This window comes from Streptomyces sp. B1I3 (assembly GCF_030816615.1).
In the GTDB taxonomy this organism is placed as follows: Bacteria; Actinomycetota; Actinomycetes; order Streptomycetales; family Streptomycetaceae; genus Streptomyces.
Map to the genome: position 1 here is coordinate 727748 of NZ_JAUSYD010000001.1, position 55978 is coordinate 783725.

The 55978-nt window shown below is 71.0% G+C and carries 50 protein-coding genes, 1 tRNA gene and 4 pseudogenes (2 of these 55 cut by a window edge); 26 read left to right on the top strand and 29 right to left on the bottom strand.

The annotated features are described in order from the left end of the window. A protein-coding gene (locus QFZ58_RS03670) for an MFS transporter (protein WP_307123440.1) crosses the window boundary here: on the bottom strand, positions 1-783 show its 5' portion. 408 nt of this gene lie to the left of the window's left edge; only the first 783 of its 1191 coding nucleotides appear in the window; it begins with the start codon at positions 781-783; its stop codon lies beyond the left edge, outside the window. Positions 784-1179: 396 nt separating this feature from the next. On the opposite strand from QFZ58_RS03670, the gene QFZ58_RS03675 reads away from it, so the two are divergent. After that, entirely contained in the window at positions 1180-1833 is a 654-nt protein-coding gene (locus QFZ58_RS03675) for a GDSL-type esterase/lipase family protein (RefSeq protein WP_307123441.1), read from the top strand. Positions 1834-1951: 118 nt separating this feature from the next. Here the strand turns inward: QFZ58_RS03675 and QFZ58_RS03680 are convergent, their stop codons facing one another. Both QFZ58_RS03680 and QFZ58_RS03685 read right to left on the bottom strand, forming a co-directional pair. After that, positions 1952-2506: a helix-turn-helix domain-containing protein gene (locus QFZ58_RS03680; RefSeq protein ID WP_307123442.1), complete on the bottom strand. Its 555-nt coding sequence runs from the start codon at positions 2504-2506 to the stop codon at positions 1952-1954. Between the two features lie 9 nt (positions 2507-2515). Further along, complete coding sequence (locus QFZ58_RS03685; protein ID WP_307123443.1) at positions 2516-4744, bottom strand: DNA-binding transcriptional regulator; 2229 nt, start codon at positions 4742-4744, stop codon at positions 2516-2518. Positions 4745-4972: 228 nt separating this feature from the next. On the opposite strand from QFZ58_RS03685, the gene QFZ58_RS03690 reads away from it, so the two are divergent. The 3 genes and pseudogenes from QFZ58_RS03690 to QFZ58_RS03700 all read left to right on the top strand — a co-directional run bounded on the left by QFZ58_RS03690 (position 4973) and on the right by QFZ58_RS03700 (position 9310). Then, entirely contained in the window at positions 4973-5107 is a 135-nt protein-coding gene (locus QFZ58_RS03690) for a hypothetical protein (RefSeq protein ID WP_307123444.1), read from the top strand. 404 nt (positions 5108-5511) lie between these two features. Then, positions 5512-7903, top strand: a pseudogene (locus tag QFZ58_RS03695) (ATP-binding cassette domain-containing protein). Positions 7904-8185: 282 nt separating this feature from the next. After that, positions 8186-9310 carry a YncE family protein gene (locus QFZ58_RS03700; protein ID WP_307123445.1) on the top strand — a complete coding sequence of 375 codons (1125 nt, stop codon included), beginning with the start codon at positions 8186-8188 and terminating at the stop codon, positions 9308-9310. A 180-nt stretch (positions 9311-9490) separates the two neighbouring features. Here QFZ58_RS03700 and QFZ58_RS03705 read toward each other — a convergent pair whose 3' ends face one another. The 3 genes from QFZ58_RS03705 to hemC form a co-directional block, all read right to left on the bottom strand. After that, on the bottom strand, positions 9491-9694 hold the full coding sequence (locus QFZ58_RS03705) for a cold-shock protein (RefSeq protein ID WP_069170173.1): 204 nt from the start codon (positions 9692-9694) through the stop codon (positions 9491-9493). A 215-nt stretch (positions 9695-9909) separates the two neighbouring features. Beyond that, entirely contained in the window at positions 9910-10296 is a 387-nt protein-coding gene (locus QFZ58_RS03710) for a VOC family protein (RefSeq protein WP_307123446.1), read from the bottom strand. A 426-nt stretch (positions 10297-10722) separates the two neighbouring features. Beyond that, the gene (hemC, locus tag QFZ58_RS03715) at positions 10723-11658 is read right to left on the bottom strand and encodes a hydroxymethylbilane synthase (protein WP_307123447.1); all 936 of its coding nucleotides are present in this window, start codon (positions 11656-11658) and stop codon (positions 10723-10725) included. A 592-nt stretch (positions 11659-12250) separates the two neighbouring features. Between hemC and QFZ58_RS03720 the strand changes: the two genes are divergently transcribed. After that, a complete protein-coding gene (locus tag QFZ58_RS03720; RefSeq protein ID WP_307123448.1) occupies positions 12251-13066 on the top strand; it encodes an SAM-dependent methyltransferase in 816 nt (271 codons plus the stop codon). A gap of 30 nt (positions 13067-13096) precedes the next feature. Here QFZ58_RS03720 and QFZ58_RS03725 read toward each other — a convergent pair whose 3' ends face one another. From QFZ58_RS03725 to QFZ58_RS03740, 4 genes are all read right to left on the bottom strand, one after another. Next, positions 13097-14005: a helix-turn-helix transcriptional regulator gene (locus QFZ58_RS03725; RefSeq protein WP_307123449.1), complete on the bottom strand. Its 909-nt coding sequence runs from the start codon at positions 14003-14005 to the stop codon at positions 13097-13099. 88 nt (positions 14006-14093) lie between these two features. Continuing rightward, positions 14094-14330, bottom strand: a complete 237-nt coding sequence (locus QFZ58_RS03730) for a DUF397 domain-containing protein (RefSeq protein ID WP_307123450.1) — start codon at positions 14328-14330, stop codon at positions 14094-14096. A gap of 399 nt (positions 14331-14729) precedes the next feature. Continuing rightward, positions 14730-15362 (bottom strand): SGNH/GDSL hydrolase family protein, encoded by a 633-nt coding sequence (locus QFZ58_RS03735; RefSeq protein WP_307123451.1) that lies wholly within the window; start codon positions 15360-15362, stop codon positions 14730-14732. Between the two features lie 70 nt (positions 15363-15432). Continuing rightward, on the bottom strand, positions 15433-15594 hold the full coding sequence (locus tag QFZ58_RS03740; protein WP_307123452.1) for a hypothetical protein: 162 nt from the start codon (positions 15592-15594) through the stop codon (positions 15433-15435). Between the two features lie 166 nt (positions 15595-15760). On the opposite strand from QFZ58_RS03740, the gene QFZ58_RS03745 reads away from it, so the two are divergent. Continuing rightward, positions 15761-15833, top strand: a tRNA-Trp gene (locus tag QFZ58_RS03745). A 48-nt stretch (positions 15834-15881) separates the two neighbouring features. Here QFZ58_RS03745 and QFZ58_RS03750 read toward each other — a convergent pair. Next, positions 15882-16292: an organic hydroperoxide resistance protein gene (locus QFZ58_RS03750; RefSeq protein WP_307123453.1), complete on the bottom strand. Its 411-nt coding sequence runs from the start codon at positions 16290-16292 to the stop codon at positions 15882-15884. A 108-nt stretch (positions 16293-16400) separates the two neighbouring features. Here QFZ58_RS03750 and QFZ58_RS03755 point away from each other — a divergent pair, with 108 nt between their 5' ends. The 3 genes from QFZ58_RS03755 (at position 16401) to QFZ58_RS03765 (ending at position 18896) form a co-directional block, all read left to right on the top strand. Continuing rightward, positions 16401-16880, top strand: coding sequence for a MarR family winged helix-turn-helix transcriptional regulator (locus QFZ58_RS03755; protein ID WP_307123454.1), 480 nt, complete (start codon positions 16401-16403; stop codon positions 16878-16880). Between the two features lie 122 nt (positions 16881-17002). Next, a complete protein-coding gene (locus tag QFZ58_RS03760; RefSeq protein WP_307123455.1) occupies positions 17003-17839 on the top strand; it encodes a PP2C family protein-serine/threonine phosphatase in 837 nt (278 codons plus the stop codon). A gap of 61 nt (positions 17840-17900) precedes the next feature. Further along, positions 17901-18896, top strand: a complete 996-nt coding sequence (locus tag QFZ58_RS03765; RefSeq protein WP_307123456.1) for an MASE1 domain-containing protein — start codon at positions 17901-17903, stop codon at positions 18894-18896. 12 nt (positions 18897-18908) lie between these two features. Here the strand turns inward: QFZ58_RS03765 and QFZ58_RS03770 are convergent, their stop codons facing one another. Together QFZ58_RS03770 and QFZ58_RS03775 are read right to left on the bottom strand one after the other, a co-directional pair. Then, the gene (locus QFZ58_RS03770; RefSeq protein ID WP_307123457.1) at positions 18909-20213 is read right to left on the bottom strand and encodes an FAD-binding protein; all 1305 of its coding nucleotides are present in this window, start codon (positions 20211-20213) and stop codon (positions 18909-18911) included. Positions 20214-20262: 49 nt separating this feature from the next. Further along, positions 20263-21069, bottom strand: a complete 807-nt coding sequence (locus tag QFZ58_RS03775; RefSeq protein WP_307123458.1) for an SAM-dependent methyltransferase — start codon at positions 21067-21069, stop codon at positions 20263-20265. Positions 21070-21383: 314 nt separating this feature from the next. On the opposite strand from QFZ58_RS03775, the gene QFZ58_RS03780 reads away from it, so the two are divergent. The 4 genes and pseudogenes from QFZ58_RS03780 (at position 21384) to QFZ58_RS03795 (ending at position 26077) form a co-directional block, all read left to right on the top strand. After that, on the top strand, positions 21384-21578 hold the full coding sequence (locus QFZ58_RS03780; RefSeq protein WP_307123459.1) for an antitoxin: 195 nt from the start codon (positions 21384-21386) through the stop codon (positions 21576-21578). 269 nt (positions 21579-21847) lie between these two features. Further along, positions 21848-23434, top strand: coding sequence for a sigma-70 family RNA polymerase sigma factor (locus QFZ58_RS03785; RefSeq protein ID WP_307123460.1), 1587 nt, complete (start codon positions 21848-21850; stop codon positions 23432-23434). A gap of 262 nt (positions 23435-23696) precedes the next feature. Next, positions 23697-25448: an FUSC family protein gene (locus tag QFZ58_RS03790; RefSeq protein ID WP_307128759.1), complete on the top strand. Its 1752-nt coding sequence runs from the start codon at positions 23697-23699 to the stop codon at positions 25446-25448. A gap of 250 nt (positions 25449-25698) precedes the next feature. Continuing rightward, positions 25699-26077: pseudogene (locus tag QFZ58_RS03795) on the top strand (VOC family protein). 119 nt (positions 26078-26196) lie between these two features. Here QFZ58_RS03795 and QFZ58_RS03800 read toward each other — a convergent pair. The 3 genes from QFZ58_RS03800 to QFZ58_RS03810 form a co-directional block, all read right to left on the bottom strand. After that, positions 26197-26538, bottom strand: a complete 342-nt coding sequence (locus QFZ58_RS03800; RefSeq protein WP_307128760.1) for a hypothetical protein — start codon at positions 26536-26538, stop codon at positions 26197-26199. Positions 26539-26591: 53 nt separating this feature from the next. Then, a complete protein-coding gene (ctaD, locus tag QFZ58_RS03805; protein ID WP_307123461.1) occupies positions 26592-28322 on the bottom strand; it encodes a cytochrome c oxidase subunit I in 1731 nt (576 codons plus the stop codon). Between the two features lie 157 nt (positions 28323-28479). Further along, positions 28480-29031 carry a glycoside hydrolase family 25 protein gene (locus QFZ58_RS03810; RefSeq protein ID WP_307123462.1) on the bottom strand — a complete coding sequence of 184 codons (552 nt, stop codon included), beginning with the start codon at positions 29029-29031 and terminating at the stop codon, positions 28480-28482. 257 nt (positions 29032-29288) lie between these two features. On the opposite strand from QFZ58_RS03810, the gene QFZ58_RS03815 reads away from it, so the two are divergent. Beyond that, positions 29289-29795: an SRPBCC family protein gene (locus tag QFZ58_RS03815; protein ID WP_307123463.1), complete on the top strand. Its 507-nt coding sequence runs from the start codon at positions 29289-29291 to the stop codon at positions 29793-29795. A gap of 176 nt (positions 29796-29971) precedes the next feature. Here QFZ58_RS03815 and QFZ58_RS03820 read toward each other — a convergent pair whose 3' ends face one another. Further along, positions 29972-30838, bottom strand: coding sequence for a pentapeptide repeat-containing protein (locus tag QFZ58_RS03820; protein WP_307123464.1), 867 nt, complete (start codon positions 30836-30838; stop codon positions 29972-29974). A gap of 134 nt (positions 30839-30972) precedes the next feature. On the opposite strand from QFZ58_RS03820, the gene QFZ58_RS03825 reads away from it, so the two are divergent. Continuing rightward, positions 30973-31464 carry a hypothetical protein gene (locus QFZ58_RS03825; RefSeq protein WP_307123465.1) on the top strand — a complete coding sequence of 164 codons (492 nt, stop codon included), beginning with the start codon at positions 30973-30975 and terminating at the stop codon, positions 31462-31464. Between the two features lie 86 nt (positions 31465-31550). Then, positions 31551-31778, top strand: coding sequence for a hypothetical protein (locus QFZ58_RS03830; RefSeq protein WP_307123466.1), 228 nt, complete (start codon positions 31551-31553; stop codon positions 31776-31778). A gap of 86 nt (positions 31779-31864) precedes the next feature. On the opposite strand, the gene QFZ58_RS03835 is transcribed toward QFZ58_RS03830, so the two are convergent. After that, positions 31865-32623, bottom strand: a complete 759-nt coding sequence (locus QFZ58_RS03835) for a metalloregulator ArsR/SmtB family transcription factor (protein WP_307123467.1) — start codon at positions 32621-32623, stop codon at positions 31865-31867. A gap of 209 nt (positions 32624-32832) precedes the next feature. Here QFZ58_RS03835 and rhaI point away from each other — a divergent pair, with 209 nt between their 5' ends. The 3 genes from rhaI to QFZ58_RS03850 all read left to right on the top strand — a co-directional run bounded on the left by rhaI (position 32833) and on the right by QFZ58_RS03850 (position 37682). Beyond that, on the top strand, positions 32833-33999 hold the full coding sequence (gene rhaI, locus QFZ58_RS03840; protein ID WP_307123468.1) for an L-rhamnose isomerase: 1167 nt from the start codon (positions 32833-32835) through the stop codon (positions 33997-33999). 70 nt (positions 34000-34069) lie between these two features. Then, positions 34070-36115, top strand: coding sequence for a bifunctional aldolase/short-chain dehydrogenase (locus QFZ58_RS03845; protein WP_307123469.1), 2046 nt, complete (start codon positions 34070-34072; stop codon positions 36113-36115). 82 nt (positions 36116-36197) lie between these two features. After that, positions 36198-37682 carry a rhamnulokinase family protein gene (locus QFZ58_RS03850; protein ID WP_307123470.1) on the top strand — a complete coding sequence of 495 codons (1485 nt, stop codon included), beginning with the start codon at positions 36198-36200 and terminating at the stop codon, positions 37680-37682. Between the two features lie 75 nt (positions 37683-37757). Here QFZ58_RS03850 and QFZ58_RS03855 read toward each other — a convergent pair whose 3' ends face one another. After that, positions 37758-38816 carry an enoyl-CoA hydratase/isomerase family protein gene (locus tag QFZ58_RS03855; RefSeq protein ID WP_307123471.1) on the bottom strand — a complete coding sequence of 353 codons (1059 nt, stop codon included), beginning with the start codon at positions 38814-38816 and terminating at the stop codon, positions 37758-37760. Between the two features lie 179 nt (positions 38817-38995). Between QFZ58_RS03855 and QFZ58_RS03860 the strand changes: the two genes are divergently transcribed. Next, the gene (locus QFZ58_RS03860; RefSeq protein ID WP_307123472.1) at positions 38996-41137 is read left to right on the top strand and encodes a SpoIIE family protein phosphatase; all 2142 of its coding nucleotides are present in this window, start codon (positions 38996-38998) and stop codon (positions 41135-41137) included. A 60-nt stretch (positions 41138-41197) separates the two neighbouring features. Here QFZ58_RS03860 and QFZ58_RS03865 read toward each other — a convergent pair whose 3' ends face one another. The 4 genes from QFZ58_RS03865 to QFZ58_RS03880 form a co-directional block, all read right to left on the bottom strand. After that, on the bottom strand, positions 41198-41836 hold the full coding sequence (locus tag QFZ58_RS03865; RefSeq protein WP_307123473.1) for an LAETG motif-containing sortase-dependent surface protein: 639 nt from the start codon (positions 41834-41836) through the stop codon (positions 41198-41200). A 395-nt stretch (positions 41837-42231) separates the two neighbouring features. Continuing rightward, entirely contained in the window at positions 42232-42720 is a 489-nt protein-coding gene (locus QFZ58_RS03870) for a GNAT family N-acetyltransferase (RefSeq protein ID WP_307123474.1), read from the bottom strand. Between the two features lie 41 nt (positions 42721-42761). Next, a complete protein-coding gene (locus QFZ58_RS03875) occupies positions 42762-43841 on the bottom strand; it encodes a DUF6397 family protein (RefSeq protein WP_373428515.1) in 1080 nt (359 codons plus the stop codon). A gap of 119 nt (positions 43842-43960) precedes the next feature. Then, positions 43961-44371 (bottom strand): roadblock/LC7 domain-containing protein, encoded by a 411-nt coding sequence (locus QFZ58_RS03880; RefSeq protein ID WP_307123475.1) that lies wholly within the window; start codon positions 44369-44371, stop codon positions 43961-43963. Between the two features lie 129 nt (positions 44372-44500). Here QFZ58_RS03880 and QFZ58_RS03885 point away from each other — a divergent pair. Next, positions 44501-44921, top strand: a pseudogene (locus QFZ58_RS03885) (PPOX class F420-dependent oxidoreductase). A gap of 32 nt (positions 44922-44953) precedes the next feature. Here QFZ58_RS03885 and QFZ58_RS03890 read toward each other — a convergent pair. Beyond that, positions 44954-45357: pseudogene (locus QFZ58_RS03890) on the bottom strand (ATP/GTP-binding protein); the annotation flags it as partial. 94 nt (positions 45358-45451) lie between these two features. On the opposite strand from QFZ58_RS03890, the gene QFZ58_RS03895 reads away from it, so the two are divergent. After that, positions 45452-46051 carry a class I SAM-dependent methyltransferase gene (locus tag QFZ58_RS03895; RefSeq protein ID WP_307123476.1) on the top strand — a complete coding sequence of 200 codons (600 nt, stop codon included), beginning with the start codon at positions 45452-45454 and terminating at the stop codon, positions 46049-46051. 31 nt (positions 46052-46082) lie between these two features. Here the strand turns inward: QFZ58_RS03895 and QFZ58_RS03900 are convergent, their stop codons facing one another. Next, a complete protein-coding gene (locus tag QFZ58_RS03900) occupies positions 46083-46988 on the bottom strand; it encodes an oxygenase MpaB family protein (protein ID WP_307123477.1) in 906 nt (301 codons plus the stop codon). 204 nt (positions 46989-47192) lie between these two features. Between QFZ58_RS03900 and QFZ58_RS03905 the strand changes: the two genes are divergently transcribed. After that, positions 47193-48068 (top strand): hypothetical protein, encoded by an 876-nt coding sequence (locus tag QFZ58_RS03905; RefSeq protein WP_307123478.1) that lies wholly within the window; start codon positions 47193-47195, stop codon positions 48066-48068. 160 nt (positions 48069-48228) lie between these two features. Here QFZ58_RS03905 and QFZ58_RS03910 read toward each other — a convergent pair whose 3' ends face one another. The 4 genes from QFZ58_RS03910 to QFZ58_RS03925 all read right to left on the bottom strand — a co-directional run bounded on the left by QFZ58_RS03910 (position 48229) and on the right by QFZ58_RS03925 (position 51259). Beyond that, positions 48229-49179: an SDR family NAD(P)-dependent oxidoreductase gene (locus tag QFZ58_RS03910; RefSeq protein ID WP_307123479.1), complete on the bottom strand. Its 951-nt coding sequence runs from the start codon at positions 49177-49179 to the stop codon at positions 48229-48231. Positions 49180-49382: 203 nt separating this feature from the next. Further along, on the bottom strand, positions 49383-49925 hold the full coding sequence (locus QFZ58_RS03915) for an MOSC domain-containing protein (protein ID WP_307128762.1): 543 nt from the start codon (positions 49923-49925) through the stop codon (positions 49383-49385). Then, positions 49922-50104 carry a hypothetical protein gene (locus QFZ58_RS03920; RefSeq protein ID WP_307123480.1) on the bottom strand — a complete coding sequence of 61 codons (183 nt, stop codon included), beginning with the start codon at positions 50102-50104 and terminating at the stop codon, positions 49922-49924. Before QFZ58_RS03920 ends, QFZ58_RS03915 begins: the two co-directional genes overlap by 4 nt. Positions 50105-50188: 84 nt before the next feature. After that, on the bottom strand, positions 50189-51259 hold the full coding sequence (locus tag QFZ58_RS03925; RefSeq protein WP_307123481.1) for an acyl-CoA desaturase: 1071 nt from the start codon (positions 51257-51259) through the stop codon (positions 50189-50191). A 258-nt stretch (positions 51260-51517) separates the two neighbouring features. Here QFZ58_RS03925 and QFZ58_RS03930 point away from each other — a divergent pair, with 258 nt between their 5' ends. The 3 genes from QFZ58_RS03930 to QFZ58_RS03940 all read left to right on the top strand — a co-directional run. After that, a complete protein-coding gene (locus QFZ58_RS03930) occupies positions 51518-54412 on the top strand; it encodes a DEAD/DEAH box helicase (RefSeq protein ID WP_307123482.1) in 2895 nt (964 codons plus the stop codon). Next, a complete protein-coding gene (locus QFZ58_RS03935) occupies positions 54409-55695 on the top strand; it encodes an SWF or SNF family helicase (RefSeq protein ID WP_307123483.1) in 1287 nt (428 codons plus the stop codon). Before QFZ58_RS03930 ends, QFZ58_RS03935 begins: the two co-directional genes overlap by 4 nt. 249 nt (positions 55696-55944) lie before the next feature. Beyond that, on the top strand, positions 55945-55978 hold the 5' end (the start) of the coding sequence (locus QFZ58_RS03940) for an N-acetylmuramoyl-L-alanine amidase (protein ID WP_307123484.1). 548 nt of this gene lie beyond the right edge of the window; only the first 34 of its 582 coding nucleotides appear in the window; it begins with the start codon at positions 55945-55947; its stop codon lies beyond the right edge, outside the window.

Sequence of the window (55978 nt, forward strand, 5' to 3'; positions counted from 1 at the left end):
CGAGGCGAAGAAGGCCAGCGCGACGACCAGTCCGCTCACCGCGTGGTCCGTCACGTCCAGTGCCTCGGCCAGGAACGCCGGGCTGATCGACGTGAAGACCCCGAACAGGGCGAAACCGACGAACGAGGCGATCGCGGCGGGCCTGAACACCGCTCGTACCTCGGCGGGCAGGGCCGGCCGCTGCGGCCGTACGGTGCTCAGCGGCCGCCGGTCGCCCACGGTCTCGCGGATGCCGAGGAGGAGGGCGGCCGAGCCTGCCAGCAGGGCGAGGTGCACGGCGAACGGCAGGTACAGGGGCCAGGCGGCGTACTGGGCGAGGATTCCGGCGAGCAACGGACCGCAGCCCAGCCCGCCCATGTTGGCGGCCGTCGCCACGAGCGATGCCCTGGACCCGCCGTCGTCCGGCGCCAGCTCCATGACGTACGCGGTGGCGGCCCCGGTGAACAGGCCGGCGGACAGGCCGGACAACAGCCGTCCGGCATACAGCCAGGGCAGCCCGTCGGCGCTCAGAAAACAGACGGCGCTCGCCGCGGCGCAGGCCAGGCCCCACAGCAGGACCGGCCGTCTGCCCACGGCGTCGGAGGCGTTGCCGACCGCCAGCAGCACTCCGATGACGCCGAAGGCGTAGACGGCGTACACGACGGTCACCATCAGCTCGGAGAAGCCGAACTTCTCCTGGTACAGGCCGTAGAGAGGCGTCGGGAGCGTGGTGCCGGCCATGCAGACGGCGAACACCGCCCCGCTGAGACAACACTGGCGCCAGCCCGGGCGATCACTGTCCATGCCGTCGACGGTAGTTGCCTGCGCCGCCCGGACCGGTGCGGCGTGCCGACGGCGTGCTGCGGGAAGGAGGAGGGCTGCCCGTACCGGTCCGGGACATGCTCACTGGCCGGCGGCGCCGGAGAGATGTGACCGTTCGTGTCCACGGGGCGGCGGGACAGGCGTGCACACACACTCCGGCCGATTCCGCCCCCGGGGCCTGGATCCTTGTGGGTCCATCGAGTGACGAGCGGGTGCGACTAGGTGCTCCGCGGACCCGCGGGTCTCTCCTTGCGGACGACGCCGCAGCCCGGTTCGTGACGTGGCCGACAGGGCGCAGAAGCGGGATTCCACCCAGGTCTGTGTCCGCTGCCTGAATCCGAACGCGCCGCTGCCGGGGCAACCGGTAGCGTCAGCCGCATGATCGGGGACATACGCGTCTGCTTCATCGGGGATTCCTTCGTCCAGGGAGTCGGTGACCCGGAACACCGGGGGTGGGTCGGCCGGGTGCTGGAGGCCACCGGTGGGGATGTCACCGCCTTCAACCTGGGCATCCGGCGCAACACCTCGGAGGACGTACTGCGTCGCTGCCGACTTGAGATGCTGCCGCGAACACTGCCCGGCGGTGACAATCGGCTTGTCGTCTCCGTAGGCAGCAACGACACCATGCACGAGGACGGCACGGTGCGCGTCGATCCGGCCCGCTCCGTGGGGAACGTGGCCTCGATCCTGGACGACTGCCGACGCGATGCCATCTCCCCGCTGGTCGTCGGCCCACCACCGGTCGTCGACGCGGGTGAGGAGCATCTGCGGCGCACCGCCGAACTCGCCGACGCGATGGCGGCACTGTGCCGGGCACGGCACGTGCCGTTCATCGCTACGACCCTGGAGCTGGCGGGCGATCCCATCTGGACCCGGGAAGCCATGGCCGGCGACGGCGCGCACCCGGGCAGCGCCGGCTACCGGAGGCTGGCCGAGCTCGTTCTCGCCGGACAGTGGCATGACTGGATCACACGCGCCCACTCCCCCGTCCGGCCCTCGGGTTCGTCGCCGGGCACTCCCACCCAGCGTTGATCAGGCATGGGCATCCGCGAACACCCCACCGGCCGGGGGGAGCGATGACCGGTCGCTGAAGCGCCCGGTCACACCGGGTGCACGGCGGAACCTCGCGGGCACGCCCCGCCGACACGACCTAGAAGTCGAGTTCCACGTAGTCGATGTCGGTGAACTCGACCTGGAGGCCCTGGGCCCGGCGGCCGCGGTCCTTGAAGTACTGCTCCTGGAGGCCCTCGGCGATCACGGCCTGGAGCTGCTGCTCGGTGGCGCCTGCGGCCTGCGCGTCGAAGAGGCGCGCCGCGTACTCCGCCGGCAGGTGCTGGGTGACACGCCGGATGCGCCCGTCGTCGGTGGTACCCGGCGCGGCGGTGAAGCCGAAGCGGGCCCGGGTCTCGACGACGATGCCGGTGGACGACGCGGCCGTCCTCTTCGCCCGTTCCCTCACCCTCGGCTGCCACCGCCGACGGACCTCGCCCGCGAGCCGGGCAGCGAGGTCAGGGCGCGGTTGCCTGATCTGGTTCCGCACGTAACGCTCGACGGTGCGCTGGGAGATGCCCAGCACCTGGGCCACGGCCCTGGTGCCCTTCAGCTGCTTCACCAGGTAGCGCATCTGCGCACCCGCCGACTTGGGGACGGGCCGGGTGGCGGTCTTCGCCGCTGCTTCGTCGAGGCTGTCGCCGAGGATGCCCATGCGGTGTACCTACTCCCCGGTGTCCTGGTCGTCGCCCTTGATGTGGCGGGCTGGGTTGAGGCCTTCGTCGAGCATCTGCACGGCCCACAGGAGCTCCTGCGTGCCCTCGTGCTTCACCATGCCGGGTGACACCCCGAGCCGGAAGGTGCCCGGAGCGGGCTTCCCCTCGGCGGTGCGCGGCAGGAGGTCCAGGGGGCTGGGGCCGTCGGACAGGTAGACGGCGCAGTCCGAGAGCAGGGCGATGGGCACGAGCGCGCCGTCCTCGAGGGTCAGGTGGCCGGTCGGAGGCGGGCCCTCCTGGGTGGCGAGGGCCGTCTTGAGGAGCTTGCGGTGCATGTTGACCCGGGCGGCCGAGATGACGGCGGCACGGATGTCGGGCCGCCATGTGGGACGTTCCAGGGCGGGCCAGCGTTCCCCGAACCTGTACCGCACGCCCTGGGGCCGTTCACGCAGTTTGCCGATGCCCCCCTTGATCGTCGACTTGATCGCCGAGAGCACCGCGGCCGCACCCGGATCGGTCTGCTTGTGCTGCTGCATGGCAGCGAGGAACTCGTCTTCCGGCATGCCGGACGTGACGCCGAGGTCGGCCATCGTGGCCTTGTACGCCTCGCTGAGACGGGTGTACCAGGGGTCCAGGTAAGGGCCGGCCTCGGTACGCACCCAGGCTTCCGACGGCCGGATCCGCACCGGCAGCCGGTAGGTGTCGATGAGCTCCTGGGCGTAGGCGACGGTCGGAGTCGCGTACCAGGCGGGTCCGTCGGGACGGGTGCCGTGGGGTGTGAACGGGGAAGGGAGGCGGGGATCGAGTTCGATGGCGGACAGGTCGACCAGCCAGGAACCGGGTGTCTTCTTGTCGAAGACGGGAGCCTTGACGTGCACCGGCCCGCCGAGGCCCACAACCAGTCGGTTCGCAGCGGCGAGGAAGGCCGTGTTCACGTCGATGCCCACGGCGTACGGGCGGGAGCATTCGGCGTCGGTGAGGAGCTGGGGGTCCCGTGTCCACTCGTACGCCTCCTCGTCCAGCACCTCGGCCGGAGTGCGGGTGTGGGTGCGCGCGTGGAGGGCGGCGGCGATCGGGTGCTCCGCCGGGGCCTCGGGCGGCGCCGGGTCGACGGGGGCGCTCAGCGAGCCGGGCGTCGGCCCGGACACCCACGAGCCACTCGCATCGTCCTTGACCGGTCGCGTCGGCGGGCGTAGCGCGGTCATCAGTTCCAGACCGGAGACGGCTGTCGATCCGCGCGGGGTGATCACCCGGGACGCATAGGCCGCGAGTACCGCTGCCACCTCCTGCGGGGAAAGCAGGCCGGCACTCCCCCACGAGCGTGTGTCCAGCGCACCCCAGGGAAGTACGGCGAACTGGACGCACTGGCGCCGGCCGTCGGAGGCCGGGCGGTAGACCCGCGCCCACGGCCCGAATCCACGTTTCGTCAACTTCCATTTCGCCCGGTGCAGTTGCTTGACGACCTTGTGGTCGTCGGGCAGGCGCAGGTTCTTGCGGTCCTCCAGGACTGCGGGAAGGCCGAGGCGTTCCGCGGCCGCCGCCGTGAGGACGATCAGCGGGTCGCTGTCCTTGCCCCAGCGGTGCAGCCGGGGCGCTCCGAGTCCCGCTTCGGCCAGCACCCATTCGACCACGGCGGGGAGGGTGGTTGCCGGGCACTCGAGGACCAGGCCCCCGGAGCAGTACACCGACCCGTCACCGTCCAGGACCCCGAGCGGGCCGGACTCGAAGGGCGGGGCGGCCGCAGGGCGGTCCGCAGGCAGGCCGACCGGCCCCTTTCCGGTGGACGGTGGCCGCGAGCGCGGGGCAGCGGGTGCCTGGGCAGGGTCAGGGTCGCAGGGAGGAGAAGGAGCAGGGGCTGGAGCTGGAGCAGGGGCAAGGGCTGAAGTTGGGGCTGGAGCAGGAGCAGATGGAGCGGCAAGGGTGGGCCGGAGGCTCAGGGCCGGTGCGTCCGTGACGCCGCCGGCCGTCTCCGCGTCAGGTGCCGCGTCGGCCGGGTACCTCTGCGCCCAGCCCTCGAGGAGACGCCGATATGCCTGCAGGCGCGGGGGACGCGGCTCGCTCCTCCCGTTCTCCCAGTTCTTCACCGTCTGCGTCGTCGACCTCAGGGCCTGCGCCAGACGCGCCTGGGTGACACCGGCGGCCTCACGCAACCGGGCGCGCTCCTCCGGCAGCGGCAGCGCGGACTCACCCTCGAGCAACGCGTCCACCGCATCGAACAGTTCACCCTCAGTCGGCATGATGACCTCCGCCCCCAACCGTAGCGCATTTATTCTCGGCTTTAACCCTACCTTTAACCCGCGTCGCGAGGTCGCGGTGGACGTCCTGACGTGCCTCGACCGAGGGGCGACCAGGGGAGCACGGTGCGAGGGCTTCGGCCCCTGACGGGTGCGCGCGGGCGGCGGACTGCCCCATGACCGTATCGGACGGCAGGACCGACCTACGCCTCTACCCGCAGTCCGCCCGCGATGCCTCCTGGGGAACTCGAACGGCGCGGGCCCATGTTCCTCGCCGACCACGAGCCTGCCGTCTGCAGCCGCTACCGCCACTGGTGGGCCGAACTCCCCGGGGTGGAGTCACGGGTGCTGCCCGGACAGGTGTGATCGGCGGAAACCGGTGGTGGGACGGTCAGGAATCAAGAAGCGCCGTCACTGCCCGGCGGCTAGCGTTGTCGCCATGAGCCACCCCCCGCGCCCGCGCGTGCTCCCGCTCCACGGACCTGAAGCTCAAGGGCCGAACCAGTGTTTCGGCCCTGGGACTTGACCGGAGGCGTAGCCGAAACGGCACCGGCCCACCCCGGCAGGCACGGGCCGGACCGGCAGGCACAGGCCCGGACGGGGACCGCACCGCCCGTCCTGTGCCCACGGACAGCGAACAGGTGGACGGCGGATCGCTGCGACGACAGCGCCGACGAGGGACGACCGGACACACTGCTCGGCGTCGACAGTACCGAACCGGGCGGCGGCGCCGGAGACCGCGACGGCAGCCCGCGTGAACAGGAGAGATGATGAGCATGGCCCCGAAGTCCGACCCGCAGTCGCCTGCGCTCCACGAGGCCGACAGTCATGATCTGATCCGCGTGCACGGCGCGCGTGTGAACAACCTCAAGGACGTCAGCGTCGAGATCCCCAAGCGCCGGCTGACCGTGTTCACCGGCGTCTCCGGTTCGGGAAAGAGCTCCCTGGTCTTCAGCACGATCGCCGCGGAGTCGCAGCGGCTGATCAACGAGACGTACAGCGCCTTCGTCCAGGGTTTCATGCCCACGCTGGCGCGACCCGAGGTCGATGTGCTGGACGGGCTGACGACCGCGATCATCGTCGACCAGCAGCGGCTGGGTGCCGACCCCCGCTCCACGGTCGGCACCGCCACCGACGCCAACGCGATGCTGCGCATCCTCTTCAGCCGGCTGGGCAAGCCGCACATCGGCCCGCCCGGTGCGTTCGCGTTCAACGTCCCCTCCGTCCGGGCGAGCGGCGCGATCACCGTCGAACGCGGCAACAAGAAGACGGTCAAGGCGACCTTCACCCGGACCGGCGGCATGTGCACGCGCTGCGAGGGCCGGGGCACGGTCTCCGACATCGACCTCACCCAGCTCTACGACGACTCCAAGTCGATCGCCGAGGGCGCGTTCACGATTCCCGGCTGGAAGTCGGACAGCTTCTGGACCGTGCGGCTCTACGCCGAGTCGGGCTTCCTCGACCCGGACAAGCCGATCAGCAAGTTCACCGAGAAGGAGATGCAGGACTTCCTCCACCGCGAGCCGACCAAGGTGAAGGTCGAGGGCGTGAACCTCACCTACGAGGGCCTGATCCCCAAGATCCAGAAGTCGATGCTCTCCAAGGACAGGGAGGCCATGCAGCCGCACATCCGCGAGTTCGTGGACCGGGCGGTCACCTTCACCACCTGCCCCGAGTGCGACGGCACCCGGCTCAGCGAGGCGGCCCGCACGTCAAAGATCGAGCGGATCAGCATCGCCGACGCCTGTGCGATGCAGATCAGCGATCTGGCCACGTGGGTCCGCGGCCTGGACGAGCCGTCGGTCGCACCACTGCTCACCGCGCTGGGGCAGACCCTCGACTCGTTCGTGGAGATCGGCCTCGGCTACCTCTCGCTCGACCGGCCGTCGGGCACGCTCTCGGGCGGCGAGGCACAGCGCGTCAAGATGGTCCGCCACCTCGGCTCCTCCCTCACCGACATCACCTATGTGTTCGACGAGCCCACCATCGGCCTGCACCCCCATGACATCCAGCGCATGAACGACCTGTTGCTGCGACTGCGGGACAAGGGCAACACGGTGCTCGTCGTGGAGCACAAGCCGGAGACGATCGCGATCGCCGACCACGTCGTCGATCTCGGCCCCGGGGCCGGCACGGCGGGCGGCACGGTCTGTTTCGAAGGCACCGTCGAGGGCCTGCGGGCAGGGGGCACCATCACCGGCCGCCACTTCGACGACCGGGCCACGCTCAAGGAGACGGTACGCAAGCCCACCGGCGCGCTGGAGATCCGGGGCGCGAAGGCGCACAACCTGCGGGACGTCGACGTCGACGTCCCACTCGGGGTTCTCGTCGTGGTCACCGGTGTCGCCGGCTCCGGGAAGAGCTCGCTCGTGCACGGGTCGATCCCCGCCGGCGAGGGTGTCGTCTCGGTCGACCAGGGCGCGATCAAGGGATCGCGAAGGAGCAACCCGGCGACGTACACCGGACTGCTGGACCCGATCCGCAAGGCGTTCGCCAAGGCCAACGGTGTGAAGCCGGCCCTGTTCAGTGCCAACTCCGAGGGCGCCTGCCCCAACTGCAACGGCGCCGGCGTCGTCTACACCGACCTGGCGATGATGGCCGGCGTCTCCTCCCCCTGCGAGGAGTGCGAGGGGAAGCGCTTCCAGCCCGCAGTGCTGGAGTACCACTTCGGCGGCCGTGACATCAGCGAGGTTCTCGCGATGTCGGTGGCCGAGGCCGAGGAGTTCTTCGGGGCCGGAGACGCGCACACGCCCGCCGCGCACCGGATCCTCGTCCGGCTCGCCGACGTCGGGCTGGGCTATCTCAGCCTCGGCCAGCCGCTCACCACGCTCTCCGGCGGCGAGCGGCAGCGGCTCAAGCTGGCCACGCACATGGCCGAGAAAGGGGGCGTCTACGTCCTCGACGAGCCGACCGCGGGCCTCCATCTCGCCGACGTCCAGCAGTTGCTCGGACTGCTCGACCGGCTCGTCGACTCCGGCAAGTCCGTCATCGTCGTCGAGCACCACCAGGCAGTCATTGGCGCACGCCGACTGGATCATCGATCTCGGCCCCGGCGCCGGCCACGACGGCGGCCGGATCGTCTTCGAGGGCGCACCCGCCGACCTCGTAGCCGCCCGGTCCACCCTCACGGGCGAGCACCTCGCGCAGTACGTCGGCAGGTGACCGCGGCTCACCTGGACACGGTCCGAGGGCCTCTGTGATGCGCCACAGGCCCTGTTGCCTTGGACAGATAATTTAGCTTAGGCTTACCTAAGCTTTACGTGAGGCGTGGACTCACGGTAGGAGCCGCTCCGCTGAGAGGGTGTCACCGGGTGTGCTCCCCCCGCTGTCTCCACAACCTCGGGCCAGCCGTACCGACAGCGGCGGGTGGACGCGGTCGCACCGCGTCCACCCGCCGCGTGCCACGCGCCGGGGACGGCGCATCTTCCAGGGAGACCAGCACACATGTCCTCGCACGATCGCCGTGTCCGTCGTCTCCGCCGTGCGGCCACGAACGCCGTGGCGCTCGCGGCCGGAAGCACGCTCGCACTGGCCGGTACCGCGACCGCCGACACCGGCGGCCGGGCCGGTACGGGCGCCGGTCCCGGCTCCCCCGTCACATCGGCGCCGCTCGTACAGGGCCTGTACCAGTCCGCCTACTCCGAGCGGAACGACGTGCTGTGGGCCACTGCCGCCGTCGGCCAGCCCCCGGCCCCGCTGACCGGCTCGCAGTTGCTCAGGATCGACCCCGGCACCCTGGAGGTCGAGGCGGCGTACACCCCTCCCGTCACAGGGACCGTCGAGGCCGTGTACGGCATCGACGTGGACGACGAGCACGGCACCGTCTGGGTGACCAACACCCGCAGCGACAGCGTCGCCGTCTACAGCCAGAAGACGGGCAAGCACCTCGCCACCCGGCGAGACGTCGACCACGCCCGCGAGATCGTCGTGGACGAGAAGCATGACACCGTGTGGGCCAGCGCCTTCGGCGACGGCACGCTCGTCGCGTACGACAGCCGTACGTTCGAGGAGACCGGGCGCGTCACCGTCGAGGGCGCCGGGCCGACGGGTCTCGCGCTGAACGAGCGGACGGGGACGGTGTACGCCTCCGACTACACCCACAGCAGGATCATGGAGGTCACGCGGGGTTCCCGGACCCCGCGGCTGATCCCCACCGGCGAAGGGCCGCTCTCGATCGCGCTGTCCGCCGACGGCCGTACCGCCTACACCGCGGACCAGACCGCGGGCACCTTGTCGGTCGTCGACCTCCGGGGCGGGCGTGTCGTCACGTCCGTGTCCACCGGCGCGGGCGCGAAGTCCGTGGCCGCCGATCCGTGTTCCGGCCGTGTCCTCGTCGTCAACCGCCTGGCGGGGACCGTGTCGGTCGTCGACCCCCGGGCCGGGACCGTCGTGGCGACCGTGACGACCGAGGCCTACCCCAACCACGTCGAGGTGGGTGACGGCGGCACCGCCTACGTCGTCGACAAGTCCGGCTCAGGTCCGGCGGGCGAGGACACGATCACCCGGATACGTCCGGGTGCCGGCGACTCCGCCCGTCACGGCAAGGCCGGTCCACGCAGGGGCTGCTGAGTGGAGCCGCAGGTGAGCTTTCCCCGGGTGCGGCCGGCCCGTCGGGCACCGGCCGTTCGGGGTGGCGCGGCCGCCCCTCGACGCGCGCCGTGGGCACAGGCGCGACCGGCTCGGTAGTGGGCGACCGAGCCACGGACGCTCGCCCCCGCTGACGGGAGCGAGCGTCCGCGTGTGAGCTGATCAGGCGGTGGTGATGTTCTCCGCCTGGGGGCCCTTCTGGCCCTGGGTGACGTCGAAGTTCACCTTCTGGCCCTCCTGGAGCTCACGGAAGCCCTGGGCGGCGATGTTCGAGTAGTGGGCGAAGACGTCCGGGCCGCCGCCGTCCTGCTCGATGAAACCGAAGCCCTTTTCCGAGTTGAACCACTTGACGGTACCGCTGGCCATTTTGTCCTCCAAGGGGACTCATAGGTCGGTTCCCGCACCTTGCGGGAACCGGAGGTGATCGCCCTGGTCCTCAGAGACTCTGAACAGCAAAAAAGCCCGTGCAAGCGTACTCACGGGCGACCGGTACTTCGGAACCATGACAGCTACCGCAAACGCTACACGGACAGTCGCGCCATGACCACGGAAACGCCGAAGTCGATGTACGACAACATCCGTCAGGGGCGATAGCGCAGCGGATGATCGGCGGGAACCTCGGTCATCACGATGCGATGTCCGTCCGGATCGGCGATCCACATCTCGATGAGACCCCATGGTTCGCGTACCGGCGGGCGGAGGACGCGCGCTCCGCGCTGCGACAGCTCCTCGTGGGCCGCCGAACAGTCGGCGACCTGCATCCACAGCTGCAGAGTCGCCGTCGGCGCGCCCTCGGAGCGCCCGGACACCTCGAGGAAGCCGCCGCCGAGGAAGAACACCGTCCCTCGTTCCGGGCCGGTGCCGAACTCGCGGTAGACCGCCAGGCCCAGCGTGTCCGCGTAGAAGTCACGGGAGGCCTGCGGGTCGCGCGGCCTCAGCAACACCCGGCTGCTCAGTACATGCACCATGACCACGACTGTACGCGGAAGGCGGCGGCTTGCCCGCTGTCGACGTGCTCGGGTGGCCCCCGTACGCACACGGTCACGCTGTACCGGGTGAGCGCAGGCGAAGGGGACGAGAAGAGCCCGGACAGGCTGACGCCCTCTCCGACGGCATCCTCGCCCTTGCGACGACGCTGCTGGTGCCCGACATCCGGGCGCCCCCGGCCCGGACGTGGAGCAGCTCGGCGGAGCCGTGGACGACCGGCCGGCCGAACTCGGCGCCTACGTAGTGGTTTTCACCATCCTGGCCGGTTTCCGGCGGGACCACCGGCGGACCCCGGGTCTGCTGCGGAGCGTGGACGACCTGTGCGGAACGTCTCGCGCTCGCGGGCCTCGGACCCTTCGCGCCGGCCCCTTCCCGACCGCGGTGCTGCCCGGGTACGGCGGGTACGGTCAGTGCGCGATGCCGTCGATCAGCTCGCGTGCGCCCTGCCGCAGCAGGGCGACGGCGACGGAGGTGCCGAGCGTGGCGGGGTCCAGGGGGCCGGCCCACTCGTGTGCGTCGAGGACCGTCTTGCCGTCGGGGCTGAAGACGCGGGCCCGCAGGGAGAGGTCGCCACCGCGGTGGGTGGTGGCGTAGCCGGCGATCGGCGAGTTGCAGTGGCCCTGAAGGACGTGCAGAAGCATGCGCTCCGCGGTCGTCTCGCTCCGGGTGGGGGCATGGTCGAGGGGGCTGACGGCGTCGATGGTCGCCGTGTCGTCCTCGCGGCACTGCAGGCCCAGGACGCCGGCGCCGATCGGCGGGCACATCGCCTCGGTCGTGAGGATGTCGCTGATCACGTCGGCCCGGGCGATGCGCCGGAGGCCGGACACGGCCAGGAGCAGGGCGTCGGCCTCACCAGCGGCCAGTTTGGCCAGCCGCCGGTTGGCGTTGCCCCGGAAGGGCACGCAGCGCAGGTGCGGGTGCGAGGCGGCGAGCTGGGCCACCCTGCGCACGGAGGAGGTGCCGATGCGTGAACCGGCGGGGAGCCGGTCGAGCGTGAGTCCGCCGGGGTGGACGAGGGCATCGCGGATGTCGTCGCGCTCGAGGAAGGCGGCGAACGTCGTGCCGGCAGGCAGCGGCCGGTCGGCGGGCACGTCCTTGACGCAGTGCACGGCGAGGTCCGCGTCCCCGGCGAGCAGGGCCGCGTCGACCTCCTTGGTGAAGGCACCCTTGCCCTCGACCTGTGCGAGGTCCCCCATCCACCGGTCGCCGGTCGTCTTGACGGGGACGACCTCGGTGACGGTGCCGGGGTGGATGGCTGCCAGTTCGGCACGGACCCGTTCCACCTGGGCCAATGCCATCGGCGAGTCACGGGAGACGATGCGGATCAGCGCGGGGGCGGACATGCTCCCCACGATAGTGCGCCGGACGCGGGCGTCGACCGCCGCCGGCGAGACGCACGGCCAGGATCCTTCGCCGCGATCGGGCTGGGTCAGGGAGCGGGCCCGGAGCCGTGCGTCGCAGGGCGGACGAAGGCGCGGCCGGGGTCTTCTCAGCACGGGCGGAGCCGAGAGCCCGGGGAGGGAGCCCGCCTGGCGACGGCCGGCGACGCCTTGAGGTGTGGCTCCGGGGCACGCGAGCCCGGCACGGTCCGCTCGAGAGGGCCTATGTGGGCGGACCGCGTCGAGGTCACGGCGATTTCCGGCCGCATTGAAATGGTGACCGATATCCCGGCCCCGCCGCCGTCCGGCCGGGGCTGCCCTCCCGGAAGAGCCGCCCACCAGGGAAAGGCACCGGCACGGCACACCGCCCCGGTCGCCCTGGCCCACGCCGGCCCGCGCGAACTCCGCTCTGCCCCCACCCGGCCCCCGCCCGCGCCTGGCCGATTAACTGCTATGCGCCCGGCCTTACGCCCCGGAAGGCTGTCAGCCCTCCGGGGAGATCCCTAGCATGACTCCTCACGGATACGGACTTCACTCTGGACTGGCGAGGGGCTGGATGAGCAACGGGGACACCTCCATTCCGAAGAACATCGACGTGAACGTGCCGAGCGTCGCGCGGATGTACGACTACTACCTGGGCGGCAAGGACAACTACCCCGCCGACCGGGTCGCTTGCGAACAGTTGCTGGAGGTCGTCCCGAGTACCAAGGTGCTGGCGGTGAACAACCGGCGGTTCCTTCGGCGTGTCGTGCACCACCTCGCGTCCGAGTACGGAATCCGCCAGTTCATCGACCACGGATCCGGCCTGCCGACCCAGGACAACGTCCACCAGGTCGCCCAACTGGTGGACCCGGCGGCACGGGTCGTGTACGTCGACAACGACCCCATCGTCCTGGCCCACGGCAAGGCGATACTCGAGGAGAACGACAGGACCGCGGTCATCCAGGCCGACATGCGCGAGACCGACGCGATTTTCGGACACCCCGAGGTGAGCCGGCTCATCGACTTCGACGAGCCGGTGGCTGCGCTGTTCGTGTCCGTGCTGCACTGCATTCCCGACTCGGACGATCCCGCCGGTCTGGTGCGCCGAGTCGCGGACCGGCTGGCGCCGGGCAGTTTCCTGGTCGTGTGTCAGCTCGTGAGCGAGGACGCGGCCACCCGCGACTTCGTCACGGATTTCATGGCGAAGAGCACGGGAAACCAGTGGGGCAGGGTGCGTCGGCAGGAGGACGTGGGCGTGTTCCTCGAAGGGCTGGACCTGCTGGAGCCCGGCCTCGTGGAGGTGTCGACCTGGCGGCCGGATTCGGACCTGGCACCGAAACAGGAGACGCAGGAGTGGATCGAGTACGGCGGCGTCGGCCGCAAGTGGTGACGGGGCCCGAGCACTCGGCTCGTGTCCCGCTCAGCTGTAGCGTACGAGTGCCTTCTCCAGCAGCCGTCTGCTCTCGGCCGGGCTCGGCGACTGGGCGCTGAGGGAGTCGAGGATCCACCGGTACTCGTCGGTGCTCTCCTGCTTGTTCACCGACGTGGCGTTCGTCAGGTGCTCGATGTAGGCGACATCCGGGAGCCCGGCCATGGCGAACCGCAGGTACGTGATGGCGTTGCCCGGGGACGTGTGGGCAGTCACCTCGAAGGGGGCCACCTGCACGATGACGTGAGGCAGCTCGGTCATGGCCAGCAGGTGGGCGAGCTGCTCACGCATCACACCGGCGCCGCCCGTCGGCCGCATCAGCACCGCCTCGTCCAGGAGTACCCAGAGCTTCGGCGCATCGCGCCGGTGCAGCAACTCCTGACGCCTGAGGCGTAGTTCCACACGCCGCCGCGTGATCTCCACCGGTTCGAGATGGTGTCCGGAGCGCACCACCGCATAGGCGTACTCGGCCGTCTGGAGCAGCCCGGGAATGTAGTGCCCCTCGTAGGTCCGGATGGACGCGGCAGCCTCTTCCAGACCCACGAGGGGTTCGAACCAGTCCGGGAGCACGTCGGCGTAGTTGCGCCACCAGCCACGCTGCCCGGCCTTGCGCACCAGGTCGACGAACTCCGCCGTTCTCACCGGGTCGGTGACACCGTAGAGCGCGAGCAGATCGGCGGCGTCACGCTCCTTGCACGGGGAGTGCCCCGTCTCCATGCGGCTGATTTTCGCGGTGGAGCAGCGGATCCGGGCAGCCGCGACGTCCGGGGTGATGCCCGCCTCGCCGCGCATCCGCCGCAGCTGCGCGCCCAGAACCAGGCGCAGGGCTGTGGGACTTGCCCCCGCGGCCGGGGCGAGCGTCGGCTTCCGTGAGGGCTGAAGCGGTTCGATGCCGGGCATGCGGGCTCCTGGGGGCGGACGTCAGGGCCCCAGTCTGCCATCAGGCACCCCGGCACGGAGTAGGTCCCTGCGAGGTTGCGGTGCGATTTCAGCCGATCATGCGATCGAAGTCACCGTCCCTGACGCCCGCGAGGAAGGCACGCACCTCGTCGGGCGTGTACACGAGGGCCGGCCCCTCGGGGTGCCTGGAGTTGCGCACGGCCACCTCGCCGCCGGGCAGCAGGGCCATCTCGACGCAGTTCCCGCTCGGGTTGCTGTGATGGCTCTTCGTCCACTCCACGCCGGTCAGCGAGTTGGCGGGTACGCCGTTGTCGAAGTGCTGCATGCGGTCCATTCCTTACGGCTGTTGACGGTCGCAGGACCCCGACACGCCGCCAGGGCCCGTACCGGGTGACGGATGCCCTTGCGCACACCCGCATGTGCAATTTCGGATGCAATTGCACGAAGTCCGGACGGCGGAAATACTAGTGGCCGTCCGCACGTCGGCGGCACCGCGAATCGGCCTTCACGGCAGGGTCATCAGGGTTTATGCGGGCAGAACGCGGCTCACGTCAGGAAGTGGCGGCATCCCGTACCCGGTTCTGGCCGAAATTGATCGGCTCCGTCGTGCATGGCACAGAGGCTGTGCGCGCCTTGAGCACGCAGGCGCCGGTGTCCGGCGCCTGGCACCGGCACCGGACTCCCGTCGTTCGGTCGCCCCCCGGCCCCTGTCGCCCCCCGGCCCCTACAGCCCGGCCAGCGCCGTCCAGGCATCGGCCAGCAACCGGTGTCCGAGCGGGGTCGGATGGACCCCGTCGCCCGCGATGTGCTCGGCGCCCCCGGCGGTACGGGCAGCCTGGTTGAGCAGGCCGTCGGCGGCCAGCAGGGCGGCGTCGAATTCCTCGGCCAGCCGCCGGACGACGTGGATCTTGGGGTCCAGGTCCTCCCGCCAGCCCCACTGCTCTTCCGTCACGGGGATCAGGAACGGCTCGACGAGGATCAGCTGAGCGTCCGAACCGTCCCGGGCAAGGGTGAGGACGGCGCGGTAGTCGTCCTCGTACGATCGTGACGAGGTGACCTCGCCCGACCGGTAACGGCACCACGTGTCGTTGACGCCGATCAGCACGGACACCACGTCCGGCTGCAGGCCGCGGGAGTCGTCACGCCACCGGGCGCGCAGGTCCGACACCCGGTCGCCGCCCACTGCCCGGTTGACGAACGTGATGTCACCGTCCGGGCGCGCGGTGCGGACGAGGTCGGCCGCCAACCGGACGTAACCCTGGCCCAAGGGGCTGCCGGGGTCCGACAGACGGCCCACCTCGGTGATGCTGTCCCCCTGGAACAGGACGGTCGCCGAATTGCGCAGGCTGATGATCACGCGGTCCTCCGAACGGGTGGCAAGGGTGATGCGGGCAGCCTGCGGCCCCGGGCAGGGGTCTTCGGCCGCGCTACCGGAGTGCCGTGGGCATGCGCACCGCGCCGAAGTCGAGGGCGCGGTCCACCTCTCGCAGGGTCTCCTCCGCCACCCGCCGCACCTCGGCCGGTACGTCGCCCTGCTCCTCGACGAGGCCGGCGTAGATCGGCGCCTCGGTCCTGTCTGTGAAACTCACGTCGACTGCCTCTTCGTCGGTTGGTGCCCGCCGGTCGGCGGAAACGGCGGCCGAGTCTACGCGGTCGCCGTCGGCCCGGCGCAGGGAGGGCCGGGGAGACCGAGCCGGAGGACCCACAAAACCCGTTGTGGGGAGGCTGCGGCGTACGGCAGGGTGAGGGCACCGAAGGGGTGTAGCTCAGAGGCCAGAGCGCCGGTCTCCAAAACCGGATGCCGCAGGTTCGACTCCTGTCTCCCCTGCCCTGCGCGTTCCCCCTCGGCCTACGGCCGAGGGGGAACCGGGACCCGCTACTCGATGACGAGCTCGACGTCGATGTTGCCGCGCGTGGCCTTGGAGTAGGGGCAGTAGGCGTGGGTCGCCTCGACCAGGCGGCGGCCGGTCTCCCCCTCGAGCGCCTCGGGCAGTTCGACACGCATCACGACCGCCAGACCGAACCCCGTGTCGTCCTTGCCTATCGAGACCTCGGCCGTCACGGCGACGTCCTTGGTGTCGAGCTTCATCTCACGGCCGACCGAGCTCATCGCGCTGGCGAAGCAGGCGGCGTATCCGGCGGCGAAGAGCTGCTCGGGGTTCGTGCCCTCGCCGTTGCCCCCGAGAGCCGGCGGAAGGGCGAGCGCGAGGTCGATCCGGCCGTCCGAGCTCACTGCCCGGCCCTCGCGTCCGTTCGCGGTGGCGGCAGCGGTGTACAGCGCGTCCATGGAATGACCTTCTCTCATGAGGTGATGACCGCGGGCCGGTCACCCCCAAAGAGTTGCACACAACTGAATTGCGCACAACTAAGTGGCGTGGCGCGTTACCCTGGGCCCATGACCTCACCGCCGCCCGCCTCCCCCGAGCTGACCGGCCTGCCGGACGGCGAACTGCTGCGCCTGGACCACCAGGTCTGCTTCTCACTCCAGGCGGCCTCACGGGCCTTCGGCGGCGTCTACCGGGAGGCGCTCAAGGAACTCGGCCTGACCTATCCGCAGTACCTCGCGATGATGGTCCTGTGGGAGCACGGCCCCCTGCCGGTGAGGTCGATCGGCGAACGCCTCCACCTGGACTCCGGAACACTCTCCCCCCTGCTCAAGCGGCTGGAGGTGGCCGGGCTGGTCAGGCGGGAGCGCAGTGCGCGGGACGAGCGGTCGGTCGTGGTGCACCTCACGGACGCCGGAGCCGGGCTGCGGGAACGCGCGCTACCCGTCCCGCGGACGATCCTGGCGGCCACGGGTCTGTCGGTCGAGGAGGTCCTGGCGCTGCAGGAGACTCTCGGGCGGCTCACGGCTTCCCTGAGCCAGGCCGGCTGATCGCACCCGGGAGCACCCCCCGTCCGTCCCGGGTCGCGCCGGTTCCGTGGGACGGCGCAGCGCTCGCAGGACTCCGGCCGCCGAAATAGGATGCAGGGAACTAAGGCAACGCGGAGCGGCCCATGAACCGGCGTCGAACTCCCCGATCGGCGAGCGCCGAGGACCTGCTCAGCACACTGCAGCACCTGACGGCCCGTGCGCGGCAGGAAGTGGGAGTGCATCAGGCCCGGGTCGAACTGGCCCAGGCGCTGCAGCGCAAGATGCTGCCCGCCACACTGCCGACGTTCCCGGGGCTGAAGACCGCCGCCCGCTACGCACCCGCGCGCGACGGACTCGACATCGGCGGCGACTGGTACGACGGCTTCCTGCTGCCCGACGGGGCGCTCGGCCTGGCCGTCGGGGACGTCCAGGGGCACGACGTCGAGGCCGCCGCCTTCATGGGGCAGATACGGATCGCCATGCGGGCCGTCGCGAGTACGGTGGCGGATCCCGGTGAGGTGATGGGTCGCACGAACGACCTGATCCTCTCCATGGACTCGACCCTCTTCGCGACCTGCTCGTTCTTCCGTCTGGATCCGCGCACCCGGGAGTTCGAGAGCGCCAGGGCCGGGCACGTCGCGTGCGTGTGGGCAACTGCGGGCGGCCGGTCGGGAGTCACCGCGGATGCCGGGGGCCTCCCCCTGGGCATCGAGTCCCGCCAGCACTACCCCGTGACCCGGCGCACGCTCGCGGACGACGGCGCGTTCGTGCTGCTCACGGACGGAGTGATCGAGGGGCCCTCGCTGCCGATCGGCGACGGACTCGACCGCGTCAGGCGTCTGCTGAGCTCCCACGTCGGTGACTCCGCCGAGGAGCTGGCGGACAGACTGCTCGAAGCCGCGGTGTTCACCGGTCACGAGGACGACGCCGCCGTCCTGGTCCTGCGCCACGAAGCGGCCCTCGCCACCGGCCCCGCGTGACACGGGCGTCCTGCCGCGTGTCACGGCCACCCGCCGCCATGCGCGGTGTCTGATGAGATGCGTGATCCGCAGCGATGAAACCAGACGCCGAGTCCTGCTCGTTCTGCAGATGCTCGCGATCACCGCTGTCTACTTCGGCTCCGGGCGCCTCGGCCTGCTCCGGCAGGTGGGCGTGGAGGACTCGGTCGTCACCCCGCTGTGGCCGCCCACCGGTATCGCCCTGGCCTCGTTGCTGTACCTGGGTGTACGGGTCCTGCCCGCCATCGCGCTCGGTGCCCTGCTCATGGTCGTCTCGATCAGTGGCGACCTCACACTCGGGGGTGTCGGCATCGCGGCGGGAAGCACCCTTGCCCCCCTGTGCTCCTTCCTCGCGCTGCGGGCAGTGGGGTTTCGCAGGGAACTGGACCGCCTGCGCGACGGTGTCCTGCTGGTGTTCCTCGGAGCCATGGGGGGCATGGTCATCAGTGCCACCGTCGGCGCCGGGATCCAGGCGCTGAGCGGTGACCTGCCCGCCGAACAGTTCTGGCCGGTCTGGTCGGCCTGGTGGGCCGGGGACGCCATGGGCGTGCTCACGGTCACCCCGCTGCTGCTCGTCCTGCGTACGGCCCGGATGCCCCGGCGGGAGGACCGGTGGGCGGAGGCGCTCGCGCTGGCGGTCGTCGCGGTGGGAACGACCGTCGTCGCGACGAGAAGCCCCCTGTCCATGGTCTACCTGCTCTTCCCGGTCCTGATCTGGGCCGCCCTGCGCTTCCAGCTGGCGGGGAGTGCGCCCTGCGCCCTGCTGATGTCCGTGATGGCGATCGTCGCGGGAACCGACCGGGCGGGAGCGTTCGCCGATCACACCGTGCTCGAGGTCATGCTCAACCTGACCGTCCTCAACGGTTGTGTGGCACTCACCGCCCTTCTGCTGGCCGCGATCGTCACCGAGCACAACAACATCCGCCGCGAGACGAAGCTGGCGTGCGAGGAACTGGCCGCCCTGGTGGAGGAGCTCGCGCCGCGTCCGGCGCCGCGGGACTGGCCCGCCGAGCCCCGGAACGAAGGCGGCCCGGTCTGAACGCCGAGCCCCTCAGCCGGCCTGTCCGCCGCCGGCACGCGGGAAGTGGCGGGCGAGGAAGTCGTTGCGGAAGGTGCCGGCGGGGTCGAAGCGGGTCATCAGGGCCTCGAAGTCCGCGTAGTGGTGGTACAGCTCGCGCAGCCGGCCGGGCTCCGTGGTGAACACCTTGCCCCAGTGCGGCCTGGCGCCGAAGGGCGCCAGAGCTTCCTCGATCTCCCCGAGAACGGGCGTGACCGCCGCCGTGTCCGGCACCCAGGTGAAGTGGAAGGCCACGGCGTCGCCGCCCTGGGCCGGACTGAGCCAGAGGTCGTCGGCGGCCACGGTGCGGATCTCGCAGATCTGGAGCAGCGGCGCGATGCTTCCCCGGATCCGTTCCAGCGCCTCGTAGGCCGCGACGGCGTCGCGCCGGGCCACGAAGTACTCCGACTGCAGTTCCTCGCCGTTGCTCGGGGTGAATTCGAGGCGGAAGTGGGGAAGCCGGGCGTGCCACGGGCCGGCATCGCCCTGCTGCTGTGTGCAGTGACCGGCCGGCATGCCCGGGACGGGGTGCCTCGGCCCGTTCGCGAGCGTCGCACCCAGCCAGCGCCGAGGCGCGACGAGCGGGCCGTCGGCCGCGACCCGTCGTTTGAGCCACACCTGGTCGACCGGATCGTCCCGCCAGCTGGTGAACAGGCTCACGCTGTAGGCCTCGGACACCACCTCGTCGAACCTGCCGAGAAGTTCCTCCCGCGGAAGCCCCTCGTAGACCCACTGCTGTACGTCGAACGCCGGCACGAGGTCCAGGGTCAGGCGCGTCACCACTCCGAGCGCGCCCAGGGACACCACCGCCCCGGCGAAGTCGTCGTCGCCGCGCTCCAGGGTCACCAGGCCGCCGTCCGCGGTGACGAGTTCCAGCGCCCGGACGGCCCCGGCCAGGGAGCGGTTGCCGACGCCTGATCCGTGGGTGCCGGTCGCGCAGGCACCGGCGACCGAGATGTGGGGCAGCGAGCCCAGGTTGTGCAGCGCGAACCCGCTCCGGTGCAGGGTGCCGGTCAGCTCACCGAAGCGCAGCCCCGCGCCGACCGTCGCGGTCGCGGTTTCGCGGTCGATCTCGATGGAGCGGGGCAGCCCTGCCACCGAAACGAGGTCGCCGCTCGTATCGGCGACGGTGTTGAAGGAGTGGCCGGTGCCGAGCGCCCGCACCGCGGTGCCGGCGGCCACGATGTCCTGGAGTTCGGCCACCGACGCGGGTGTGTGCAGGTGCCGTGCGCCGAACGCGATGTTGCCGGCCCAGTTCGTCCGCCGGGCGGACGGGACGCGCCCCGATTGATCGATCATGCGTCCGAATCTTACGCCCGCCCGTGCGCGGGCCCGCGCCTGCGCCGGGTCAGACCTTGCGGCCCACGCCACTGACGGCGGGACTCGGTGAGGACTGCCGCTCCCCCTGCCGGGGTTCGGGACGCCAGGCCGCTGTCAGGACGACGCCGGGCTCCACGACCTCCAGCCCGGCGAAGAAGTCGGCGATCCGTGCGGGACTGCGCAGGTGGTACGAGCTCGCGGACTGCGCGTTGTACGCCGCGATCGCCGCGTTCAGGGTCTCGCTGGTGTCGATGCCGTCGGCAAGGACCAGATGGCTGCCGGGTGCGAGAGCCTCCACCAGCCGGGCGGTGACGGCCCAGGGGTCGTCCTCGTCCGGGAGCTGTCCCATGATCCCCAGCATCATCAGGCCGACGGGCCGGGAGAGGTCGAGGGTCCGGGAGGCCTCGTCGAGGATGTGGGCGGTGTCGCGCACATCCGCGTCGATGTAGGCGCAGGCACCCTCGGGGGTACTGGTCAGCAGCGCACGGGCGTGGGTCAGCACGAGGGGGTCGTTGTCGACGTAGACGATGCGGGACTCCGGGGCCAGCGTCTGGGCGACCTCGTGGGTGTTGTCGGCCGTGGGAAGTCCCGTCCCGATGTCGAGGAACTGCCGGATGCCCGCCTCGCCGGTCAGGAAGCCGACCGCGCGGGCGAGGAAGGCCCGCTGGTCGCGTGCGATGTGCGCGATGTCGGGGAAGACCCGAAGGATCGTTTCGCCGGCCTCGGCGTCGGCCGGATAGCTGTCCTTGCCACCGAGGAGGTAGTTCCAGACACGGGCGGAGTGCGGCCGGTCCGTACGGAGACGGCCGCTCGGTGGCTGCCGGGAATCGTTCATGACGGAGACCTCGGACATCCGGCCCCCCACGCCGCCGGAGCGACCGGGAGGCAGACGGGGGTCAGTACGGGAGTACGCGTCCGGACGGTGTACGCAGATCCGGCGGGGGTGGCCCCGCGGGGGGCTGCGGACGGCGGACGATCTGGATGCGGCCCACGGCCACCACCTCCACATGGTCACCCGGTATCTGCCCACCGGAGCGCCCTTCACACGTCCCGCGCGCCGCGGGACCGCAGGCCGGCGTTCGCGGATGCGGTGCGCGGCGTGTGCGGAGACCCTGGACAGGGGGGACGCCGAGCGGAGGAGGATCCGTCATGTCCGCCATGGACAAGATCAAGAAGATGCTGAAGGGCCACGAGGACCAGGCAGGGAAGGGTGTCGACAAGACCGGCGACATGGTCGACGACCGGACGCAGGGAAAGTACAGCAAGCACGTCGACACCGGCCAGGACAAGCTCCACCAGCAGCTCGGCCAGGACCGGAACCCGGACGACCCGCCGCGCGGCTGACCGCGAGGTCCGCCGGTCGGCAGCCCGGCCGGGCTCGGTCCGTCACCTGTTCCGCGTGTCAGGCCCGGCGGCAGGTCCTCGGCCGCCGCCGGGCCTGACACGGCCCCCGAGAGCGGGGGACGACCCCCAGGTGCCCGCGCACGCCTCCTGCCGCAGGCCCGGGGCACGTCTCGTGAGCCCGCAGCCGGTTTCCTGTTATCGTCCCCGCCGCACAGCGTCTCCCGAGTGTGGGAAGTGACGGAACAGGATCCCGGAAGAGTGGGCGCACCATGGGCGAGGCACGCGAGACGACGTTGGTCAAGGCGGCTCAGAAAGGTGACCAGCGGGCCCAGGACCGGCTTGTGGCGTCGTATCTGCCCCTCGTGTACAACATCGTCGGCCGTGCGCTGGACGGGCACGCGGATGTCGACGACGTGGTCCAGGAGAGTGTGCTGCGCATGCTTCGCGGCCTGCCCGCCCTGCGCACGCCGGGAAGCTTCCGGTCGTGGTTCGTGGCCATCACCATGAACCAGTTGCGGGAGCACTGGCGTGAGCGTGGGTCGGGTGAGATGTCCACGATCCGGATGCACGAGGCGCACGACGTCGTCGATCACAGGGCGGATTTCGTCGAGCTGACTCTCCTGCGCCTCGGCCTGACCGGGCAGCGGCGGGAGGTCGCCGAGGCCACCCGGTGGCTGGACGAGGACGACCGCGCGCTGCTGTCGCTGTGGTGGCTGGAGACGGCCGGAGAACTCACGCGGGCCGAGGTCACCTGCGCTCTCGAGCTGACCGCCCAGCACACCGCGGTACGTGTGCAGCGGATGAAGGCACAGCTGGAGGCGGCCAGAGTGGTCGTGCGCGCGCTGGCGGCGCACCCGCGGTGCGTCCTGCTGGAGGACCTCACCACCCAGTGGGACGGGACACCGTCCGCTCTCTGGCGCAAGCGGCTGTCCCGTCACGCGCGTGGTTGCACGGTCTGCTCGGGGTACCGCTCCGGCCTGGTCCCTGCCGAGAGCCTGCTGGTGGGCCTGGCCCTCGTTCCCGTGGCGGCGTCGGCCGCCGGGCGGGCAGACGCGATATCCGTGGCCGGGGTGGGTCGCTCTGCAGCTCCCGGACGCGCCGAGCGCCGTCGGGGGGAGGCCCGGCGGCGCCGTCGTACCACCGTGGTGGCGGGAGTGCTGGCGGTCGCGGCGCTGGGTGGCGGCGGTGGCGCGGTGCACCTGTACACGGACGGCGGGAACGAGGAACGGTCGACGGCCGCCGGAGGGCCGGCGGCCCCCACGACGGCTCCGGTCCCCCCGCCGGTTCGTACCCCGGTTCCTCCCTCGTCGGCCCCTCGGTCGTCCGCCTCGGCGTCCCCGTCGCCGTCCGCCGCCAGGAGCCGGAGCGCGTCGCCGACGCGGGGCACGGTGCCGAGGCCGCGCACACCCACCCCCGCGCCCCCTGCCGCCCCGGCACCCGGGCCCGCGTCCCCGGCACCGTCGACGGCGTCCTCACCGACGGACGAGGAGGTCGTGCGGCTCGTCAACGCCGAGCGGGCGAAGGCGGGATGCGAGCCTGTGGGCACCAGCGGCGCGCTGGCCACGGCCGCGTCGCGCCACTCCGCCGACATGGTCGCGCGGGACTACTTCTCCCACACATCTCCGGACGGTACGGACCCCGGCGACCGCATCACCGCGGCCGGCTACCGGTGGAGCACGTACGGCGAGAACATCGCGAAGGGCCAGACCACAGCCGCCTCGGTGATGGACGCCTGGATGAACAGCCCTGGTCACCGGGCGAACATCCTCAACTGCGCGTTCGAGGAGATCGGTATCGGCAGGCAGGAGTCGCCCTCCGGCCCGGTCTGGACCCAGGCCTTCGGCGCCGCTCTGTGACACCGCAGGCCGGTCGCACGGCCGGCCGACACATTCCGGAAACGGTCAGGTAGCACCACCTCCACACCGGGGTTCTACGCTGGCCCCGTGCCCAGGCCGAAGGTGTCCGCCGGCGAGACGACACCTTCCCCCGCGCGAACAGGAACCCGGTGTGACTCCCCCTCTTCCTCCCCTGCCCCCGTGGCTCGGTCATGTGTTGCGGACCCAGCGCGGGCCGCTCCCGTGGAACGCCGTCCTGCGCGGGGCGCCGGCGTGCGTGCCGATGCTCGTGGCCGTGCTCGCCGAGCGGCCGACCGCCGGGGTGCCCGCCGCGCTGGGCGCGATGCTGGCCGGGATCAACGACCGGCCCGGCAGCCGCCGGGCCTCGGTCACCCGTCTCGGCGTCCCGGCTGTGGCGGGTGCGTCCGGACTGCTGCTCGGCACGTCGATCGCGGCGGCCGCGGGCGCCGGACGGTCGCTGGTTGCCCTGCCGCTCGTGTTCGGGCTCCTGGGGCTGGTGGCGGGCGCGCTCAGCTCGACGGGCCCCGTCGCGTCGGCCTGCGGGACGCAGTTGCTGGTGGCGGCCGTGATCGGAGCCGGCATGCCGTTGCCGGAACCGGGTCCTCTGCGCGCACTGCTGTACCTGTCCGGTGCGGGCTGGCTGCTCCTGCTCCGGCTCGCCGTCCCGTCACCGGGCCGGCTCGGCGACGGGCCGTACCGCCTCGACGGAGAACGGGAAGCGGTCGCCGCGATGTACGAGGCGGTGGCCCGGCTGCTGCGGGCGACCGGCGGCCCGCATGCCCGGGCCGAACGGGCGGCCCTGAGCGCGGCCCTCGATCACGCGCAGGACGCGCTGGCGGGACCGCGGCTGCGGCGCCACGCGAGTACCGCTGCCGAACGGCGGCTGCATGCCCGGTATGCGGCGGCGTTGCCGCTGGCCGAGGCCGCGACCGCACTGGCCTGGGCCGGGATGCCGCTGCCCGCCCGCATCACGGAGGGCCCACGCAGGCTGGCGGACGCGGTGCGCTCCGGAAAGCCCTGCGGGAGGCTCCCGGCCCCCGCTCGGACGGACGCGGGACTGCGTGCTCTGGACGATGCCCTGCTGGGGGCCGCGGCGGTCTTCGACCGCGCCGACCGCGCCGGGGACGTGTCGCCGAGGGCGGGGAAGGCGTTGCGGTACGCCTCTGCCGCAAGCCGGGCGTGGAGTGCCGCGGGCCGTGAGTACGGTCTGCGGGTGGCCACGTGCTGTGTCACGAGTACGGCCGTGGCGCAGGCGCTGCATCACGAGCATTGGTACTGGCTGCCCGCCACCACGGTGTTCCTCGTCAAGCCGGACCTGGGTCCGCTGGCCTCACGCGTGCTGTGCAGAGCCGTGGGAACCGTGGTGGGGGCCGGGGTCTTCGCCGCACTGGCGCTGCTGCTGTCCGGTCCGCTCGCACTGGTCGCGGTGGTGGCGGTGTGCGGCGCGCTGCTGCCGGTGGCCACACGTCACTTCGCGGCGCAGACGGCGGTGGTCACCGTGCTGGTGCTGTCCCTCGTACGGCTCGGCGGTGAACCCTCCGCCTCCTGGGAGCGGGTCGTGGAGTCCCTCCTCGCCTGCGCGACGGTGCTGCTCGTCGGCCACCTGCCGCTGCCCGGGCGGCGGGGGCACTCCGTACGGGCCGCCGTCGACACGGCGGTGGGAGCGGCGCACCGCTACCTGGGGCACGTCCTGGAAGCCCCGGGGGACCACACGGCCCGCGGGACACTACGACGCGACGCGTACCGGTCGCTCGCGGTGGCTCGTTCGGCCATCGAGCTCTCCGCCGCCGAACTGCCGTCGGTGGCACGGCACTCCGCCGGGTCCGAGGAGGTCGTGAGCGCCGTGGAGCGGCTCATCGACACGACGACCGCGTGTGCGGTGCAACTGGCGGAGCCGTCCTGTGGACTGCCGCCGTCCCATGCCGAACAGCTCGCCGCCCATCTCTCGGAGCTCGACCGGGTCCGTTCGGCACCTGACCGGGCCGGGGTGATCGTAGGCCCGCCCCCGTCGTGAACCCGGCGCGCTCGCAAGGGAGCCTCCGCCACTCGCCGGTCCTCCTGTCGGTCCGTCACCTGGACGGAGCGGCGTGACCGTTGCGGGCACGCCTCCTCGATCATGTGGATGAGGATGCAGCGGAGGGAGAACGCCTCCTCCCGCAGCCGGCCGCGCGTCCGGTCCGGCACACTGCGGTCGCACGGTCTCGTGCCGGCGCTGCGGGAAATCGGCCAGCCAGGCGCGGCCGCGGCCTCGTAGGATGCGCCGCATGATCGCCGAACTGCAGTGCGTGGTGCTGGACAGCCCTGATCCGGCGCTGCTGGCCGCCCTTCTACGCGGCCGTCCTCGGTGGAACAGTCGATCAGCCCGACCGTCGGTGGGCTCTCGGCGCTGGCTGGGCGACCGTTCACACCCCGGCCGGATTCGTCCTCGCCTTCCAGCGGGTCGAGGACTACCGGCCTCCGCGGTGGCCGGACCCCGAGCGCCCGCAGCATTTCCACACGGACTTCGCCGTCTCCGATCTGGGCCGCGCCCACGAGCAGGTGCTCGCTCTCGGCGCCACCTTGCTGGACGCAGGCCCGGCCGGACGGAGCTGGCGCGTCTACGCGGACCCCGCCGGCCATCCGTTCTGCCTGGTCCGGCACTGAGGCGGACGGTTTGGGCACCACCGGTGCCGGTACATGGTCCGGGCGTCCGGAGCGCTCGGGACGCCCGTTCCACCGGGCGGTGAGTCACACAGGTCAGCCGTGTCATGAGGCCGCGCGGGTCACCGGCTGATCAGTGTCACCGCCGCGCAGGCGCCGCTCGCCGCGGCCACGGCCATGACGGACGCGGCCACGCAGCGGGCCCGCAGACGCTCGTACCGTGCGGTGTACTCACCCCGGAGTTCGGCGGCCCGGCCCACGATCCTCGTGAGGGATTCCCGGCAGACGACCACCCTATCCGCCACGTATACACGTTCGACGTCCTCACGCTGGGCCGTGGTGAGCCACGGCAGTTGTGCGGTGAAGAGGCCTGCCTGACGGCGGGCCTCCTCGACCTCGGCGTTCCAGAGCAGGTAGCCCTCCACCTGGGCCAGGCCCCGGGCGCTCTCCTCGTCCCGCTTCACGCCGTCCTCCTCTCGTCGGGTCGTTCCTGTCATCGGGTCGTCGGTGCGAACCCTCAGGTCTGCTTGTCGCCCGGCGCCACCGTGACGGACTCGTCGGGGCGGGTCGCCATCTCCTCGAGGGCTCGCACCGAGGGGTGGTGCAGGTCGAACGCCGGGGATTCCGAACGGATCCGCGGCAGGCTGAGGAAGTTGTGCCGCGGCGGCGGGCAGGTGGTGGCCCATTCGAGCGAACGGCCGTAGCCCCACGGGTCGTCGACCTCGATCTTCTCGCCGTACTTGGCCGTCTTCCAGACGTTGTACAGGAAGGGGAGCATGGACAGACCCAACAGGAAGGAGGCGATCGTGGAGATCGTGTTGAGCGCGGTGAAGCCGTCGGCGGCGAGGTAGTCCGCGTAACGACGCGGCATGCCCTCGGCTCCGAGCCAGTGCTGCACCAGGAACGTGCCGTGGAAGCCGACGAACAGCGTCCAGAACGTCATCTTCCCGAGGCGCTCGTCCAGCATCTTGCCGGTGAATTTCGGCCACCAGAAATGGAATCCGGCGAACATCGCGAAGACCACGGTACCGAAGACGACGTAGTGGAAGTGCGCGACGACGAAATACGAGTCGGAGACGTGGAAGTCCAGCGGCGGCGAGGCCAGGATCACGCCGGTCAGACCACCGAAGAGGAAGGTCACGAGAAAGCCGATCGACCAGAGCATCGGTGTCTCGAAGGAAAGCGACCCCTTCCACATCGTGCCGATCCAGTTGAAGAACTTCACACCGGTCGGTACCGCGATCAGGAAGGTCATGAACGAGAAGAACGGCAACAGCACACCGCCCGTGACGTACATGTGGTGCGCCCACACCGTCGCGGAAAGGCCGGCGATGGCGATCGTCGCGCTGATCAGGCCGACGTATCCGAAAATCGGCTTCCGGCTGAACACCGGAATGATCTCGGAGACGATGCCGAAGAACGGCAGGGCGATGATGTACACCTCTGGATGGCCGAAGAACCAGAAGAGGTGTTGCCACAGCAACGCACCACCGTTGGCCGGGTCGAAGATGTGCGCGCCGAATTTACGGTCGGCCATCAGCGCGAGGAGCGCGGCGGCCAGGACGGGGAAGGCCAGCAGGACCAGCACACCGGTCAGCAGGACGTTCCACGTGAAGATCGGCATACGGAACATCGTCATGCCGGGGGCGCGCATGCAGATGATCGTGGTGATGAAGTTGACCGAGCCGAGGATCGTACCGAAGCCGGAGAAGGCCAGACCCATCACCCACAGGTTGGCCCCGGCACCTGGCGTCCGGATCACGTCCGACAGCGGGGTGTAGGCGAACCACCCGAAGTCGGCCGCACCCTGCGGGGTGAGGAAGCCGGAGACGGCGATGAGCGAGCCGAAGAGGTACAGCCAGTAGGCAAGCATGTTCAGCCGCGGGAACGCCACGTCGGGCGCGCCGATCTGCAGCGGCATGATCCAGTTCGCGAAGCCGGCGAACAGCGGCGTCGCGAACATCAGCAGCATGACCGTGCCGTGCATCGTGAACGCCTGGTTGTACTGCTCGTTCGACACGATCTGAATACCGGGGCGGGCCAGCTCGGCGCGCATCACGAGCGCCAGGACTCCACCGATGAGGAAGAACAGGAACGAGGTGGCCAGGTACAGCGTGCCGATCGTCTTGTGGTCGGTGGTGGTCAGCCACTTGATGACCAGGGCACCCGGCCGGAGACTCCGGACGGGCAGCTCGTCCTGGTAGGCGGGATCGGCTTCCGCCGATGCTGAGGGGCCCCTCGTCGTCACTGCGGCACTCCTTCGGTCGACGGCCGGATGTGAACTCGGCGACCAGGATGGACCCCCTTCAGCGGTACCGCGCGACATCCCCGTCGGTACTCCACCAGTGGTTGGCAAAGGACACTCCATTGGCCGATGGTGAAGACGCCCGTGTTGACGTGACTTCTCAGCCGCCGGCCCAGGAGCGCAACGCCTGCCGCGAAGGGAAGTCGGCGACGTTCTTGTCGAGCGGACTGTCGGTGTACTGGTGCACGCGCCAGGAGGCCTCGATCCGCGGCTTTCCGGCCGGCACGTGGTCGGCGATCCAGAGTCCGTCGCCCGCGTAGGCGCTCGTGTCGTGGGTGCGCCAGAAGGAGCGGTTGCAGTAGAGGAGAACGCGGTGATGCGGCCTCAGCCGTTTCACCTCCCGGATGAAGCGGTCCTTGTCCTTGCTGCCGGCGTGCGTGCCCTCACCGGTCTGTTCCCAGTCGGCGGCGAGGAGATCGCCCGGCTTCTCCGGCGTCCGGGCGACGAAGTAGGCCGCCTGCTCCTTCGCGTGTCCCGGCCACAGGAAGTGGTAGAAGCCGACCACGCATCCGGCTTCCCTGGCCCGGGCGACTTGTCCTTCGAGTCGTGGATTGACGTACGAGCGGCCTTCGGTGGCCTTGACGAAGACGAAGTCCAGGCCGTCCGTATCGAAGTCCGTCTGATGGGAGCTCACATCGACGCCGTGCAGCACGGCCACCACCTCCGAGGGGGCGCTGTGATTCCGCTTCTCTCCCCATAGGTGCCCACCTGGGACGTTCCCATCCGACGGCCGACCGCAGAACCGATTCACCAGAATCAGAACGCTTGTGCGCCGGGTGCACCGGGCCGCAGCCGAGATCCCGCCGTCCGGGGGTCGCGCGGGATGGGCCACACTGTGGAACGCCAACCGTTCGCACAGGCCCGACCGGCTTCCGTCAGGCGCCCGGCCGACCGTGCACAAGGAGCCTCATGCGCCGCACCATGTCCGTGTCGGACAGCATCCTGATCAAGGCAGCCCCCACGGCCGTGTACGAACAGCTCAGCGACCCTACGGCCATGGGGCGCTGGAGCCCGGAGAACCGGGGTGCGCGTGTACTCGGCGGCCGGCGGGACGCCCATGTGGGCATGGTCTTCGAAGGCCGTAACAGGCGCGGTTCGTTCCGCTGGACGACGAGGTGCACGGTGACCGCCGCCGACCCGGGTGAACGGTTCGCCTTCCGCGTGCACGCGATCGGCGCCCGGCGGCCTTGGCTGCCCGGCGCGATCGCCCTGTGGGAGTACCGCTTCGAGGCGGTCGACGGTTGCACACGGGTGACGGAGACGTGGACCGACAACCGGCGGTCGTGGCCCGATGTCCTCGCGAACGCGTTCGACCGGGTCGCGACGCGTGGGCACACATTCGCCGAGTTCCAGCGCGGCAACATCCGCACGACTCTTCAGCGCCTCAAGGCCGCACTGGAGCAGGAGGGCGGGTAGCCTCCGAGAACTCCTCACGAACCGGTCTTCGAGGTGATCGGATCGCTCGCGGCCAGCGATCTGCGGTGGAACGGCGAAGGAGCCGATGTCCAGGCAACCGCACGCCACCGGCGTATGCGGGCCGGGTCCGGACACGCAGGAGCAGAAGACGCCGACAGGCGCTCCGTCAGGGTCCGTCAGGGTCCGTCAGGGGTCATGGACCAGTGGGTGGGTCGGCCGAGGGACCTCGGCAGCCGTGTGGCAGCGTTGCCCTTCGCCGCGTTCAGCTGGGACTGGGTGACGAAAAGGGTTCCGGTGAGGTCGGCGTCCGACAGGTCGGCGTCGCGGAAGTCCGCGCCGATGAGGTCGGCACCACGCAGGTCGGCGCCGCGCAGGTCTGCCGCGATGAGGTAGGCCCCGCGGAGGTCGGCGCCCCGCAGGTCGGCGCCTTGGAGACGGGCGCCGATGAGATCGGCACCCCGGCGGATGCGCTTGTCACGCCTGTTCCCCCGCGGACCGGTGCTTCGCACGAGTTCGCCCGCCCTCTGCAGCAGCGCGGCGACCTTCTCGCGGTGCGCGGAGACGTCCAGCTCGGCGAGGTCCTCGGCACTGCCGTGCGTGAGGCGTTCGGTGGCTTCGAAGGCGGCGCGGAGCTCCCCGTGCACAGGCTCGGCGGCGGGCAGAGCGAGTGCTTCGGTGAGGTACCAGAGGAGTTCGTGGAGCCGCCGCATCACCGGGAAGACCTGGAACATCTGCGGGGCGGTGTCCGGTGCGCGCTTCCAGTCCCTGCCGCCGTAGGTCTCCTGGGAGACCTTCTGGCCGGCTCCGAAGCAGTCGTACACCGTGCAACCGGAGAAGCCGGCCGGCCGCAGCCGGGCGTGTATGCCACAGCGGAAGTCGTCCCGTAGGTTGCGGCAGGGTTCGCCCGCGTCCTTGTTGATCGCGAAGTCGGCCGACGCGGTAAGCGTCAGGGCCACGCAGCACAGCCCGAAGCAGTTCGCGCAGTCGGCGCGCAGAGCGGCCCGGCCGGTGACGGGTGCGGCGGTCGGATCGTTGTCGGGCACGTGTGCGCTTCCTCCGGTGCGTGCGGGTGGGAAGAGCTTATCGGCCGTCCGGGTCGGGTCGCGCCCGCCCGCTGTCAGTGGGCGGGCGCACACTGACAGCGCAGTGGGCGGAGTGCTGACGGAGGAGGCGGTTCGTGGACACGTCGCAGGAGGGCGGGTTCGAGCCGGCGACGGGGGACGGACCGGCGGTGACCGGGCCTCAGGGCGGGCGCGAGGCGGTGGTGCGGACCGCGTTCGAAGGGCTGTTGCAGATCAGGCGGCTCATGCATGCGGGCCTGGGGGACCCGGGATGCGCACCCGCGCCATGGGAGGTGCACCGGCCGGTGCGGGCCGTGGCGCTGGCACTGGAGGCCGCCGGGATATCCGCCTCCGCGGTCGGCCCCTCCGGGGAGCGGACCGCCACGGGCTACCGCGTGTGCGCGGGCGAGGCTCCGGGTTCCGTACGCGTCGAGTGGGTCGGTCCGCCCGGGGGCGGAGCGGCTCATGGGGAGGAGGAGGCCCTGGCCGGGTGCGTGACGGTGTTGCGGCGGCTGGGCTGGACGGCTCTTCTGTACCGGGGACCACGCCGACGGCGCTTCCTGGAGGTCGAAGCACCGGCTGCCGCTTCGCGGAGGGAGCAGGACTGAACAGGTCTCCCGCACGCGCGAAGGTGCGTTGTCAGACCCGTGGGGGATGCTTGACGGTCCGACACCTCTGAGCGGGAGATGCTGACATGCGCAATGACGAGATCGCCGCGGCCAAGGCGTACGTCCGTCTACTGGAGGCGACGCGCGCCGCGCTGGCGGACCCGTCCGACGCCCCTCTGTACATGCCGTTGCTCGCTTCCCCGATCGAGGAAGCGGACGAGGCTCTGCGCAGCGCGGGATTTGCGGGGAACGAGGAACGTCTCTTCGCTGTCGTACGGGCGCTGCAGCCGAGCCTGAGCGCTTCGGACCGCTGACGGATCCGCCCGGCGGACGCACGGGTGCCGTGGTGGGTGATCCGCCTGTGCGCGACGGGGATCACCCACCACGGCCCCGGCGGTGGTTACCGGCTGCCGTACATGAGCGAGCCCGGTGTCGTCAGGAGCTCGCCGGTCTCGAGCCAGGTCTTGAGGCCGGAAAGGATCATCGGCCAGCCGCCGTACAGCTGGTCGTTGGCGCCCTCGCGCAGTTCGTCGTGGGTGACCGTCAGGCGGCAGGAGTCGCCGACCGGCTCGATCTCCCACGTCACGCGGGTCTCCCCCTCGCTCTTCACGTCGTCGCTCCAGAGCGCCACCATGCTCTGGACCAGTCTGCGTGGCGGGTCGACCTCCAGATTCCGGCCCTCTCCGAGCGGGCCGCCGGCCCCCGGAGCGCTCATCTCGAAGCGCGAGCCCGGTGTCCAGTCGGAGGTGACGCGGGCACCGAAGTTGTACGTGCTTCTGATCTCGGGGTCCGTGATCGCCTCCCAGAGGCGTTCGGGGGTGGTGCGGATGTAGATCTCGAAGACCTTCTCCATCGGATTCTCCAGTCGGCTCTTGAGGCCGCTGAGCCCCGCGGCCCAGGGTTCCGCGTACTTGCTCACCCACCGGTCGTGGATGAGCCGGATGGGCACCGGGTTGAGGAAGTGCAGCTTTTCCCGGCCCCGTCGTCTGGTGACCACCAGACCCGCCGCCTCCAGCAGCCTCAGGTGCTTCATCACCGCGAAGCGTGTGATCTCGAAGCGCGCCTCCAACGCACTCAGTGTCTGTCCGTCACTGCGGAAGAGCTCGTCGAGCAGACTGCGCCGCGTCGGATCAGCCAGCGCCTTGAAGACCGCGTCCATACGTCCAAAATAGGTGACCATTTGGTCACATGTCAACATCCGAAGCGCCGGACGTACGCTCCGCCGGGGTAGTGAATTGATTCAAATCAAGAACGACGTGACCAGCTGCTTGACGGGCAGCATGGGGAATACCTAGCGTACGGTCCGGATGAAACGATTCACATCCCGATCCTGACCGGTCGCCGGATGACTCTGCATACGAGGTGTTCATGTCTGATGTGTCGGCCGTCAAGGCAGCCCTGAGGTCTCAGGTCATCGAGACGCCGTCCTGGGGGTACGGCAACTCCGGGACCCGCTTCAAGGTCTTCGCCCAGCCCGGAGTCCCGCGCGACCCGTTCGAGAAGCTGGCGGACGCCGCCCAGGTGCATCAGTACACCGGGGTGGCCCCGAAGGTCTCGCTGCACATCCCGTGGGACAGGGTCGAGGACTACGCGGCGCTCACCCGGCATGCGTCGGATCTGGGCTTGCGCATCGGCGCCATCAACTCCAACGTGTTCCAGGACGACGACTTCAAGCTGGGCTCGGTCACCCATCCGGACCCCTCGGTCCGGCGCAAGGCCACCGACCACCTGCTCGAGTGCGTCGACATCATGGACGCCACCGGCTCGCCCGACCTCAAACTGTGGTTCTCCGACGGCACCAACTACCCCGGCCAGGACGACATCGCGGGCCGTCAGGGGCGCCTGGCCGAAGCCCTCGCCGAGGTGTACGAACGGCTCGGGGACGACCAGCGGATGCTTCTGGAGTACAAGCTCTTCGAGCCGGCGTTCTACACCACCGACGTCCCGGACTGGGGTACTTCATACGCCCACTGCCTCAAGCTGGGCCCGAAGGCCCAGGTCGTCGTGGACACCGGACACCACGCGCCGGGCACGAACATCGAGTTCATCGTGGCGTTCCTGCTGCGCGAGGGAAAGCTCGGCGCGTTCGACTTCAACTCCCGCTTCTATGCCGACGACGACCTGATGGCAGGGGCCGCCGACCCGTTCCAGCTGTTCCGGATCATGCATGAAGTGGTCAAGAACGGCGGCCTGGAGGCCGAGACGAACGTCAATTTCATGCTCGACCAGTGCCACAACATCGAGGCCAAGATCCCTGCCGTCATCCGCTCCGTCACCAACGTGCAGGAAGCCACGGCGAAGGCGCTGCTCATCGACACCGAGGCGCTGGCCGCGGCGCAGCGGTCCGGTGACGTCCTGGCCGCCAACGGCGTACTGATGGACGCGTTCAACACCGACGTCCGGCCGCTGCTCGCCGACATGCGCGAGGAACTCGGCCTGGCCCGTGACCCGTTCGCCGCCTACCTCGCCTCCGGCAACCAGGAGCGCATCGCCGCCGACCGGGTCGGCGGAGAACAGGCCGGCTGGGGCGCCTGAGCCCCGCTTCCCCGCACCGTACGTCCAGCTCCGGCGCACCCGCCCGCCCCATCACCGCGAAGGAACCCTCATGACGTCCGCGACGCACGCCGAAGTCGCCGCGCTCCTGGAGCGCGCCCACCGGATCGGCTCCGACCCCCGCAACACCAACTACGCCGGCGGCAACACCTCCGCCAAGGCGACGGAGACCGACCCGGTCACCGGCGGCGAGACCGAGCTCCTCTGGGTGAAGGGGTCGGGCGGCGACCTCGGGACGCTGACCGAGGCCGGCCTCGCCGTGCTCCGGCTGGACCGCGTGCGCGCTCTCAAGGACGTGTACCCGGGAGTGGAACGCGAGGACGAGATGGTCCCGGCGTTCGACTACTGCCTCCACGGCAAGGGTGGTGCCGCTCCCTCGATCGACACCGCCATGCACGCCCTCGTCGACGCCGCACACGTCGACCACCTGCACCCCGACTCGGGCATCGCGCTGGCCTGCGCGGCCGACGGCGAGAAGCTGACGACGGAGTGCTTCGGCGACAAGGTGGCGTGGGTGGGCTGGCGGCGGCCCGGCTTCCAGCTCGGCCTGGACATCGCGGCGGTCAAGGAGGCCAACCCGCAGGCCGTCGGTGTGGTCCTGGGCGGACACGGCATCACCGCCTGGGGCGACACCTCCGAGGAGTGCGAGCGCAACGCCCTGTGGATGATCCGGACCGCTGAGACGTTCCTCGAGGAACATGGCAGGACCGAGCCGTTCGGGCCCGTGCTCCCCGGCCTGGAGGCCCTTGGCGAAGAGGCGCGCCGGGAGCGGGCCGCCGCCCTCGCTCCGGTGATCCGCGGCCTGGCGTCGACGGACCGCCCGCAGGTGGGGCACTTCACCGACGCCGGCCCCGTGCTGGACTTCCTCTCGCGCGCCGAGCACCCGCGCCTCGCCGCCCTCGGTACGTCCTGCCCCGACCATTTCCTGCGTACGAAGGTCAGTCCGCTCGTCCTGGACCTGCCCGCCGACGCGCCCCTGGACGAAGCTGTCGCCCGGCTCGAGGTGCTCCATCAGGAGTACCGGGAGGCGTACCGCGCGTACTACGGGCGTCACGCCACTCCCGGCTCGCCCGCGATGCGGGGTGCGGATCCGGCGATCGTGCTGGTGCCGGGGGTCGGGATGTTCTCCTTCGGCAAGGACAAGCAGACGGCCCGGGTCGCCGGGGAGTTCTACCTCAACGCCATCAACGTGATGCGGGGCGCCGAGGCCGTCTCGTCGTACGCGCCGATCGAGGAGTCCGAGAAGTTCCGCATCGAGTACTGGGAGCTGGAGGAGGCGAAGCTTCGCCGGATGCCGCCTCCGAAGGCCCTGGCCACCCGGATCGCCCTGGTCACCGGAGCGGGGTCGGGCATCGGCAAGGCCATCGCGCACCGCCTCGTGGCGGAGGGCGCCTGTGTCGTGGTCGCGGATCTGAACGCGGAGAACGCCGCCGCGGTCGCCGAGGAGCTCGGCGGGCCGGACAAGGCGGTGGCGGTCACGGTCGACGTGACCGGCGAAGATCAGATCACCGACGCGTTCAAGGCCGCGGTGCTTGCCTTCGGCGGAGTGGACCTGGTCGTGAACAACGCCGGGATCTCCATCTCCAAACCGCTGCTGGAAACCACCGCCCGCGACTGGGACCTGCAGCACGACATCATGGCGCGCGGTTCCTTCCTCGTCTCCCGGGAGGCGGCGCGGGTGATGCAGGCACAGCGGCTCGGTGGTGACATCGTCTACATCGCGTCCAAGAACGCCGTCTTCGCCGGTCCGAACAACATCGCCTACTCGGCCACGAAGGCCGACCAGGCGCACCAGGTCAGGCTGCTGGCTGCCGAGCTCGGCGAACACGGCATCCGGGTCAACGGCATCAACCCCGACGGCGTGGTGCGCGGTTCGGGGATCTTCGCGGCCGGGTGGGGGGCCCAGCGCGCGGCGACGTACGGCATCGAGGAGGAGAAGCTCGGCGAGTTCTACGCCCAGCGCACGCTCCTCAAGCGCGAGGTGCTGCCGGAGCACGTCGCCAACGCCGTCTTCGCGCTGACCGGCGGCGACCTGACACACACCACAGGACTCCACATCCCCGTCGACGCCGGTGTGGCGGCGGCCTTCCTGCGCTGACCCCACGTGCGGTCCACCGCGCCCCGCACACCGTTCGGCGAACGGCCGGGGCGCGGTCCCGCCCGGATCGGATGAGATGGACATGTCTGCTACTTCACGGCTCGACCCGGTGTTCGCCGCAGTGGATCTCGGTGCCACCAGCGGCCGGGTGATCACTGCGAGGGTCGGTCCCGACTCCCTCGTACTGACCGAGGCGCACCGTTTCGCCAACACCCCGGTACGGCTCCCCGACGGCCTCCGCTGGAATGTGCTCGCCCTGTACCAGGGAATGCTGGACGGGTTGCGGGCGGCGGCGCGCGGCGGTCCTCCCACCTCGGTGGGCGTCGACACCTGGGCCGTGGACTACGGCCTCCTGGACTCCGACGGAGCGCTGCTGGGAGTCCCGTTCCACTATCGCGACGGACGTAACGCGGCCGCTGCCGAGGAGGTACTGGCCGGCTCCACCCCGCAGCAGCTGTACGACACCAACGGACTGCAGCACCTGCCGTTCAACACGGTCTTCCAACTCGCCGCCCATCGCTCCACGGCGCAGTGGCCGGCGGCCCGGACACTGCTGCTCATGCCGGATCTGCTGGTGTACTGGCTGACGGGGACGGTGGGCGCGGAGGTCACCAACGCGTCGACCACCGGTCTCCTCGACGCCCGCACGGGCACCTGGTCCGATGCGCTGATCACACGGCTGGGCCTGGACCGCTCGCTCTTCCCTCCGCTGCGCGAGCCGGGTGAGCAGGCGGGGACGCTCCTGCCGTACGTGGCCGAGCTGACCGGCCTGCGGGTGGGCACACCCGTGACGACGGTCGCCTCGCACGACACCGCGTCCGCCGTGGCAGCGGTCCCGGCCGTCGAGCCGGGCTTCGCGTACGTGTCGTGCGGCACGTGGTCGCTGGCCGGTCTGGAACTCGACGCCCCGGTGCTCACGGAGGAATCGAGGGCGGCGAACTTCACCAACGAGCGCGGGGTGGACGGCACCGTCCGCTATCTACGCAACATCATGGGCATGTGGCTGCTCGAGGAGTGCCGCCGCACATGGGAGCGCGAGGGTATCTCCCCGAGCCTGGCCGGGCTTCTCGCGGACGCGGCGCGTGCCCGGCCCTTCGCCTCGGTGATCGATCCCGACGACCCGGTGTTCATGGCGCCCGGTGACATGCCGTCACGGATCGACGAGGCTCTCACACGGACGGGGCAGCCACTGCCGGACAGCCCCGGCGGGTATGTGCGGTGCGTGCTGGAGAGCCTCGCGCTGGCCCACCGCAGAACGCTGCGCGAGGCCGCCCGGCTGGCGGGCCGCGCACTGACCCGGATCCATCTGGTGGGCGGGGGATCACGCAACGAGTTGCTGTGCCAGTGGACCGCCGACGCCACCGGGCTTCCGGTCACCGCGGGACCCGCCGAGGCGACCGCGCTCGGCAATGTGCTGCTCCAGGCCAGGGCGCACGGGCTGGTCGGAGGTCTGACGGACATGCGGCGGCTCGTCGCCCGCACCCAGGAACTGCGCCACTACGACCCGCGGGGGGACGCGATGGCGTGGGACACGGCTGCCGACCGCTTGGCAGCGGCGCGCCTGTGACAGCCCCGGGGAGCCCCGGTGCGCGGCCCGGCGCTCCCCTGGGGCCAGGCCCCGGGCGCGGCCCGATGGCCGAAATCAGTGTGCGGCCAGGCCGAGTTCCCGCTCGCCGAGCGGCTCGAAGTGGCGGGCGACGTCGGCGGCGCTGACCTCGGCCGGCTCCGCGGGCATCCACCGGGGGTTGCGGTCCTTGTCGATGATCTGGGCGCGTACGCCTTCCACCAGGTCGTGCCCGGTGAATGCACGGCATGAAACCCGGAACTCCTGATCGAGAGCGGCTTCGAGACTGCTGAGACGCCTCGCCCGGCGTACCGCTTCGAGGGTGACCTTCAGTGCGGTGGGCGACTTGGTGACGAGCGTGGCCGCGGTCTCCTTCGTAGCGGGCGTACCGCTCTCCAGCAGCCGCTCGATGATCTCCTCGACGGTGTCCGCGGCATAGCAGTCGTCGATCCACTGCCGGCATGCGGCGAGCTCACCCTCGGGGGCCTTCTCCGCATATCCGAGCACCGTGTCCGTCACCTGGGCGGGTGTGGCGCTCCGGGCGAGGGCCCGGCCGAGTTCTTCCAGGCGGTGTGAGGGGACGAAGTGGTCGGCCAGCCCGCAGGCGATGGCATCCGCCGCGTGCACGGCCTGCCCCGTGAGGGCCAGGTGGGTGCCGAGCTCGCCGGGCGCCGCGGCCAGCAGATAGGTACCGCCGACGTCGGGGACGAACCCGATGCCGGTCTCCGGCATGGCGACGCGGGAGCGTTCCGTGACGACACGGACGTCGCCGTGGGACGAGATGCCGACACCGCCGCCCATGACGATGCCGTCCATCAGCGCGACGTACGGCTTGGCGAAGCGGGCGATCCTGGCGTTGAGCCGGTACTCGTCGCGCCAGAAGTCCACGGAGGCCCGTCGGCCCGCCCTGGCGTCCTCGTAGATCGACCGGATGTCACCGCCCGCGCACAGACCGCGCTCACCGGCTCCGCTGACCACGACGTGCGTGACCGCGTCGTCACCCGCGGCCGAGGTGAGCGCGTCGTCGATGCTCCGCACCATGGTGTGGGTCAGCGCGTTCAGGGCCCGTGGGCGGTTCAGCGTGATGTGCAGGGTGTGGCCCTGGATCTGCAGCAGGACGGGCTCGTCGTCGTTCATGGCATGCGCTCCGGTCAGCCGTGGGAGTTCTCCGGCTGCCATTCTGCGGCCGTGGCCTGCGTGCTCCGGAGCCGGGTCTCCCGGGGGACCGCTGTGGCACTCCCGCCTCACGGGCTCGACAATTGAGACCAACGGGCAGCGACGTCCAGCGGCCCCGCCGGACCATCTCCGGAGCGCGCATGACCGACTCCCCACGGCGAGCAGACGACTCGACCCCCCGGCCGCTCCAGTCCGACCTGCGCCACAGCGGTGAGACGGGGACCGCCGAGCGTCTCGCCATGAACCGCACCGGCAGCTTCGAATGGGATCTTGACACCCGGACCCTGGACATCGACGAGGCCGGACTCATGGTCTTCGGCGTCGATCCGGCCACGTTCGACGCCCGGCCCGCGACCGTGATGGAACGGCTGGATCCGGCGGAGCGCACCCGTTTGGACGCCGCGATAGACGAGGCGATCACCGGTGGGGACAATTCCTACAGCGTCCACTTCCAGGTCCCCCTGACCGACGGGAGGCGCCAGTGGACCCACGTCCAGGCGCGGATCCTGCGTTCGGGGGACGGCCGGGCACACCGTGTCATCGGTGTGGTGCGGGACGCGACGGCCGAGGTCACCCATTCGGCCTTCGTGCTGGATCTGGAAAGGCGCCATCAACGCCAGACCGGAATCGTGGAACGCACCACGAGCGCGCTGTCCCGTGCGGTGACCGTGGACGACGTCACCGCCGCCCTCACCGGCCCCGGCGGACTGTCCAGACTCGGTTCGGACGGGATGTCCCTCGGGCTGGTGGAGAACTCGGTCCTCAACATCGTCGCGCTGAGCGGCGACTGCGTGGAGTCCCTCGACGGGCTGGCCCCCGGGGTGCTGGACGCGCGCCTGCCCCTGGGGGACGTGATCCTCAGCGGGCGGCCGAGGTTCATCACCTCGCTGGAGTCCCTGGTCCGGCGTTACCCGGTGCTCGAGCCGTACAGGGACGACCTGAACTTCCGGGCCGCCGCCTACCTGCCGCTGGTGGCCCAGGCGCGTTCTCTGGGCGCCATCGCGCTGTTCTACCGGGAACGGACGATGTTCAGTGCCGACGAGCGGATCCTCTGCCTGGGGCTGGCCGCCATCGTGGCGCAGTCGCTCCAGCGGGCGATGCTGTTCGACGAGGAGCGTGAGTTCGCCACGGGACTGCAGTCGGCGATGCTTCCCCGCCGGATCCAGGAGATCGAGGGCGGCGAGATCGCGGTCCGCTACCACGCGGCGTGGAGCGGTCGCCAGGTCGGCGGCGACTGGTACGACGTGATCGCGTTGCCCAAGAACCGCTTCGGCGTGGTGGTAGGGGATGTGCAGGGCCATGACACACATGCCGCCGCGATCATGGGACAGCTGCGCATCGCCCTGCGCGCTTACGCCGCCGAGGGGCATCCGCCACCGACCGTGCTGGCCCGAGCCTCACGTTTCCTGGCCGAACTGGACACCGACCGCTTCGCCACGTGCACCTACGCTCAGGTGGATCTCGCCACGGGTGCGGTACGCGTGGTGCGTGCCGGGCACTTCGGGCCGCTGATCCGGCATGCCGACGGGCGGGTCGGGTCTCCTCAGGTGCGCGGCGGCCTTCCGTTGGGCATTTCCACCGCCTTCTCGGACGAGGAGTTCCCGGAGACTCGTCTCGACCTGGTGCCGGGCGAGACCCTTGTCCTGTACACCGATGGGCTGGTGGAGGAACCGGGCGCTGACCTCGACGCGGGCGTGGCAGCGCTGATCCACGAGGTGAGCGAGGGCCCGCCGGGCGCCGAGGCGCTGGCCGACCACCTTTCGGACCGACTGTGGGAACGCTGGGGCTCGGGTGACGACGTCGCCCTGCTCGTCCTGCGGCGTAGCCCGGACACCGGGTCCCCCCGTGCTCCGCGCCTCCATCAGTACATCCATCAGGCGGATCCGGAGGGTCTCTCCGACGCACGGGCGATCGTGCGGCAGGCGCTGTCGGACTGGGACATGGCCGCGCTCGCGGACGACGCGGAGCTGCTCACCGGGGAGTTGCTCGTCAACGTCCTGCTGCACACGGAAGGTGGCGCCGTACTCACGCTGGAGGTTCTGCCGGAGCCGGTCCGGCGGATCAGGCTGTCGGTGCAGGACCGCTCCAGCGCCTGGCCGCGGCGTCGTACGCCGGGTGAGACGTCCACTTCCGGGAGGGGCCTGCTGTTGCTCGACGCGGTGGCCGCACGCTGGGGCATCGAGCCTCATGGGGAAGGCAAGGCGGTCTGGTGCGAGATCGGGCCCGGTGGGCCGGCCACCTCGGCCGCGGAACACGACGGGGGTGTACCGCACCGGACGTGATGCGGTACACCCTTACCCGGCCGGACGGCTTCCGCCGCCGGCCGGGGTGTGCGTGCGTCGTCAGTGCTGCGTGGCGCGGCGCTTGCGGACGGACCACAGGATGCCACCGCCGGCCAGGAGGACGGCGACAGCCGCACCACCGATGACGGGCGTCGTGGACGAGGAGCCGGTCTCGGCGAGGTCCGGGGCGCTGGAGCTCGACCCGGCCGGGGCGGGGGCGCCGTCCGTGGCGGTCTCGCTCGGCGTGGCGCTCGGGGTCTCCGAGGCCGGCGGCTCCGTGCTGGGCGCCGGGGCCGGCTTCGCCTCGGTCGGTGTGGGCGACGGGGTCTCGTCGTCCTCGCACACCGGGGCGGTCTCCGTCAGGTCGCGGGAGTACTTGTCGTCGTCACCGGCCTTGACGACGAGACGGACGGTCAGCGGCTTGTCGTGCGGCGGCAGCTGAAGCGGAGTCTTCGTGTGGTACTCCCGGCCGAACGTCTGGGTGGGGAGCAGTTCCTCGCCGCCCACCACGGAGACGGTCACCTCGTTGGTGGCACTGTCCGAGTAGGCCGTCAGGTCGAGGGTCACTTCGGAGCAGGTCACGGCCCAGGTGGGGGTGTGAGCTGCGGCCGGGCCGGCGAAGAGGACTCCGCCGGCCAGGCCGGCAACCGCGGCGGCCGCGAATGTTCCCGCGCGCCACGCACTCCTGGGTATGGTCATGGATTCTTCCTCCATAAGAGTTCACCACCGGATGGCGGTGGGGCGCACAGTACTGCCACAGGTTCCCGGCGTCCGCACCAGCCCCAGCCGAACCCGGCACCCCAACCGCGCCCAGACCGGCGCCACTTACGACATGACGGGCGTAACGGACCGGTACCCGCGCCCGGCCCCCGGTGCTCGCCCTGCGAACCGGTCGGCGCGTATCCGCCACAAAGGGACACGCCTCTCCGCCCCCGCATGCCCCGGAACTTCGCCCGAAGATGGCCTGAAGCCATCACCGTGCCGATGCGGCGAACGGATCGTCGGCGCGCCCTCGGCCACGGCGCCTTGGAAAGCGGCGCCCGAAGCACCGCGCCCTGGGGTGCCGTGCCTCTCCCCCTCGAAGCTCCGTGCCCTCAGAGCGCCTTGTGCATGATGTGCAGGCCCACATAGCCCTCGGTCGGGTGGTTGAAGCCCTCGGGCAGGGTTCCGATGATCTCGAACCCGATGGAGCGGTAGAGCCGCACGGCACGGGTGTTGGTCTCGACCACCGCGTTGAACTGCATGGCGCGGTAGCCCGCCGTACGCGCCCAGTCGACGGTGTACTCGCACAGCGCGCGGCCCACGCCCCGACCGGAGTGGCGAGGGTCGACCATGTAGCTGGCGCTGGCGACGTGTGAGCCGTTGCCCATGTGGTTCCTGTTCATCTTCGCGGTGCCCAGGACCGTCCCCACGTCATCGACCGCGACGACCGAACGGCTCGGCTCCGGCACCAGCCACCAGCCCTTGGCATCCTCCTCGCCCAGTTCCAGGGGGTAGGTGAACGTCTCGCCCGCCGTGACGATGTCGCGGAAGAACGGCCAGATGGCGGGCCAGTCCTCGGGGGTGGCTTTCCTGATCAGCATGGCGGCAAAGATGCCCGCCCGGACCGGCCGCGTGCAAGGGGTTAACGATCTCCGCTCCGTGGCCTGCCGAGTCCGATCCGCGCAAGCAGCCGCCGTCCGGGGCGGGGCGGGATACCGGCACCGGGCGCGGCGACGGCCCCGGAGCAGTCGTCCTCCTGGTCCGACGTCCCGGGGGCAACGGGTGCCGGCCTGTGCCCGGTGCCGCCGCCGGGCCGCGGGGCGGGGCGGGCCTCACGCGCCAGGTCCAGCTCCATCGCCAGGCTGACCCGCCGCCAGAGGATCTCGTCCGGATCGTCCGCCAGCATCAGCTGCCCCATCGCCTCTCGTCCCGACACGGACGCCGGTCGTCCGGCGACGAGCTCCGGCTGCATACGGGCGAGGTAAGCCCGTTCGTAGGGGTCGTCCACCACTTCCGCGAGCTGCACCGGATCCAGCGCCGACGCCTGCAGTGCCGCACGGATCCACGGGTCCCGGGTGCGGCTCATCAGACGGTCGACCCTTCGCGCACGCCAGTTGCGCGCGCGCCAGTCGGTGCCGGCCTCCAGCATGGTCCGCATCCCGACCGGGCTCTTCCCGGCGAGCAGCTCCGGCTCCTTCGCGGCGAAGGCGAGGAGCTCGTCCACGAGGTAGAGCCAGACCACCGCGCGGTACCGGTTCAGGTAGAAGGCGACCGGAGAGACGCATCCGATCCTGGCGAGACCGGTGAAACGGACCGGACTGACGCCGAGCAGTGCGGCCCCCTCCGCCGTCCCCGCGGTACGCACCCGCTCGCGCAGCGCCTCGGGAAACCCCTGCTCGCTACGGATGCGGTCGATCTCCTCGCCGGACACCCGCGGCCTTCCACCGTCCGGTGCGGGCTCGGCTCGCACCAGGCCCAGATGGAGTGCGAGGTCGAACTCACCGCGCTTCAAGGCCAGTTCTTGAGCGGCGCGTGCCACGGACAGTGACGTCCGGGCGGCCGCGGTGTCGGACGCAGGCCGGTCCCGAGCCCATCCGTCCTCTGCCGCAGCCCCACCTCCGGCAGTCCCCGCCCCTCGGGGCGACCTCGCGCCTGCCCCTTCTCCCGCTCGCGTCCGGCATCGTTCGGCCGCTCGCGTGCGCGTGGCTTCCCTGATGGTCATGTGACGTCCTCCCCCACGATCTCGAATACTCTCCGTGATCACGGTAGCGCTGGGAGGCGACTCGTCGTGCGGCCTGTGGACAACTTCCGAAGCGTGCGCGAATGCCCAGGTCGAAGCGGTCAGAGCTGGTCGTTGCCCTCGGCTCCCTGCCGTACGCCCACACCGAGGTGTTCTCCCACCCGGTTGACCATCAGCGTCATCTCGTACGCGACCTGGCCGACGTCGGCCTCGGCGGCACTGAGCACGCACAGGCAACTGCCGTCCCCCGCCGCTGTCACGAAGAGCAGGGCCTCGTCGAACTCGACCATGGTCTGGCGCGCTCTTCCCGCTCCGAAGTGCCGCCCCGACCCCCTGGCCAGGCTCTGCAGTCCCGACGAGACCGCCGCCAGATGCTCCGCGTCCTCCCGGGCCAGACTCGTGCTGGCTCCCGTCACCAGTCCGTCGTTCGAGAGTACGAGCGCGTGCTGTATGTGCTCCACCCGGCCGGTGAGTTCGTCAAGGAGCCAGTCAAGTCTCCGGTCCATCGCCATGTACTCGTCCTCCCCGTTCGTGTTCCCGCCTCGCGCAAGCCTTGCGTACGGCCTCCTTGCGGGCAAGCGCCTCCCTGTTCACGGGGCGTCGCTTCACGCCATGACCACCAGGCGTCCGAGGATGGGGTCATGGCACACCACATGACAGAGAACGAATGGCGGGCGTTCCTCTCCGAGGGCACCCGTACCGGCAAGGTCGCGACCGTCCGGGCGGACGGCAGCCCTCACATCGCTCCCGTCTGGTTCCTGCTGGACGGCGACGATCTGGTCTTCAACACCGGTCGGGACACCGTGAAGGGCCGTAACCTGGCGCGCGAGGGCCGGGTGTCGGTCTGTGTCGACGACGACCGGCCTCCGTTCGCGTTCGCCGTGGTCCAGGGACGTGCGGCGTTGAGCGAGGACCTGGCGGAGGTCCGGGACTGGGCGACGCGGATCGCGGCCCGGTCCGGAGGCGGCCGAGGAGTTCGGCGCACGCAACGGTGTACCCGGCGAACTCCTCGTACGTGTAAGCATGGAGAAGGTGCTCGCGATGGCCGGGCTGGCCGACTGACACGTCCCCGGCGTCGCACCGGCCCCACCGTTTCACCGAGGTCCGGGCTGTCCCACGGAGTCCAGGAGCCGGGCGGTGTGCATCCGCCCGGCGTACTCGACCGTACGGATCAGGACTTCTTTCCCGGAAGCCCGGTCGCGCGCGTCGCACAGGACGACCGGTGTCCCCGGGTCGAGGTCGAGTGCCCTCGACACGTCGTCCTCGCCGTAGGCCCGGGCTCCCGCGAAGCAGTTGACGGCGACGACGAACGGATGCGGCGGTGCTCGAAGTGGTCGACGGCCGGGAAGCAGCCCTCCAGCCGGCGGGTATCGGTCAGTACCACCGCGCCGAGCGCGCCCTGGGACAGTTCGTCCCACAGGAACCAGAAGCGGTCCTGGCCCGGCGTGCCGAACAGGTAGAGCGCAAGGCCGGAGCGGATCGTGATACGCCCGAGGTCGGCCACGGCCGCGTCCGGCAACGCCCGTACCGTTCTGACGGATGCACCGCTTTGTGCCGTCACGCTCGGGGGCCGACTGCGCGATCATGTCCGCATGGCCGATGACCACACACACGTCCAGGACTTCTTCTCCGCCCGGGCGGCGGACTGGGACAGCCGCTTCCCCGACGACGGGCCCTCGTACGCCGCGGCGGTGGCCGAGCTGGGTCTGCGCCCGGGCGACACCGTGCTCGACGCCGGCTGCGGTACCGGCCGTGCGCTGCCGGCCCTGCGCGCTGCGGTCGGTCCCGGCGGCACGGTGCTCGGAGCCGACCTGACACCGGCCATGCTGGAATCGGCGGTGCGGGCGGGTCGCGGCACGTGCGGCACCCTGCTGCTGGCCGACGTGGCACGGCCGCCGTTGCGCACCGGGGCGCTGGACGCCGTGTTCGCCGCCGGGCTGATCTCTCACCTCGCCCGGCCCGAGCAGGATCTTCGCGCGTTGGCGCGGGCTGTGCGCCCGGGCGGCCTGCTGGCGCTGTTCCACCCGATCGGCCGGGCAGCGCTGGCCGCGCGCCACGGTCGCCGGCTCTCGGACGACGATCTGCGGGCCGAAGCCCGGCTGGTACCCCTGCTGCTCAGTTCGGGGTGGCGGCCGGCCTCGTACACCGACGAGGACGACCGCTTCCTCGCGCTCGCGGTACGTACGGGCTGAGCGGCCTGCGCCGCACGACGCCGCCCCGGGATCACTCGGCCTCGGTCGCCGGGGGCAGGCTGTGCGCGACCGGGCAGCCCCGGACCCCCGGGGTGGGGAACGTACCTAGCCGGGCGACCTCGTACCCGTTCGGATAGCCCTTGATCTCGGGATTCTGGCGGGCGTAGTGCGCGGTGGTACGCGGCGGCATGAGCCGTACGGCGCGAGCCCTCAGCCGGAGCGCTCCGCGGGTCAGCCCCCTTGCGGCGGGGCCCGGACGCCGGTAGCGGAGCGCCCGCAGCAGTGAGTCGTCGAGCAGCGCGAGGCCGGCACAGCGGACGACGGGTGCCAGCGGGCCCGGGTACCAGGAGCCCATCAGGGCCAGGGTGGCGTCGGAGACCGCTCGGGCGCCCTCGTCCCAGCCGAAGTGCTCGTCCTCGTAGCTGTCGAGCGTGCGCTCGAAGTCCTCGTAGGTCCGGGGCACGTCCTTGATGCCCATGTGCGCCCCGAGGGTGCGGTAGTAGGCGGCGAACGCGCGCACCTCGTGTCCGGACAGCTTGCGCCACCCGTACGCGTCGAGCCAGCGCTTGGGGGTGACGACGAAGGTGCACAGGACGTACCGCATGTCGTCGTTGCTGATGTCGTAACTGCGGTGCATGCGGTTGATGCGCCGGACCGCCGTGCGTCCCGCCTCGCTCTCGAAACCGTGCTCCAGCACGGTGTCGAGGAGAAGTGCGGTGTCGTCGTACCGCTTCTGTGAGCGTTCCGTCAGCTCGCCGGTCCGGGCGAGCAGCCGGCCGATGGCGGGGACGGCATAGGTGCGGTAGAGGGCGAGCTCGAGAGCCCGGGTGACGTCCCAGGGGAATTCGTACGTGACGGTGAGCCGGTAGATCTCCAGGAAGTCCCGCTCGGGGTCCAGGCGCAGGATCTCCCTGAGCCGTTCGTACCGCTTCACCATGCTGTTCCCCCTCGTGAGCCGGAGGGACGAGCCTACGGGTGGCGGGGTGCCCGGCACCACGGCGCGAGGGCGCTCCGGCGTGCCGCGACGGCCGGGGGGACTTCCGTCACGTGGCCGTCTTCGCTTGTCAGGGCCTCGACGGAGAGGTTACCGAGTAGTTAAGGTGCGCCGACGGCCCTGGCGACGAGAGTGGAGGAGGGTGCTGTGACCGGGACGGACGACACGGGCGCCGACGACGACGCACTGTTTGTGCTGACCGCGGTGCTGCTGACCCCCGCGCAGTTCCCGAGCGTGCTCGGCGACGACTACGTCGCCGCGTGCGCCGTGCTCGGCCTCGAGCCGTACGCCGATGGGTACGGCCTGGTGCTCGGCCAGGACGGCGGCGGCGCCCGCTGGACCGTGGTCGTGGACGATGTCTCGTCGGTGGCCGTCGCCATCGCCTCCTGGGACTGCGGCATGGAGTACGACCTCTCCCCCGACGACCGCTCGGTGGTGTGCGCGCTCCCGGGCTGGCCACTCGCGCTGGCGGTCGCCGCGCCCGGCGTTCCCGCGCCCCACGACCCGTTGCCGGACCCGGCCGCGGAGGGGCCGGACCCGGCGCCGCTGACACCGCCGGACACCGGCGCCTGGGGCCCGGCCCAGCGGCGCATGGGCGCGGACGAGGTCGCCGTGCAGTGGGCCGCCTGGCGGGAGCAGATCGACGACGAGAGCGCGTTCGGCCTGCCCGGCGGGAACGAGGCGGCGGAGAGCGGGACGAACGAGGGGACCGGGGACCCGGGGCGCACCGACGGCGAGGAGGCGCCTTCCGGGCAGCACCCCGGGGTGCGCAGGGCGCTCGACGAGGCCCGCGCGTATGTTGCCGCTCCGCCTCCTCCCGGGCGGATCCGCTCGGCGTTCGCGCCTGGCGGAGCGCGCACGCTGCGCGCCGACGGCCCCGGCTGGTCCCTCGTCGCCCGGACCGACGACATCGCGTTCGTCCTGCTGGACGAGGAACCGGGGGAGGTCCTGCCGATCGGCCGGGGACCCGAACTACCCGGCCTGCTCAGCTCTCTCGACGCACTGGCCGTCCGGCCCTCCTGAGGGTCCGCGGGGGCACGTCCGGCCCGTCGGGCAGGTCCTGGAGCCCGATGATCTGGATCAACGACCTCCTGAAGGCACCTGGTGGTGACTGAGCGTCCCGGTTGGCCGGGTCGAACACGGCAGTTGGCCACCGGATGGTCGCCCCGGGTGCGGCTCCGGCCTACCGAAAGCCGAGGTGCGGATCGGTGCCGGCCAGCTCACCGCTGGCGGCCCAAAGGCGAGCGGCGACGGCCGGGTCGGCCATGTGAGAGGGGACGGGCTCACGCCGTGGTGTGCCACGCAGGCCGAAGGCCCTCGGCCCCCACAGCTGCCCTCCCTGCACCTCCGAGTCGAGGACGGCACGGACGACGGGCCATGCTCCGGCGTCCTTGCCCTGCACCAGGAGCCCGGCGGGCAAGGCTCGCAGCCGCTCACCGGGGGTTGTCACGTGTACCGGCGGGCGGGACGGGGTGAGGGAGTCCAGTGCGCCGCCGGGGTGGGCCACCACGCTGAGCACCGTGCTGCCGACGGCACGCAGGCGGCGATCGAGTTCGAAGCCGAAGCACGTCTGCGCCAGCTTCGATCGTCCGTAGGTGCGCTTGGGCCGATAGTCCTGGGTCGACTGCAGATCGCCCAGGTCCAGTCGCTCGGACCGCGCCGCGAAGCTTCCCACCGTCACGATGCGGCCCGCCGACGCCGCGGACAGCAGGGGGGCCAGCCACTGGGTGAGCACGAAGTGGCCGAGGTGGTTGGTGCCGAACATCAGCTCGTGGCCGTCCTCGGTCTCTCGACGCGGCAGGTCGTCGAGCGCGACCCCCGCGTTGTGGACCACCGCGTCGAGATGATCGAGGTCCAGCCTGTCCACGGCGGTCTTCAGCGACGACAGGTCGGCGAGGTCCAGTTGCAGGTGCCGCACATGCGCGCCGGAGACGCGCGAGCGGATCGAGGCCATGGCGGCGTCGGCCTTCGCGGCGTCCCGGCTGCCGAGTACGACGACGGCGCCGGTGGCGGCGAGCTGCTCCGCGGCGAAGTAACCGACCCCGGCGTTACCCCCAGTGACCAGGAAGTTCCTGCCCTCGGCAGACGGCAGCCGGTGAACGTCCCACGGTCGACTCTGGGATGCGGAAGACACGATGACAGCTCCTGGCGCTCGGGGGCAGCGTGCTCATGGGGAGCACCGACCGGCCCAAGGTCGCAACCTCCACCGACATACCGCCGACAGATCACGGACACTGCCGACAGACTTCCGACACCCCGCCGGAGAAGGCAGAGAGCAGGAAGGCCGGTCGACGCGGGCGCTCGGTCACACTGCTTGAGTACAACCGCGCACAGACCCTAGACCCGCTCCAGCCTCCGGTGGGGTCTGTCGGGCAGCTCCGCCTCGACCGGGTCGCCGGGCCCGACGACTCCGCCGGCCTTGACGACGCCCATGATCCCGGCCTTGCGGACGACCGCGCCGTCCTCGGAGCGGCCGACGACCTGCTTGAGCAGTCCGTTCCGGAAGTTGTCGATCTGCAGGCACGGATTGCGCAGACCGGTCACCTCGACGACGGCGTCGTCGCCGAGGTGCAGCAGCGTGCCGGCGGGAAGGGCGAGGAGGTCGATGCCGCTGGTGGTGACGTTCTCACCGAGATCGCCCGGCGCGACCTCGAACCCCGCGTCCCGCAGCTCGGAGAAGAGCTCATGCTGGATGAGGTGGACCTGGCGCAGGTTGGGCTGCGTCGGATCCTGGGCGACGCGCGAGCGGTGTCTGACCGTGACGCCGGCGTGGACGTCACCCTCCACACCGAGCCCGCTCAGGAGAGTGATGCTGTCCCTGTTCGGTTTGGTGAAGGAGTACGCGCCGTTGCTGCTCACTGCCACGACTGTGCTGTTCAGCGCCCTATCTCCTTCCGGGTGATCCTGCGCAGCCTGCGCCGCTGGGAGGGATCGAGCATCAGATAGCCCAGCGTGGGCACTCCGACGAGAACCAGCAGCGACCACCAGAATCCGATGAACGGAATGAGGACGACTGCCGCGACAACTCCCCCGATGGCGACCTTTGCACCGTTCGACATGATCCGTGCCTCCTTCGCGGCCCGAGCCGCTTCTGTGGGAAGAACGCCTGTGCCCGCCCATCGGTTCCAGGGAGGCGGCCGGGATCACCGCAGCGGCTCGCCGACCTCGTGCATGTGCTGCAGGGCCTGCCGGTAGGACTCGACGAGTCCGGTCTCCGCGTACGGCATCCCGATCGCGGCGCAGTGGGCCTTCACCAACGGCTGTGCCAGCCGCAGGTGGGGACGGGGCATGCTGGGAAAGAGGTGGTGCTCGATCTGGTAGTTGAGACCGCCGAGGAACCAGTCGGTGAGGAGGGCGCCTCGTACGTTGCGCGAGGTGAGCACCTGACGCTGCAGGTGGCCCCAGCGGTCGCCGTCCGGGTCGGGCATCTCCATGCCCTTGTGGTTCGGCGCGAAGGCCATCCCCAGGTGGAGCCCGAAGAGGGCGTGGTGCACGAGGGCGAAGACGACGGCCTTGCCCGGCGACATGACGGTGAGCAGCAGCGTCGCGTACAGGGCGAGGTGGCCGGCCAGCAGCAGGCCGGACAGGGCACGCTCACGGACGGGCTGGCGCCGCAGGAACTGGAAGCCGTAGATCTTGAGGGCGATGCCCTCGAGGAGCAGCATCGGGAAGAAGAGCCGCGCCTGGTTGCGGGTGAGCCAGCGGGCGAAGCCCTCGCGCTGCGCTGCCTGCTTCTGCGTCCACACCAGGGCACCGACACCGACGTCGGGGTCCTTGTCGACGTGGTTGGGGTTGGCGTGGTGGCGTACGTGCTTGTCGTTCCACCATGCCTCGTTCATTCCGAGGAGCAGGTTGGCGTGCACCAGTCCGATCGCCCGGCCGGCCTTGCGGTCGCCGGATATCTGCGCGTGGCCGGCGTCGTGACCGAAGAAGGCGGTACGGGTCCACAGGATGGCGAGCGGCAGCGCGAACAGCAGGTTCCACCAGGTGTCGCCGAGAAGCACCATGCCGGTGAGCACCGCTGCGAGGGCGACGAGGTTGGCGGCGATGCCCGCCGCGTACCAGCCGGTGCGGCGTTCGAGGAGACCCTGACTCCTGACGGTCTTCAGGAGGGGTGCGAAGTCACTCCCGGGGGCTTTGGGGCCTTCCGGACTCTTCGTACCGTCCGCCCCCTCGCGGGCGTTCGGCACAACGGTGGCTACCGCTTGGGGCATGACGTCTCCGGTTTCTGGGCATCTGCGCTGACCTCGTCAAACGTACGGAGGACGGGCCTGCGGCAGCCATGACGCCATCACCCCGGCCATGCGGGGGGAAGCCCCCGTACCCCGTGGTGGTGCGAGCGGCACCCCAGGCCTCAGAAGGCGGAAACGAGTGAGGCGGATCACTGCGCATTCCCCCCGGGACGGGCCGTGGGTGGAGTACCCTCGGCGACCCCGGGCTAACTAGTCAAATTTGAGGAATCTGACATCGCTGTGCACAGGCTCCCTGCGGCAACCATCAACGAGATCTCTGAACTGTCCCGCTGCTCCGCAGTCTTTCTCCCCGCGGATCCGGCCCGTACCGGCCGGATCGCGTTCTGGAACCCGGACGGTAGCACCCCGCCCGGTGATGCCGGGAGTCCGGAGGAGCTGACCGTCGTCGGAAGCGACGTCCGCCCTTACGTGGTACCGGCGTTGTCCATGCCCGTACCTGACGCCCTGCCGGTTCTGACACGGGCGCGCGCCGGCGCGCACGCCTCCCCCGCGGCCGCGTTCTGGGGCGCTGCTGGAGTACTGGCCCTCCAACTCCTGGCGCGCGGTCTGCTGCTGCCCGGCCTGAGCGCCACCGACCACGATGCCTGGCGCGTGGGACCGCTTGCCGTGGACGACCTGGAGCGGATCCGGGTGCTGGCGGCCTCCATGCCACCCACTGCCCACGCGGTACCGCTCGACGCCGCCGCCGATCCGGTGATGCTGGCCGAACCGGAGTCTCTGCTGCGGTCGTTCCTCGACGCGGTCGCCGACGGCCTGCCCCGTTCCCCGGCCGCCGTCCTCGCCACGGGCGGACCGGCGTTCGCCGCGCCGGCTCCCCAGCACCTGCCGGCGCTGCGGCCGTGGGCGGCCGATGTGGCGGCGGGACACGACGCGGGCGTGCGGCTGTCCTTGCGCGTGGAGGTCGCGGGACTCCCGGAGCTGGAAGCGGAAGGGGCCGGGGCGGGCAGCGGCCCGTCCTTCCGCGCCGTCCTGCAGATCCACGGCGTCCAGGACCCCGCACTGGTCGCCGACGCGGCGGACGTGTGGGCGGGCAGTGGTCCCGCCGCCGCACTGTTCGGTCCGCGTGCGCGCATGGACGCACTGCTGGCACTGCGCCGTGCCGCTCGCGCCTGGCCGCCGCTGACGCCTCTGCTGTCGGCTCCGGTGCCGGACGCGGTCGAACCGGCGGACGAGGAGATCGCGGAGCTGCTGGGCCCCGCCGCCCGGGCGCTCGCCGCGACCGGCATGCAGGTGCACTGGCCGAAGGAGCTCGCCAGGAAGCTCACCGCCCGCGCGGTCATCGGCCCGTCCGGGCGGGATGACGGCGCCGAGGACGGTGGCGCAGGTCCTCGCGTCACCGGATCCGCCGCCCCGTCCTTCCTGTCGGCCGACACCCTGCTCTCCTTCGACTGGTGGTTCGCGCTGGGCGACCGGACACTCAGCCGGCAGGAGCTCGACCGGCTCGCGGAAGCGGGCAGGCCGCTGGTCAGGCTGCGTGACCAGTGGGTGCTCATCGACCCGGAGGAGGCCCGGCGCGCCCGCGACTCCCGTGACCGCAAGGTCGCGCCCATCGACGCCCTGAGCGCTGTGCTGACGGGCAGCACCGACATCGACGGCCGCCGGATCGAGGTGACCGCGACCGGCCCGCTCGAACGACTGCGGGCACGACTCGCCGACCCGGAGTCCCGGGAGGCGGAGACGATCCCCCAGCCGGCCGCCCTCGCGGCGAGTCTGCGCGACTACCAGTTGCGCGGTCTGAACTGGCTCCACACCATGACGTCACTCGGCCTCGGAGGCTGTCTCGCCGACGACATGGGGCTGGGCAAGACCATCACGCTGATCGCCCTGCACCTGCACCGGCAGAGTGTGGAAGCGGCCGCCGGGCCGACGCTCGTGGTCTGTCCCACTTCCCTGATGGGCAACTGGCAACGGGAGATCGAGAAGTTCGCCCCGGGCACGCCGGTACGCCGCTTCCACGGCCTGTCGCGCTCCCTGGACGACCTGGCCCACGGCGAGTTCGTCCTGACCACGTACGGCACCATGCGCCTGGACGCGGCCCGGCTGGCGCGGGCGTCCTGGGGCATGGTCGTCGCCGACGAGGCGCAGCACGTCAAGAACCCGCACTCGGCGACCGCCAGGCAACTGCGGACGATCGGGACGAGGGCCCGCGTCGCACTCACGGGTACCCCCGTGGAGAACAACCTCTCCGAACTCTGGGCGATCCTCGACTGGACGACACCCGGGCTGCTGGGACGGCTCGGCACGTTCCGCAGTCGGTACGCGAGTGCCGTCGAGGACGGCAACGACCCCGCTGCCGCCGACCGGCTGGCCGCGCTGGTGCGCCCCTTCCTCCTGAGACGCCGCAAGTCCGACCCCGGCATCGCCCCGGAGCTGCCGCCCAAGACGGAGACCGATCGCGCGGTGTCGCTGACGGCGGAACAGGCGGGCCTGTACGAGGCGGTGGTGCGGGAGACGCTCGCCGAGATCTCCGGGGCGGACGGCTTCGCACGGCGTGGACTCGTCATGAAACTGCTGACGGCACTCAAACAGATCTGCAACCACCCCGCGCAGTACCTCAAGGAGGACGGGCCCCGGATCGAGGGCCGTTCGGGGAAGGTGGAGCTGCTGGACGAGCTGCTCGACACGATCCTCGCCGAGGGTGCGGGCGTCCTGGTGTTCACCCAGTACGTGCAGATGGGGCGGCTGCTGGAAGGGCATCTGGCGGCACGCGGGATCCCCACCCAGTTCCTGCACGGTGGCACCCCGGTCGCCGAGCGGGAGGCGATGGTGAACCGCTTCCAAGCGGGCCGGGCCCCGGTGTTCCTGTTGTCGCTCAAGGCGGCGGGCACGGGACTCAACCTGACCCGGGCAGGCCACGTGGTGCACTTCGACCGCTGGTGGAACCCGGCCGTCGAGGCGCAGGCCACCGACCGCGCGTACCGGATCGGGCAGACCCAGCCGGTGCAGGTGCATCGGCTGATCGCCGAAGGGACCGTCGAGGACCGGATCGCCGAGATGCTGGCCCGCAAGCAGGGCCTGGCCGACGCGGTGCTCGGCGGCGGCGAGAGCGCGTTGACCGAACTGACCGATGCCGAACTGGCCGATCTGGTAGAGCTGCGGGGGAACACACGATGAACGACAGTGACCAGCCGGAGCGCATCTTCGCCGCGCTGCCGCCCGCGCCGGGCCGCGGCTTCGCGTCGTCCTGGTGGGGGCGGGCGTGGCTGCAGGCCCTGGAGGACACGGCACTGGACGGTGCTCAGCTCAAGAAGGGACGCGGGCTGGCCCGTGAGGGCAGGGTCGGCGCGGTCTCGGTCCGCCCGGGCCGGATCACCGCGGTGGTCCAGGACCGGGACGCGACCGCGTACCGCAGTGACGTGCTGTTCCAGCCGCTGAGCCGGCAGGAGTGGGACCGCGTCCTGGAGGTGGCGTCCGAACGCGCCGGGCACATCGCCGCGCTGCTCGACCGCGAGATGCCTTCGCAACTGGTGGAGGACGCGGCGGCCGCCGGAGTCGACCTCCTGCCCCGGATCGGTGACCTGGAGGCCGAGTGCAGCTGCGAGGCGTGGGACCACTGCCCGCATTCGGGCGCCCTGTGCTACCAAGTGGCGCGGCTGCTCGACCAGGACCCCTTCGTTCTGCTGCTGTTGCGGGGACGTGACGAACGGCAGCTGCTGGACGAGCTGCAGGTGCGCAGCACCGCGAGGGCGGCCGGCGCGACGCGGCGCGCGGATCCCGGGAGCACGGCCCCCGGCACACCGCGCGGTGTCCGGGCCGACGAGGCCTTCGCGGCACGCGACATCCTTCCGCCGTTGCCTCCTCCCCCGCCGTTGCCGGACGGGCCCGGGCTTCCGCCGTCGCTGGACACGGAGACGGATCCGGCGGTCGGTGCCGACCCCGCCGCGCTGGAGTTCCTCGCTGCCGACACCGCCGTGCGGGCTTTCGCGTCGCTGGCGGACGCCCTCGCGGAGGGCCACGGAAAGCAGCCCGTACCTCCCGGTCCGACGACGGAGCAGGACGCCGTACGAATGGCCGCCGATGCCCGGCCCGGCGCGGTGACGGTCGCGCGCCTCGCCGCTGCCACGGGGCGGCAGCGGGCCGAGCTCGACGCCGCGGTACGGGCCTGGCGGTACGGCAGGGCCGCCGCTCTGGCGGTGTACGACGAGGAGTGGCAGCCGGACCCTCAGGAGCTCGCGCGGGCCCGCGCCCGGCTCGCCACGGCGTGGGAGGACGGCGACGCCCCGCAGCTGCGGGGGACGCACAACCGCTGGACCGTGGTGGGTGCGGGCGCACAGCTGCGCTACGGGCGGGACGGGCGCTGGTGGCCGTACCGCAGGGAGCAGGCCCGCTGGGTGCCGGCCGGACCGGCCGACGACGATCCGGCGGCCGCGCTGGCCGGTCTGCTGTCCGACGCCTGAGCGCCGGACGTGCGCACCGCCCGGGGATGCCGGACGGGGCGGAGGCGCCCGGCGCGTACGGCTGCCGGGGCGGCAGGAGTGGCCCAAGCGTCCGTTACATGGCCGGAGTTGGCGGGATCGGCGGCCGGCCGATCCCCCGTCCGGCCGTCTTCCGCCCCGCGCACAGCACCCCGTACGGTGGGGCGGCGCGTTGTGCGCCCGTACGTCCGCGTACGACCGACCCCCCTCACCCACAGGAGTGCAGTGCCGATGCAGCGCAGACGGATTCTCCAGGGCGCAGCGG

Excerpts from the sequence above, each read along its gene's own strand:
- QFZ58_RS03675 (WP_307123441.1), top strand. The coding sequence starts at position 1,180 with ATGATCGGGGACATACGCGTCTGCTTCATCGGGGATTCCTTCGTCCAG.
- QFZ58_RS03680 (WP_307123442.1), bottom strand. The coding sequence starts at position 2,506 with ATGGGCATCCTCGGCGACAGCCTCGACGAAGCAGCGGCGAAGACCGCC.
- QFZ58_RS03685 (WP_307123443.1), bottom strand. The coding sequence starts at position 4,744 with ATGCCGACTGAGGGTGAACTGTTCGATGCGGTGGACGCGTTGCTCGAG.
- QFZ58_RS03690 (WP_307123444.1), top strand. The coding sequence starts at position 4,973 with ATGCCTCCTGGGGAACTCGAACGGCGCGGGCCCATGTTCCTCGCCGAC.
- QFZ58_RS03700 (WP_307123445.1), top strand. The coding sequence starts at position 8,186 with ATGTCCTCGCACGATCGCCGTGTCCGTCGTCTCCGCCGTGCGGCCACG.
- QFZ58_RS03705 (WP_069170173.1), bottom strand. The coding sequence starts at position 9,694 with ATGGCCAGCGGTACCGTCAAGTGGTTCAACTCGGAAAAGGGCTTCGGT.
- QFZ58_RS03710 (WP_307123446.1), bottom strand. The coding sequence starts at position 10,296 with ATGGTGCATGTACTGAGCAGCCGGGTGTTGCTGAGGCCGCGCGACCCG.
- hemC (WP_307123447.1), bottom strand. The coding sequence starts at position 11,658 with ATGTCCGCCCCCGCGCTGATCCGCATCGTCTCCCGTGACTCGCCGATG.
- QFZ58_RS03720 (WP_307123448.1), top strand. The coding sequence starts at position 12,251 with ATGAGCAACGGGGACACCTCCATTCCGAAGAACATCGACGTGAACGTG.
- QFZ58_RS03725 (WP_307123449.1), bottom strand. The coding sequence starts at position 14,005 with ATGCCCGGCATCGAACCGCTTCAGCCCTCACGGAAGCCGACGCTCGCC.
- QFZ58_RS03730 (WP_307123450.1), bottom strand. The coding sequence starts at position 14,330 with ATGCAGCACTTCGACAACGGCGTACCCGCCAACTCGCTGACCGGCGTG.
- QFZ58_RS03750 (WP_307123453.1), bottom strand. The coding sequence starts at position 16,292 with ATGGACGCGCTGTACACCGCTGCCGCCACCGCGAACGGACGCGAGGGC.
- QFZ58_RS03755 (WP_307123454.1), top strand. The coding sequence starts at position 16,401 with ATGACCTCACCGCCGCCCGCCTCCCCCGAGCTGACCGGCCTGCCGGAC.
- QFZ58_RS03760 (WP_307123455.1), top strand. The coding sequence starts at position 17,003 with ATGAACCGGCGTCGAACTCCCCGATCGGCGAGCGCCGAGGACCTGCTC.
- QFZ58_RS03770 (WP_307123457.1), bottom strand. The coding sequence starts at position 20,213 with ATGATCGATCAATCGGGGCGCGTCCCGTCCGCCCGGCGGACGAACTGG.
- QFZ58_RS03775 (WP_307123458.1), bottom strand. The coding sequence starts at position 21,069 with ATGAACGATTCCCGGCAGCCACCGAGCGGCCGTCTCCGTACGGACCGG.
- QFZ58_RS03780 (WP_307123459.1), top strand. The coding sequence starts at position 21,384 with ATGTCCGCCATGGACAAGATCAAGAAGATGCTGAAGGGCCACGAGGAC.
- QFZ58_RS03785 (WP_307123460.1), top strand. The coding sequence starts at position 21,848 with ATGGGCGAGGCACGCGAGACGACGTTGGTCAAGGCGGCTCAGAAAGGT.
- QFZ58_RS03790 (WP_307128759.1), top strand. The coding sequence starts at position 23,697 with ATGCTCGTGGCCGTGCTCGCCGAGCGGCCGACCGCCGGGGTGCCCGCC.
- QFZ58_RS03815 (WP_307123463.1), top strand. The coding sequence starts at position 29,289 with ATGCGCCGCACCATGTCCGTGTCGGACAGCATCCTGATCAAGGCAGCC.
- QFZ58_RS03830 (WP_307123466.1), top strand. The coding sequence starts at position 31,551 with ATGCGCAATGACGAGATCGCCGCGGCCAAGGCGTACGTCCGTCTACTG.
- QFZ58_RS03835 (WP_307123467.1), bottom strand. The coding sequence starts at position 32,623 with ATGGACGCGGTCTTCAAGGCGCTGGCTGATCCGACGCGGCGCAGTCTG.
- rhaI (WP_307123468.1), top strand. The coding sequence starts at position 32,833 with ATGTCTGATGTGTCGGCCGTCAAGGCAGCCCTGAGGTCTCAGGTCATC.
- QFZ58_RS03845 (WP_307123469.1), top strand. The coding sequence starts at position 34,070 with ATGACGTCCGCGACGCACGCCGAAGTCGCCGCGCTCCTGGAGCGCGCC.
- QFZ58_RS03850 (WP_307123470.1), top strand. The coding sequence starts at position 36,198 with ATGTCTGCTACTTCACGGCTCGACCCGGTGTTCGCCGCAGTGGATCTC.
- QFZ58_RS03855 (WP_307123471.1), bottom strand. The coding sequence starts at position 38,816 with ATGAACGACGACGAGCCCGTCCTGCTGCAGATCCAGGGCCACACCCTG.
- QFZ58_RS03860 (WP_307123472.1), top strand. The coding sequence starts at position 38,996 with ATGACCGACTCCCCACGGCGAGCAGACGACTCGACCCCCCGGCCGCTC.
- QFZ58_RS03865 (WP_307123473.1), bottom strand. The coding sequence starts at position 41,836 with ATGACCATACCCAGGAGTGCGTGGCGCGCGGGAACATTCGCGGCCGCC.
- QFZ58_RS03870 (WP_307123474.1), bottom strand. The coding sequence starts at position 42,720 with ATGCTGATCAGGAAAGCCACCCCCGAGGACTGGCCCGCCATCTGGCCG.
- QFZ58_RS03875 (WP_373428515.1), bottom strand. The coding sequence starts at position 43,841 with ATGACCATCAGGGAAGCCACGCGCACGCGAGCGGCCGAACGATGCCGG.
- QFZ58_RS03880 (WP_307123475.1), bottom strand. The coding sequence starts at position 44,371 with ATGGCGATGGACCGGAGACTTGACTGGCTCCTTGACGAACTCACCGGC.
- QFZ58_RS03895 (WP_307123476.1), top strand. The coding sequence starts at position 45,452 with ATGGCCGATGACCACACACACGTCCAGGACTTCTTCTCCGCCCGGGCG.
- QFZ58_RS03900 (WP_307123477.1), bottom strand. The coding sequence starts at position 46,988 with ATGGTGAAGCGGTACGAACGGCTCAGGGAGATCCTGCGCCTGGACCCC.
- QFZ58_RS03920 (WP_307123480.1), bottom strand. The coding sequence starts at position 50,104 with ATGTCGAACGGTGCAAAGGTCGCCATCGGGGGAGTTGTCGCGGCAGTC.
- QFZ58_RS03925 (WP_307123481.1), bottom strand. The coding sequence starts at position 51,259 with ATGCCCCAAGCGGTAGCCACCGTTGTGCCGAACGCCCGCGAGGGGGCG.
- QFZ58_RS03935 (WP_307123483.1), top strand. The coding sequence starts at position 54,409 with ATGAACGACAGTGACCAGCCGGAGCGCATCTTCGCCGCGCTGCCGCCC.